Annotated in this window: 57 protein-coding genes, 1 tRNA gene and 1 pseudogene (2 of these 59 running past the window's edge); 26 read left to right on the top strand and 33 right to left on the bottom strand. The window is 65.3% G+C overall.

Features of this window, described 5'->3' with window-relative positions; genetic code table 11:
* Window positions 1-239, top strand: the 3' portion of a protein-coding gene (locus L879_RS0119510; RefSeq protein ID WP_084021194.1) for a hypothetical protein. The gene continues 160 nt to the left of window position 1, outside the view; 239 of the gene's 399 nt are visible here — the last part of the coding sequence; the start codon falls outside the window, past its left edge; the stop codon is at window positions 237-239.
* Window positions 240-275: 36 nt separating this feature from the next.
* Entirely contained in the window at window positions 276-617 is a 342-nt protein-coding gene (locus L879_RS0119505) for a hypothetical protein (RefSeq protein WP_027317564.1), read from the top strand.
* A gap of 63 nt (window positions 618-680) precedes the next feature.
* Here the strand turns inward: L879_RS0119505 and L879_RS22415 are convergent, their stop codons facing one another.
* Window positions 681-2,969, bottom strand: a complete 2,289-nt coding sequence (locus tag L879_RS22415) for an NADP-dependent malic enzyme (protein ID WP_035460193.1) — start codon at window positions 2,967-2,969, stop codon at window positions 681-683.
* A 99-nt stretch (window positions 2,970-3,068) separates the two neighbouring features.
* Here L879_RS22415 and L879_RS0119495 point away from each other — a divergent pair, with 99 nt between their 5' ends.
* Entirely contained in the window at window positions 3,069-3,689 is a 621-nt protein-coding gene (locus L879_RS0119495; RefSeq protein WP_027317563.1) for a CatB-related O-acetyltransferase, read from the top strand.
* On the opposite strand, the gene L879_RS0119490 is transcribed toward L879_RS0119495, so the two are convergent.
* From L879_RS0119490 to L879_RS0119470, 5 genes are all read right to left on the bottom strand, one after another.
* Complete coding sequence (locus L879_RS0119490; protein ID WP_027317562.1) at window positions 3,661-4,758, bottom strand: acyltransferase family protein; 1,098 nt, start codon at window positions 4,756-4,758, stop codon at window positions 3,661-3,663. The genes L879_RS0119495 and L879_RS0119490 overlap by 29 nt on opposite strands.
* Window positions 4,755-5,627, bottom strand: a complete 873-nt coding sequence (locus tag L879_RS0119485; RefSeq protein WP_027317561.1) for a glycosyltransferase family 2 protein — start codon at window positions 5,625-5,627, stop codon at window positions 4,755-4,757. Before L879_RS0119485 ends, L879_RS0119490 begins: the two co-directional genes overlap by 4 nt.
* Window positions 5,624-7,432: an aspartate--tRNA ligase gene (aspS, locus tag L879_RS0119480; RefSeq protein ID WP_027317560.1), complete on the bottom strand. Its 1,809-nt coding sequence runs from the start codon at window positions 7,430-7,432 to the stop codon at window positions 5,624-5,626. The genes L879_RS0119485 and aspS overlap by 4 nt, the downstream gene beginning before the upstream one ends.
* Window positions 7,433-8,070: 638 nt before the next feature.
* Window positions 8,071-8,487 (bottom strand): GNAT family N-acetyltransferase, encoded by a 417-nt coding sequence (locus L879_RS0119475; protein WP_027317559.1) that lies wholly within the window; start codon window positions 8,485-8,487, stop codon window positions 8,071-8,073.
* Between the two features lie 111 nt (window positions 8,488-8,598).
* Complete coding sequence (locus tag L879_RS0119470) at window positions 8,599-9,384, bottom strand: DUF2189 domain-containing protein (RefSeq protein WP_051435458.1); 786 nt, start codon at window positions 9,382-9,384, stop codon at window positions 8,599-8,601.
* A 296-nt stretch (window positions 9,385-9,680) separates the two neighbouring features.
* Here L879_RS0119470 and L879_RS0119465 point away from each other — a divergent pair, with 296 nt between their 5' ends.
* A complete protein-coding gene (locus tag L879_RS0119465) occupies window positions 9,681-10,049 on the top strand; it encodes a hypothetical protein (protein WP_051435457.1) in 369 nt (122 codons plus the stop codon).
* A 75-nt stretch (window positions 10,050-10,124) separates the two neighbouring features.
* On the opposite strand, the gene L879_RS23815 is transcribed toward L879_RS0119465, so the two are convergent.
* Window positions 10,125-10,346 (bottom strand): hypothetical protein, encoded by a 222-nt coding sequence (locus L879_RS23815; protein WP_154664273.1) that lies wholly within the window; start codon window positions 10,344-10,346, stop codon window positions 10,125-10,127.
* 292 nt (window positions 10,347-10,638) lie between these two features.
* Between L879_RS23815 and L879_RS22410 the strand changes: the two genes are divergently transcribed.
* Window positions 10,639-11,805, top strand: coding sequence for a beta-barrel domain-containing protein (locus tag L879_RS22410; protein ID WP_051435456.1), 1,167 nt, complete (start codon window positions 10,639-10,641; stop codon window positions 11,803-11,805).
* Entirely contained in the window at window positions 11,802-13,976 is a 2,175-nt protein-coding gene (locus tag L879_RS22405) for a peptidase domain-containing ABC transporter (RefSeq protein ID WP_051435455.1), read from the top strand. The genes L879_RS22410 and L879_RS22405 overlap by 4 nt, the downstream gene beginning before the upstream one ends.
* A 62-nt stretch (window positions 13,977-14,038) precedes the next feature.
* Here L879_RS22405 and L879_RS24535 read toward each other — a convergent pair whose 3' ends face one another.
* A complete protein-coding gene (locus L879_RS24535; RefSeq protein ID WP_275944447.1) occupies window positions 14,039-14,173 on the bottom strand; it encodes a hypothetical protein in 135 nt (44 codons plus the stop codon).
* Window positions 14,174-14,342: 169 nt separating this feature from the next.
* Between L879_RS24535 and rnd the strand changes: the two genes are divergently transcribed.
* Window positions 14,343-15,503, top strand: coding sequence for a ribonuclease D (gene rnd / locus L879_RS0119440; RefSeq protein ID WP_027317555.1), 1,161 nt, complete (start codon window positions 14,343-14,345; stop codon window positions 15,501-15,503).
* Window positions 15,504-15,566: 63 nt separating this feature from the next.
* On the opposite strand, the gene L879_RS0119435 is transcribed toward rnd, so the two are convergent.
* From L879_RS0119435 to L879_RS0119405, 7 genes are all read right to left on the bottom strand, one after another.
* Window positions 15,567-16,109, bottom strand: a complete 543-nt coding sequence (locus L879_RS0119435; RefSeq protein WP_027317554.1) for an NUDIX domain-containing protein — start codon at window positions 16,107-16,109, stop codon at window positions 15,567-15,569.
* A gap of 76 nt (window positions 16,110-16,185) precedes the next feature.
* Window positions 16,186-16,809 (bottom strand): 2OG-Fe(II) oxygenase, encoded by a 624-nt coding sequence (locus L879_RS0119430; protein WP_027317553.1) that lies wholly within the window; start codon window positions 16,807-16,809, stop codon window positions 16,186-16,188.
* Window positions 16,810-16,932: 123 nt separating this feature from the next.
* Entirely contained in the window at window positions 16,933-18,453 is a 1,521-nt protein-coding gene (ppx, locus tag L879_RS0119425) for an exopolyphosphatase (protein WP_027317552.1), read from the bottom strand.
* Between the two features lies 1 nt (window position 18,454).
* Entirely contained in the window at window positions 18,455-20,623 is a 2,169-nt protein-coding gene (locus tag L879_RS0119420; protein WP_245265279.1) for an RNA degradosome polyphosphate kinase, read from the bottom strand.
* Between the two features lie 146 nt (window positions 20,624-20,769).
* Window positions 20,770-21,462 (bottom strand): P-loop NTPase family protein, encoded by a 693-nt coding sequence (locus L879_RS0119415; RefSeq protein WP_027317550.1) that lies wholly within the window; start codon window positions 21,460-21,462, stop codon window positions 20,770-20,772.
* Entirely contained in the window at window positions 21,455-22,564 is a 1,110-nt protein-coding gene (locus L879_RS0119410; protein ID WP_027317549.1) for an AI-2E family transporter, read from the bottom strand. The genes L879_RS0119415 and L879_RS0119410 overlap by 8 nt, the downstream gene beginning before the upstream one ends.
* Window positions 22,565-22,589: 25 nt before the next feature.
* Window positions 22,590-23,120 (bottom strand): CDP-alcohol phosphatidyltransferase family protein, encoded by a 531-nt coding sequence (locus L879_RS0119405; RefSeq protein WP_027317548.1) that lies wholly within the window; start codon window positions 23,118-23,120, stop codon window positions 22,590-22,592.
* A gap of 195 nt (window positions 23,121-23,315) precedes the next feature.
* Here L879_RS0119405 and L879_RS0119400 point away from each other — a divergent pair, with 195 nt between their 5' ends.
* The 3 genes from L879_RS0119400 (at window position 23,316) to purN (ending at window position 25,804) form a co-directional block, all read left to right on the top strand.
* The gene (locus L879_RS0119400) at window positions 23,316-23,933 is read left to right on the top strand and encodes a GyrI-like domain-containing protein (protein ID WP_027317547.1); all 618 of its coding nucleotides are present in this window, start codon (window positions 23,316-23,318) and stop codon (window positions 23,931-23,933) included.
* A 144-nt stretch (window positions 23,934-24,077) separates the two neighbouring features.
* A complete protein-coding gene (gene purM, locus L879_RS0119395; RefSeq protein WP_027317546.1) occupies window positions 24,078-25,157 on the top strand; it encodes a phosphoribosylformylglycinamidine cyclo-ligase in 1,080 nt (359 codons plus the stop codon).
* Window positions 25,157-25,804 carry a phosphoribosylglycinamide formyltransferase gene (gene purN, locus L879_RS0119390; protein ID WP_027317545.1) on the top strand — a complete coding sequence of 216 codons (648 nt, stop codon included), beginning with the start codon at window positions 25,157-25,159 and terminating at the stop codon, window positions 25,802-25,804. The genes purM and purN overlap by 1 nt, the downstream gene beginning before the upstream one ends.
* 59 nt (window positions 25,805-25,863) lie before the next feature.
* Here the strand turns inward: purN and L879_RS0119385 are convergent, their stop codons facing one another.
* From L879_RS0119385 to ndk, 3 genes are all read right to left on the bottom strand, one after another.
* Window positions 25,864-26,226, bottom strand: a complete 363-nt coding sequence (locus L879_RS0119385; RefSeq protein ID WP_027317544.1) for a hypothetical protein — start codon at window positions 26,224-26,226, stop codon at window positions 25,864-25,866.
* A gap of 90 nt (window positions 26,227-26,316) precedes the next feature.
* Window positions 26,317-28,470 (bottom strand): molybdopterin-containing oxidoreductase family protein, encoded by a 2,154-nt coding sequence (locus L879_RS0119380; protein WP_027317543.1) that lies wholly within the window; start codon window positions 28,468-28,470, stop codon window positions 26,317-26,319.
* Between the two features lie 84 nt (window positions 28,471-28,554).
* Window positions 28,555-28,977, bottom strand: a complete 423-nt coding sequence (gene ndk, locus L879_RS0119375; RefSeq protein WP_027317542.1) for a nucleoside-diphosphate kinase — start codon at window positions 28,975-28,977, stop codon at window positions 28,555-28,557.
* Window positions 28,978-29,145: 168 nt separating this feature from the next.
* On the opposite strand from ndk, the gene L879_RS0119370 reads away from it, so the two are divergent.
* Complete coding sequence (locus L879_RS0119370) at window positions 29,146-29,550, top strand: DUF2147 domain-containing protein (RefSeq protein ID WP_027317541.1); 405 nt, start codon at window positions 29,146-29,148, stop codon at window positions 29,548-29,550.
* Window positions 29,551-29,571: 21 nt separating this feature from the next.
* Here L879_RS0119370 and L879_RS0119365 read toward each other — a convergent pair whose 3' ends face one another.
* Window positions 29,572-30,207 (bottom strand): glutathione S-transferase family protein, encoded by a 636-nt coding sequence (locus L879_RS0119365; protein ID WP_027317540.1) that lies wholly within the window; start codon window positions 30,205-30,207, stop codon window positions 29,572-29,574.
* A gap of 75 nt (window positions 30,208-30,282) precedes the next feature.
* Window positions 30,283-30,990: a glutathione S-transferase N-terminal domain-containing protein gene (locus L879_RS0119360; RefSeq protein WP_027317539.1), complete on the bottom strand. Its 708-nt coding sequence runs from the start codon at window positions 30,988-30,990 to the stop codon at window positions 30,283-30,285.
* A 193-nt stretch (window positions 30,991-31,183) separates the two neighbouring features.
* Here L879_RS0119360 and L879_RS0119355 point away from each other — a divergent pair, with 193 nt between their 5' ends.
* On the top strand, window positions 31,184-31,435 hold the full coding sequence (locus tag L879_RS0119355; RefSeq protein WP_210278681.1) for a hypothetical protein: 252 nt from the start codon (window positions 31,184-31,186) through the stop codon (window positions 31,433-31,435).
* A 215-nt stretch (window positions 31,436-31,650) separates the two neighbouring features.
* Here L879_RS0119355 and L879_RS0119350 read toward each other — a convergent pair whose 3' ends face one another.
* Together L879_RS0119350 and L879_RS0119345 are read right to left on the bottom strand one after the other, a co-directional pair.
* The gene (locus tag L879_RS0119350) at window positions 31,651-32,109 is read right to left on the bottom strand and encodes a GNAT family N-acetyltransferase (protein ID WP_027317537.1); all 459 of its coding nucleotides are present in this window, start codon (window positions 32,107-32,109) and stop codon (window positions 31,651-31,653) included.
* Window positions 32,106-32,747 carry a glutathione S-transferase family protein gene (locus L879_RS0119345; RefSeq protein WP_027317536.1) on the bottom strand — a complete coding sequence of 214 codons (642 nt, stop codon included), beginning with the start codon at window positions 32,745-32,747 and terminating at the stop codon, window positions 32,106-32,108. Before L879_RS0119345 ends, L879_RS0119350 begins: the two co-directional genes overlap by 4 nt.
* A gap of 225 nt (window positions 32,748-32,972) precedes the next feature.
* On the opposite strand from L879_RS0119345, the gene L879_RS0119340 reads away from it, so the two are divergent.
* Window positions 32,973-33,383 (top strand): DUF4345 domain-containing protein, encoded by a 411-nt coding sequence (locus tag L879_RS0119340; RefSeq protein WP_027317535.1) that lies wholly within the window; start codon window positions 32,973-32,975, stop codon window positions 33,381-33,383.
* A 159-nt stretch (window positions 33,384-33,542) separates the two neighbouring features.
* The gene (locus tag L879_RS0119335; RefSeq protein WP_027317534.1) at window positions 33,543-34,949 is read left to right on the top strand and encodes an adenylate/guanylate cyclase domain-containing protein; all 1,407 of its coding nucleotides are present in this window, start codon (window positions 33,543-33,545) and stop codon (window positions 34,947-34,949) included.
* 26 nt (window positions 34,950-34,975) lie between these two features.
* On the opposite strand, the gene L879_RS0119330 is transcribed toward L879_RS0119335, so the two are convergent.
* The 3 genes from L879_RS0119330 to gatB all read right to left on the bottom strand — a co-directional run bounded on the left by L879_RS0119330 (window position 34,976) and on the right by gatB (window position 38,316).
* Entirely contained in the window at window positions 34,976-36,142 is a 1,167-nt protein-coding gene (locus L879_RS0119330) for an acyltransferase family protein (protein WP_027317533.1), read from the bottom strand.
* Window positions 36,139-36,777 carry an SGNH/GDSL hydrolase family protein gene (locus L879_RS0119325; RefSeq protein WP_027317532.1) on the bottom strand — a complete coding sequence of 213 codons (639 nt, stop codon included), beginning with the start codon at window positions 36,775-36,777 and terminating at the stop codon, window positions 36,139-36,141. The genes L879_RS0119330 and L879_RS0119325 overlap by 4 nt, the downstream gene beginning before the upstream one ends.
* Before the next feature lie 63 nt (window positions 36,778-36,840).
* The gene (gatB, locus tag L879_RS0119320; RefSeq protein WP_027317531.1) at window positions 36,841-38,316 is read right to left on the bottom strand and encodes an Asp-tRNA(Asn)/Glu-tRNA(Gln) amidotransferase subunit GatB; all 1,476 of its coding nucleotides are present in this window, start codon (window positions 38,314-38,316) and stop codon (window positions 36,841-36,843) included.
* A 220-nt stretch (window positions 38,317-38,536) separates the two neighbouring features.
* On the opposite strand from gatB, the gene L879_RS24035 reads away from it, so the two are divergent.
* Both L879_RS24035 and L879_RS0119310 read left to right on the top strand, forming a co-directional pair.
* A complete protein-coding gene (locus L879_RS24035; RefSeq protein ID WP_154664272.1) occupies window positions 38,537-38,866 on the top strand; it encodes a hypothetical protein in 330 nt (109 codons plus the stop codon).
* 143 nt (window positions 38,867-39,009) lie between these two features.
* The gene (locus L879_RS0119310) at window positions 39,010-39,537 is read left to right on the top strand and encodes a hypothetical protein (RefSeq protein WP_027317529.1); all 528 of its coding nucleotides are present in this window, start codon (window positions 39,010-39,012) and stop codon (window positions 39,535-39,537) included.
* On the opposite strand, the gene L879_RS0119305 is transcribed toward L879_RS0119310, so the two are convergent.
* The 4 genes from L879_RS0119305 to L879_RS0119290 form a co-directional block, all read right to left on the bottom strand.
* Window positions 39,534-39,848 (bottom strand): hypothetical protein, encoded by a 315-nt coding sequence (locus L879_RS0119305; protein ID WP_438268096.1) that lies wholly within the window; start codon window positions 39,846-39,848, stop codon window positions 39,534-39,536. The genes L879_RS0119310 and L879_RS0119305 overlap by 4 nt on opposite strands.
* Window positions 39,839-41,353: an Asp-tRNA(Asn)/Glu-tRNA(Gln) amidotransferase subunit GatA gene (gene gatA, locus L879_RS0119300; RefSeq protein WP_027317527.1), complete on the bottom strand. Its 1,515-nt coding sequence runs from the start codon at window positions 41,351-41,353 to the stop codon at window positions 39,839-39,841. The genes L879_RS0119305 and gatA overlap by 10 nt, the downstream gene beginning before the upstream one ends.
* A 108-nt stretch (window positions 41,354-41,461) precedes the next feature.
* A complete protein-coding gene (gatC, locus tag L879_RS0119295) occupies window positions 41,462-41,749 on the bottom strand; it encodes an Asp-tRNA(Asn)/Glu-tRNA(Gln) amidotransferase subunit GatC (protein WP_027317526.1) in 288 nt (95 codons plus the stop codon).
* A 139-nt stretch (window positions 41,750-41,888) separates the two neighbouring features.
* Window positions 41,889-42,590 (bottom strand): metal-dependent hydrolase, encoded by a 702-nt coding sequence (locus tag L879_RS0119290; protein WP_027317525.1) that lies wholly within the window; start codon window positions 42,588-42,590, stop codon window positions 41,889-41,891.
* Between the two features lie 220 nt (window positions 42,591-42,810).
* Here L879_RS0119290 and ruvX point away from each other — a divergent pair, with 220 nt between their 5' ends.
* Complete coding sequence (gene ruvX / locus L879_RS0119285) at window positions 42,811-43,371, top strand: Holliday junction resolvase RuvX (RefSeq protein WP_027317524.1); 561 nt, start codon at window positions 42,811-42,813, stop codon at window positions 43,369-43,371.
* Window positions 43,372-43,485: 114 nt separating this feature from the next.
* Here ruvX and L879_RS22395 read toward each other — a convergent pair whose 3' ends face one another.
* On the bottom strand, window positions 43,486-44,094 hold the full coding sequence (locus L879_RS22395) for a calcium-binding protein (RefSeq protein ID WP_161634687.1): 609 nt from the start codon (window positions 44,092-44,094) through the stop codon (window positions 43,486-43,488).
* 448 nt (window positions 44,095-44,542) lie between these two features.
* On the opposite strand from L879_RS22395, the pseudogene L879_RS24420 reads away from it, so the two are divergent.
* The 8 genes and pseudogenes from L879_RS24420 to L879_RS0119230 all read left to right on the top strand — a co-directional run.
* Window positions 44,543-44,716 (top strand): annotated as a pseudogene (locus tag L879_RS24420) (IS630 family transposase); the annotation flags it as partial.
* A 67-nt stretch (window positions 44,717-44,783) separates the two neighbouring features.
* A complete protein-coding gene (locus L879_RS0119270) occupies window positions 44,784-45,323 on the top strand; it encodes a class I SAM-dependent methyltransferase (RefSeq protein WP_027317523.1) in 540 nt (179 codons plus the stop codon).
* A complete protein-coding gene (locus L879_RS0119265; RefSeq protein ID WP_027317522.1) occupies window positions 45,320-46,873 on the top strand; it encodes a glycosyltransferase in 1,554 nt (517 codons plus the stop codon). The genes L879_RS0119270 and L879_RS0119265 overlap by 4 nt, the downstream gene beginning before the upstream one ends.
* A 67-nt stretch (window positions 46,874-46,940) precedes the next feature.
* Window positions 46,941-47,873, top strand: a complete 933-nt coding sequence (locus tag L879_RS0119260) for a glycosyltransferase family 2 protein (protein ID WP_027317521.1) — start codon at window positions 46,941-46,943, stop codon at window positions 47,871-47,873.
* 498 nt (window positions 47,874-48,371) lie between these two features.
* The gene (locus L879_RS24640) at window positions 48,372-48,581 is read left to right on the top strand and encodes a response regulator transcription factor (RefSeq protein ID WP_084021165.1); all 210 of its coding nucleotides are present in this window, start codon (window positions 48,372-48,374) and stop codon (window positions 48,579-48,581) included.
* A 312-nt stretch (window positions 48,582-48,893) separates the two neighbouring features.
* Window positions 48,894-48,967, top strand: a tRNA-Gln gene (locus L879_RS0119245).
* A 582-nt stretch (window positions 48,968-49,549) separates the two neighbouring features.
* The gene (locus L879_RS0119235; RefSeq protein ID WP_161634686.1) at window positions 49,550-49,879 is read left to right on the top strand and encodes a hypothetical protein; all 330 of its coding nucleotides are present in this window, start codon (window positions 49,550-49,552) and stop codon (window positions 49,877-49,879) included.
* Between the two features lie 101 nt (window positions 49,880-49,980).
* Window positions 49,981-50,244 carry a hypothetical protein gene (locus L879_RS0119230; RefSeq protein WP_027317517.1) on the top strand — a complete coding sequence of 88 codons (264 nt, stop codon included), beginning with the start codon at window positions 49,981-49,983 and terminating at the stop codon, window positions 50,242-50,244.
* 104 nt (window positions 50,245-50,348) lie between these two features.
* Here the strand turns inward: L879_RS0119230 and cobD are convergent, their stop codons facing one another.
* Window positions 50,349-51,353, bottom strand: coding sequence for a threonine-phosphate decarboxylase CobD (cobD, locus tag L879_RS0119225; protein ID WP_027317516.1), 1,005 nt, complete (start codon window positions 51,351-51,353; stop codon window positions 50,349-50,351).
* 11 nt (window positions 51,354-51,364) lie between these two features.
* On the opposite strand from cobD, the gene cbiB reads away from it, so the two are divergent.
* Window positions 51,365-52,351 (top strand): adenosylcobinamide-phosphate synthase CbiB, encoded by a 987-nt coding sequence (gene cbiB, locus L879_RS0119220; RefSeq protein WP_027317515.1) that lies wholly within the window; start codon window positions 51,365-51,367, stop codon window positions 52,349-52,351.
* On the opposite strand, the gene L879_RS0119215 is transcribed toward cbiB, so the two are convergent.
* Both L879_RS0119215 and cobO read right to left on the bottom strand, forming a co-directional pair.
* A complete protein-coding gene (locus L879_RS0119215) occupies window positions 52,338-53,783 on the bottom strand; it encodes a cobyric acid synthase (protein ID WP_035460260.1) in 1,446 nt (481 codons plus the stop codon). The genes cbiB and L879_RS0119215 overlap by 14 nt on opposite strands.
* Before the next feature lie 11 nt (window positions 53,784-53,794).
* Window positions 53,795-53,845, bottom strand: the final stretch of a protein-coding gene (cobO, locus tag L879_RS0119210) for a cob(I)yrinic acid a,c-diamide adenosyltransferase (RefSeq protein ID WP_027317513.1). Its footprint extends 555 nt past the window's final position; the window shows 51 of its 606 coding nt (coding positions 556-606); the start codon falls outside the window, past its right edge; its stop codon occupies window positions 53,795-53,797.

Raw genomic sequence — 53,845 nt, 5'->3', positions numbered from 1 at the left:
TGCTGCAGGAGCGCCGGGACCGGCGCTCGGAGATCATGGACATGCTCCGGGAGCGGCGCGACAGACGAGCGGAAATCATGGACATGCTGCGAGAGCGACGCGACCGGCGCGAGGCGCTTGCCGACCTGATCCGGGAGAGGCGCGGCTCCGAGGGAGAGTGCTACTTCACCACGCGAAGCCTGTCCGATGAGAACCGCGATTTTCTCATCATCGTCAGGAGGCGGGTCTGCCCAGACTGAGCCGATCGGCCCCTCGTCAGAGAAAGGATATCCGGGATGAACAAGGCCCTTATCGTAGCGATCGGACTCATGCTTCTGCCTCTGCCTGCCTTGAGCCAGGACGTATCGCGTTCCGATGACAACGGTTCCTACGACAGGCGGGATCGCGACGATGCCGCCCTGCGCGATCTTCTGCGCGACATGTCGGGGGACGGACCGAGCCGCGGCGCCTTCTTCAGGCTGCGCAACGGGGATTCCTCCGTGACGGTGCGGTGCGATACGCGCGACTCCATGCGCGCCTGCGTCGACGCCACGCTGACCCTGCTCGACAGGGCATCCCGCTCGCTTCCGCCGGGCGGTAGCGCTTCGGGAACCGGCCAGACCACGCCTCCACGCTGAGCGCTCGCCTCAGCCATCGAACCGGGACGCCCCATCAAAGGGCGCCCCGGTTCGAGCGTGCTCCTACTCCTGCTCCGCGGCCTGCGCCTCGACCACCGCGATGGCCGTGAGGTTGACGATGCCGCGCGCCGTGACGGAGGGCGTCAGGATATGCGCGGGCTTCGCCGGGCCGATGAGGATCGGGCCGACGGGCAGCGAATCCGCCAGGATCTTGGTGAACTGGAACGCGATATTGGCGGCGTCCAGGTTCGGCATGATCAGCACGTTGGCCTCGCCCTTCAGGCGCGACGCGGGATTCACCCGGTCACGGATCATCTGGGACAGGGCAGCATCCGCCTGCATTTCGCCGTCGACTTCGAGCTCGGGGGCGCGCTCGTTGATGCGGGCAAGCGCCTCACGCATCTTGAGCGCGGAGCGGGTATCGGCCGCGCCGAAATCCGCGTGCGACAGAAGCGCGATCTTCGGCTCGATGCCGAAGCGCCGCACATGGCTGGCGCAGGCGATCGCCATGTCGGCGATTTCCTCCGCGCTGGGATCGAACTGCACATGCGTATCGGCGAGGAAATAAGCGCCCTTCGCCGTGATCACGAGCGACAGAGCCGCCATCTCGTGCACGCCGGGCGCAAGGCCGATGATGTCCTTGATGTGCTTGAGGCGGGACTGGAAGCGACCTTCCAGGCCGCAGATGAGGGCATCCGCATCCCCGCGCCTCACCGCGACCGCGCCGATCACGGTGGAGTTCGTGCGTACGAGGGTCTTGGCCGCATCCGGCGTGATGCCCTTGCGCCCTGCCGCCTCCACGTAGGAAGCGACATAATCGCGGTAGCGCGGATCGTCCTCCGGGTTCACCAGCTCGAAATGCTTGCCCATCTCCATAGAGAGGCCGAAGCGCTTGATGCGCGCTTCAACGACGTTCGGCCGCCCGATCAGGATCGGCTTGGCGATGCCCTCCTCGACGATGACCTGCACGGCGCGCAGCACGCGCTCGTCCTCGCCCTCCGCATAGATCACGCGCTTCGGCTTGGCCTTGGCCTGCGAGATCAGCGGCTTCATGATGAAGCCGGAGCGGAACACGAAGCGGCCGAGGGATTCGGCATAGGCTTCCAGATCCGCCAGCGGCCGCTTGGCGACGCCCGAATCCATAGCCGCCTTGGCGACGGCGGGGGCGATGCGCAGGATCAGGCGCGGATCGAACGGGCTCGGGATCAGCGACTGGCGGCCGAAGGGACGCGCCTCGCCGCCATAGGCCCGCGCGACGACTTCGGACGGCGCTTCGCGGGCGAGCCCCGCGATGGCCTTCACGGCGGCGGCCTTCATCGCCTCGTTGATGGTGGTGGCCTGTACATCGAGCGCGCCGCGGAAAATGTAGGGGAAACACAGGACGTTGTTGACCTGGTTCGGATAATCCGAGCGCCCGGTGCAGATCATCGCGTCGGGACGGGCGGCCTCGGCCTCCTCCGGCATGATCTCGGGATAAGGGTTGGCGAGCGCCAGGATCAGCGGGCGCGGCGCCATCTTCGCCAGCATCTCGGGCTTCAGCACGCCGCCGGCCGACAGCCCCAGGAACACGTCCGCATCGGCGATCACGTCGGCCAGGGTGCGCGCATCGGTCTTCTGCGCGTAAACCGACTTCCAGCGGTCCATGAGCTCGTTGCGGCCCTCATGGACCACGCCTTCGATATCCGTGACCCAGATGTTCTCGCGCTTCGCGCCAAGCGACACGAGGAGGTTGAGGCAGGCGAGCGCGGCAGCCCCCGCGCCCGAGGTCACGATCTTCACGTCCTCGATGCGCTTTCCGGCGAGTTCGAGGGCGTTCGTCACCGCGGCGCCCACGATGATGGCCGTGCCGTGCTGATCGTCATGGAAGACGGGAATGCCCATGCGGGCCTTCAGACGCTCCTCCAGCTCGAAGCATTCGGGCGCCTTGATGTCTTCGAGGTTGATGCCGCCGAAGGTAGGTTCGAGCGCCGCGATCACCTCCACGAGCTTGTCCACGTTCTTCTCGGCCAGCTCGATGTCGAACACGTCGATGCCGGAGAATTTCTTGAACAGGACCGCCTTGCCCTCCATCACGGGCTTGGAGGCGAGCGGGCCGATATCGCCGAGCCCCAGCACGGCGGTGCCGTTGGAGATCACGGCCACGAGGTTCTGGCGCGAGGTGAGATTGGCGGCCTCGTCCGGATCGGCGGCGATGGCCTCGCAGGGGGCGGCGACGCCGGGCGAATAGGCAAGCGCCAGGTCGCGCTGGTTGCCTAGGGGCTTGGTCGGCTGGATCTCGAGCTTTCCGGGGCGCGGGTGCTGATGGTAGAACATCGCTCCCGATTTCAGATCCTGCGAGATGTCCTGTCCCATCCCCGACACTCCTTGCACTGACCAAACTGTTCCGGAGGCCCTTGTGCGCGCGCTGCCCCCCTGCCGTCAATGTTCTTCTCCTGCCCTCGGGGCGGAACGATGAAACTCGGCCACCGTCTGAAGAACTGGCGCAACCCGCATAACCAGACGCGCCTGCACCTGGCGAAGATGGCGGGCCGCTACGGCTATGAGATCGGCGAGTTTACCTACGGCAAGCCGAAGGTGCGTTTCCCCGAATCCGGGAAGAAGCTCACCATCGGGCGCTATTGCTCCATTGCCGACAAGGTGGAGATCCTGCTCGGGGGCAACCACCGCACCGACTGGGGCACCACCTATCCGTTCTCGGCCTTCCGGGAATTGTGGCCCTCCGCTCCCCGAAGCGACGACTATCATGCCTCCAGGGGCGACGTGGTCATCGGGCACGATGTCTGGCTCGGCTCCGGCGCCATCGTCATGTCTGGTGTGACGATAGGGCATGGCGCGGTGGTCGCGGCCCATGCCATCGTGACCAAGGACGTGCCGCCCTATGCCATCGTCGGCGGCAATCCGGCCAAGGTCATCCGCTACCGCTTCGACGAGGACACCGTCGCGGGGCTGCTCGAGGCCCGCTGGTGGGAGCTGCCGCAGGAGAAGATCGCCACACTCATCCCGCTCCTGCAGAGCGACCGGACCCGCGAGCTGATCGCGGCGGTCAAGGTGCTGCGGGCTCAATCGTCTTGATCGTCCGGCGGCCGAGAGCCCTGGCCTTGAGCCCCAGGGCCGGCTTCTCGACGAGGGTCCAGGACAGTGCTGCGACGATCAGCGTGAGGATGATGGAGGGCGGAAGCAGCATCCAGGCCGCCGTGCCCGGCCAGAGCGCGTGCAGGCTCTGCTGGATCGGCCAGCCGTAGAGATAGGTGCCGTAGGACAGATCGGCCTTGGGCTCGTAGGCGAAGCGCGTGAGCACGGGCGAGAGGGCGAGCCAGAGGATGCCGTAGGCCGTGCCCGTGAAGAGCAGCGTCTTGTAGAGGAAAGTCCCGGCGCTCAGCCAGGTGGCGAGGATCAGCGCCAGGACGAGCAGCCCCGAAAGGCGCACCTGCCCGCGCCAGACATAGAGCGCCCCTCCGAACGCGAATATCAGCGGCAGGCGCAGGGCGGTTTCCATGCCCTTGGGCGCATCGGGCCGCAGGAGATCGAGCCCGGCCAGCGCCATCGCCAGCCCGAGCACGAGGGCGAGCGCGGCCATGCGGGAGCGCAGCAGGCCGAGAAGGCCGATCGCGAAGACGCCCGCATAGCACATGACCTCGTATTTCAGGGTCCAGACCGTGCCCATGGGAAAGATGAAGGGATTGTCGGCGAACACGCCGGGCAAGGCGATGTTGCTCTTGAAGCTCGTGAGCGTCGCCGTGATGAAACGGCGCAGTCCTGGGCTCTGCAGATATTCGCCGAGGGGCAGCGCGGTCATCGCCGCGCCGAGCAGGAGCGAGACCGCCAGCACCGCCACGATCAGGCCCGGCGCGATGCGCAGAGTGCGGGCGATAGCGTAGTCGCGCCAGCCGCGCCGGTCGAAGCTCATGGTGACGAGAAAGCCCGAGATGGCGAAGAAGCCGTTCACCGCATGCTCGCCCAGGGTGAAGCCCGTCGAGACGGTGAGCGGCTCGTCGGTCAGCGTGCCGGTGGTGACGCTGAAGGCATGCGACACGACGACGGCCAAGGCCAGGGCCAGGCGGATCAGGGCGAAGTTGTTCCTGTCCTGCTCCAGGGTGTCGGCGACGCGCGGCGCGCCTTTCAGGAATGCAACCGCGCTCATGTCACCCCCTCGCGCTCCAGGGCCTTCACGCCCCTCAGGAAGGCCAGCGCCCCCGCCGCAGAGCCGCCATAACGCTCGATCAGCTTGCGCTGGAAGGTGAGGCACGCCCCGAGCGCCTTGAGGGCGTTGACGGCGAACATGCCCGGCGCCGGATCGGGCAGGCCGTATTTGCGGCTCACATAGGCGCGCGACCAGGCCTGGTGCCAGCGCGAGGTGAAGATGCGGCCGGGCTTCTCGCCGCTCGACCGCCCGCGCCCGTGGCGCACGAGCGCCTGCGGCACATAGACCAGGGCCGCGCCGGAATCCGCCACGCGGCGGCAGAGATCGTCGTCCTCGTAGAAGAGGAAGATGTTGTCGTCGAAGCCGCCGAGGCTCAGGAAAGCGTCGCGGCGGATGAGGAAGCACGCGCCGGAGAAGAACGGCGCGCAGGCCTCGCCCTCGGGCAGCACGAGCTTGCCGTGCGGGTTGGTGAGATAGGACGCGAGCAGCGAGCGCGGCTGATAGAACACCCGCCCGCTCGGCTCCACGATCTGCGGCGCGAAGAGCACCGCATCGGGATAGCGGCGCGCCGCATCGACGAGCGCGGCGACCGCGCCTGCCCCGACGACGCAATCCGGATTGACGACGAGGATGAACTCGGAATCCGCCGCCCGCGCCCCGATGTTGTTGGCGCGGCCATAGCCCTCGTTGCGGGCGTTGCGGATCACCCTTGCGCCCTGCCCTTCGGCCACGGCGACGGTCTCGTCCGCCGAGGCGTTGTCGACCACGAGCGCGGAAACGCCATCCGCCCGCAATGCGCCGAGACACTCCGGCAGCGCATGGGCGCTGTCGAAGGTCACGACGATGGCGGTGACGTCGGCGTTGCTCATTTCTCCGGCAGGTTCAGCCGGATGTGAAGCTCGCGCAGCTGCTTGGCCGTCGCCTCGGAGGGCGCGCCGAGCAACAGGTCCTCAGCCTTCTGGTTCATCGGGAAGAGCGTGATTTCGCGCAGGTTCTGCGCGCCGCAGAGCAGCATCACGATGCGGTCCACGCCCGCCGCCATGCCGCCGTGGGGCGGCGCGCCGTACTGGAAGGCACGGTACATGCCGCCGAAGCGCTCCATCACTTCCTGCTCGCCGTAGCCCGCGATCTCGAAGGCCTTCACCATGCGGTCGGGGCGGTGGTTGCGGATCGAGCCGGAGGCCATCTCGTAACCGTTGCAGACCATGTCGTACTGGAAGGCCGTGATCTTGAGGATCGTGTCCTTGTCAGACGGATCGAGCGCCATGAAGGCGTCGTGGTCCATGTTGCCCATGGAGAACGGGTTGTGGGAGAAGTCGATCTTCTTCTCGTCCTCGTTCCACTCGTATTGCGGGAAGTCGACGATCCAGCAGAAGGCGTACTGGTCCTTGTTGCCGAGACCCAGCTCGTCGCCGATGCGCACGCGCGCCTTGCCGGCGAGAGAGGCCGCCTTGTCCTCGACGCCCGCCGAGAAGAACACCGCGTCGCCCGCCTTGATGCCGGCCTTCTCGCGGATGAGAGCTTGAGCCTCTTCAGGAATGAACTTGGCGATCGGGCCCTTGGCCTGGATCTGGCCGCCCTCCTCCTCGAACACGATGTAGCCGAGGCCGGGCGCGCCTTCCGTGCGGGCCCAGTCGTTGAGCTTGTCGAAGAAGGAGCGCGGCTGCGCGGCCGCGCCGGGCGCGGGAATCGCGCGCACGACGCCGCCGCCCTTCACCACGTTCTTGAACGCGTTGAAGGTCACGTCCTCACGCTCGAACACCTCCGACACGTCGGCGATGACGAGCGGGTTGCGCAGGTCCGGCTTGTCGGAGCCGTATTTCAGCATAGCCTCGAAATACGGGATGCGCGGGAAGACCTCGGTGACGGGCTTGCCTTCCGCGAATTCCTTGAAGGTGTCGCGGATCACCGGCTCCATGGTCTGGAAGATGTCTTCCTGCGTGACGAAGCTCATCTCCACGTCGAGCTGGTAGAACTCGCCCGGCAGGCGGTCGGCGCGCGGGTCCTCGTCGCGGAAGCAGGGCGCGATCTGGAAGTACCGGTCGAAGCCGGACATCATGATCAGCTGCTTGAACTGCTGCGGGGCCTGCGGCAGCGCGTAGAACTTGCCGGGATGGATGCGCGAGGGCACGAGGAAGTCGCGCGCGCCCTCCGGCGAGGAGGCCGTGAGAATCGGCGTGGTGAACTCGAAGAAGCCGCTCTTCTGCATGCGGGTGCGGAGCGAGTTGATGATCGCGCCGCGCTTCATGATGTTGTTGTGCAGCTTCTCACGGCGCAGGTCGAGATACCGATAGGTAAGACGGGTCTCCTCCGGATAATCCTGGTCGCCGAAGACCGGCATGGGAAGCTCGGCCGCAGGCCCCAGCACCTCCATGTCTGTGATGTAGAGCTCGATCATGCCGGTGGGCAGCTCCGGGTTCTCGGTGCCCGCCGGGCGCTTGCGCACCTTGCCGTCGACGCGGATCACCCATTCGGAGCGCGCGGTCTCGGCCAGCTTGAAGGCCGGCGAATCCGGGTCGATCACGCATTGCGTCATGCCGTAATGGTCGCGCAGGTCGATGAACAGCACGCCGCCGTGGTCGCGGATGCGGTGGCACCAGCCGGAAAGGCGGGCAACCTGGCCGACATCGGTTTCGCGGAGCGCGCCGCAGGTATGGGAACGGTAACGGTGCATGGAGGCGGACATGAAAAAGCCTGCTGGTTCGGTTTGAAGCGCAACATCCATGGGAGGAAGGGGAAGTCAAGGCGGAAGGCTGAAATCGAGCCTGCGCGAGGGCGTTCCCTCCCCCGAAAGGGGATGGCGGCTGTGGGCTTGGTCCTGGGCTGTCTCGTGGGTCGAGGGAAGCGCGGGACTTGGGCTGGCCTCGCCGCGTCCTTGCGGGCGCGCGAAGGGGTTCGGGACGGGAGATCCGCCCGGACGGGAAGCCGCTCCGCCTCCCGCGCACGGCTTTTCGACCCTGAGCCCCGCACTCCAGCCCGTCAGGGACGAACCCTCAGAGGGCGCTACGGCGCGGTCGTCGCGCAGCCCCGGGTGCGCCGGTGCCGGCGAGGCTTGGGAGGAGCGGAGACAGGAGCCTGCCCGAACAGGTCGGTCTTTCTGCCTCCTCCACGCAGGACCCCGACCGCCGGAGGGTGCGACTCCCCTGGCGGATCGGAACCGTCTCCGGCCTCCACAACCGACGCCTCGGGCGCGTCCCTCGTGAGACCGGATACGCCACACATAGCGAGGATCAGGAAAATTGTAAAGAACAAAAAGAGAACAAACAAACCTGCCGCATTGTCGATTGATTGTCGCGCCGCCTTGTCGGGCGATCATCCCCAGCGCTTGGCCATCCAAATCCGGTCATGGCCAAGCGGCCGGTCCTTCAGGCGGCCGATCTCGGCATAACCCTGCTTGCGGTAGAAGCCGGGCGCCTGGAACGTCGATGTCGTCAATTGCGCGCCGATCGCGCCGTGCCTGCGGGCAGCCTCCTCCGCCAGATCCAACAGGCGCGCGCCATGGCCCTGCCCGCGCACGGCCTCATCGACCCAGAAATGATCGACCTGGAGCCAGCCCAGGACGATCTGGCCCCGGATGCCGCCCCGAACCTGGCTGTCGGCGTCCCGCATGAGCAGGGTCAGGGGAATCAAGGGCCATGTGCCGGTCTGCGCGATCATGTGCGCGCGCAAGCCCGCCGTCACGTCGTCGGCCCCCGGCGGATTAGCGTCCTCAAGCACCTCGATCTGCATGGCCCTGCCCTGGATTCGACACCCGTTCCGCAGGCTCTATGAACGAAAGTCGGCCTTTCACAAAGAAGCTTACCGGAAACCAGAGTTCTTCTGGCCCGCGCCGGTTTTCCCCTACGCCACCAGCTTCCGGTACAGGTGCCAGGTCGTGTGGCCCAGGATCGGCAGGGCCACCACGAGCCCCAGGAAGGCCGGAAGCGCGGCGACGAATAGCAGGAGCACGACGCAAAGCGCCCAGCCCAGCATGGTGACCGGGTTGCTCACCACCGCCCGGACGCTGGCGATCATCGCCGTGATGAAATCCACCTCCCGGTCGAGCAGCAGCGGGAAGGACACCACGGTCAGGGAGAAGGTGACGATGGCGAGCACCGCGCCGACCATGTGCCCGACGGCGAGGAAGGCGAGCCCCTCGGGCGTGGTGAAGAGAACCGCCGGGAAGCCGCCCGCGGGCATGCCGTGGAGCCCGAAGAACAGGGCGATCAGGAGGCGCACCTGATACATCCAGATGATGAAGATGAAGACCGTGACGAAGGCCATCCAGGAGATTTCCTTGCCCCCCTGCGCCCACATGGCTTTGAACACGCCGGGCCAGGACGGGACCTCCCCCTTCTCGCGCAGGCGGCTGACCTCGTAGAGCCCGACGGCCACGAAGGGCCCGATGAGCACGAAGCCCGCAGCCAGGGGATAGACGAGATAGAGCAGATCCCACAGGAGGGCGCAGGCGAGAATGGCGACCCCGCCGAGGGCATAGACGCCCCCGAAGAACAGCCCGAAGGCCGGATAGGCCTGAAAGTCCCGAAGGCCCGCCGAAAGGGCATCGACGAGATCGGACCGCCCGATCCGGCGGATGGCGGGCTCCTGGCGCAGGACGGGCGCGGTGGAATGCGTGTCTTCGGTCATTTCATCCCTCCCAAGGCTTGCGACCGGAATGCCTCGCATCGGCGGGTCGCGAACCGCTTTCGCAGCCTCGAAGGCCTTTGTTCTCTCGAAAGCAGGCACCGAAAACTATAGCTCTCGCGGGCGGTGAATGTCGAATACGGAAGAGCCCTTAATTCGCCTCCCGGGAACGAGACGGACGCCCCGGATGGAGGCCATTCCGTCGCACCCTTTATCCCCATGTTTTGAAAGGGCATTTTCGACCCAATCCCGGCTTCGCGACGATTGCGGGGCAAGGGTCGAATCCCCATATCTCGCTTATGGCGACAACCTTTGCGACATCCCTGTTGAGGCCGGCCCGGAACGCCCCCGTCGAGGAGCGGATCGAGGGCAACTGGCACGTCTATCCCCTGGAGGGCGCGCTGGAGCTCGACTATGTGGATCAGGCCGGGAATCCGAGCCGGCGCTGGGTGCTGGCGCGCGAGCTGAAGGTAGGCCCCGGCAAGATGCTCCTGGGCGGCATCGACATCCTGTCCGACGACGGCTATCGCGGTTTCCGGGTCGACCGGATCCAGCGCCTGGAGGATGCGGAGACCGGCCTCGTGGTCGAGCACAATATTCTCGACTGGCTCATGAAGCAGGCGGAGCGTCAGAACAAGGAACGCCGGAAGAAACTACAGCAGGCTTGAGCTGTAGCACTATTCAAACAAAACGGCGAGCGGATCGCCGTTTTGCTGCATGACGTAAGCTGCCTGTTGGGCTGCTTATCTCTTAGGCTGCTTCGGCTGCTTTGGCGGATTGACGATTTGGACCGGGGTTCCGACAGGAACCTTCGGAGTTCCGAAGCAGGTTCCCGGGTAGCCAACTCTGCCACCCCCACCACTTTCAACCATGGTGACGAAGCAGTCCTGGAAGATGACCCGCGCCACACCTCCTGCAATTTCGCAGAGCTGTGCATCGTCGAGCTGTTGAATCGCTGTTGTCATATACCCCTCCATCCCTTAGCGGCCAGCTTATGCAATGTTACGTCGTAACATAAGTCAATCACTTTTTTAGAACGCTCCAGGGCCGCCCCGTCCTGCAAAGTCGGTGTCGGATGCATCCAGACTTTCATCAGGCTGAAGCCCCCATTTCATCGTCCCTTGCAAGCCATTTTATGTTAGATAGTATCGTTTCAAACCATGGCGCATGCTCATTGTGATCAGAAATCTCTTTCGACCCCAAGCGGTTGCAGCCGCAACGTCAAACGTAAGCAGCGCTTCCCTACCAGCCGCTCCGGTGTCCTGGCGCCTGCTCGGCGGCTTTATCGTGTCATGCACCCTCCTCATCCTGCTCTTCCTCGGCACAGCCGAGTATGCCCGCAAGGAAACCGCGAGCGGGGCGCTCGTCGCGGCGGGCGGCGCGGTGCGCATCGCCGCCATGCGCGGAGGGGTCATCACCGAGTTGATGGTGAAGGAAGGCGACCGGGTAGCGGCGGGGCAGCCTCTCTTCACGGTCACGTCGCGGCAGGGCCTCGAGGCCGGCGGCACCCTGGACAGCGCGGTTCTCGCCTCTCTCGACGTCCAGGCCCTGGTGCTCAAGGAACAGATCGCAGCGGACCCGGCCCGCACGGAGAACGAGATCCGCCGCCTCGACACCGCCATCGCCGCCGTCTCGGCGGAGCGGGATGCGCTCGTGAGCCAGCGCAAGCTCATGGCCGAGCGCGTGCAGGTGACGGAGGAGCGGCGCAACACCATCGCGCGGCTGACGGAACAGGGCCACACGACCCGCGCCGCGCTCCAGGAGCAGGACGAGGCGCTCCTTGCCCGCCGCCAGGCCCTGGCCGAACTCGACCGGGAGCTGGCCGCCGCCGAGAAGGAACTGAGCCAGACGCAGCTCCAGCGCGAGCAGCTTCCCGTGCAGCAGGCCGAGCGCCTGTCGCAGCTGCGCCTCAACCTCGCCGACCGGGAGCGCCAGCGGGCCGAGGTGCAGGCCCAGCGGGCGCAGGTCGTCACCGCGCCCATCGGCGGCCGAGTCACGGCGCTTCAGGCCTCGGCCGGCCAGATCGTCGATCCCAACAAGCCTCTCCTGACCCTCCTCCCCGACGGCGCGAGCCTGCTCGCCGAACTCTTCGTGCCGAGCCGGGCCATCGGCTTCGTCGAGCCGGGACAGCCCGTGCGGCTGATGGTCGACGCCTTTCCCTACCAGCGCTTCGGGACCCTGGGCGGGCGGGTGGAAACCGTCTCCCAGGCGGTGCTCTCGCCCGGCGAGGCGATGGGCAGGGCAGCCCTCACCGAGCCCGCCTACCGGGTGATCGTGCGCCTCGACCGGCAGGCCATCGATGCCTTCGGCCGTCAGGTCCCGCTCCAGCCCGACATGACGCTGAAGGCCGATATCGTGCTGGAGGGCCGCTCCCTCGTCGCCTGGCTCTTCGAGCCCCTCATCAGCGTCAGGGGGCGGATGTGACATTCTCGGCCCATCTCGACTTCTTCGGCGGGCCGCGCCTGCCCGCGATCATTCAGTCGGAGGCGGCCGAATGCGGCCTCGCCTGCCTTGCCATGATCGCGACCTATCACGGACGCGAGGTCGACCTCATCGCCATGCGCCGCCTGTTCTCCGTCTCGCTCAAGGGCGTCACCCTGCGGGACGTGCTGATCATGGGCCAGCGCCTCGGCATGACCGGGCGCGGCCTGCGCCTCGAGCCGGAGCAGCTGAAGGAGATCAAGCTCCCCTGCATCCTGCATTGGGACATGAACCACTTCGTGGTTCTCAAGGAAGTCGGCGCCCGGAAGGTGACGATCCACGATCCGGCCATGGGCGCGCGCACCCTGACCTTCGAGGAGGTCGGCCGCCATTTCACCGGCATCGCCCTGGAGCTGACGCCGACGGAATCCTTCGAGCGCAGGAAGGAAACCTCGCGCCTGAGCCTCACCGCCCTCTGGGGCCGGATGCGCGGCATCAAGCGCGCCCTGGCCCAGGCCCTGGCGCTCTCGGCGGTGCTGCAGATCGTGGTCCTGACCGCGCCCTTCTACATGCAGCTCGCCGTGGACGAGGCGGTGATGAAGGGCGACCAGGACCTGCTGACGGCGCTCGCCCTCGGCTTCGGCCTGCTGGTGCTGATCCAGATCGGCGCCGAATGGCTGCGCTCGCACGTGCTGCTCTTCCTCGGCAGCGCCCTCAACTTCCAGATGGGGGCCAACCTCTTCCATCACCTCGTGCGGCTTCCGCTCGCCTGGTTCGAGAAGCGGCATATCGGCGACCTCGTCTCCCGCTTCCGCTCGGCCGAGCCCATCGAGCGCCTCGTCTCCGAAGGGCTCGTGGCGGCCCTGGTGGACGGCGTGATGGCGACGCTGACGCTCGCCATGATCCTGATCTACAGCCCGGCCCTCTCGGGCATCGTGCTCGTGGCGCTCGCGCTCTACGCGCTCCTGCGCTTCGCCCTCTACCGGGCCCTGCGCCAGCGGCAGGAGGAGATGATCGAGGCCGAGGCCAAGGAGCAGACCACCTTCATCGAGACCGCCCGCGCCATCCAGAGCATCAAGATCTTCGGGCGCGAGGCCGACCGGGAGGCCCTGTGGCAGAACCGCTATGCGGAATCGATCAGCCGCGGCATCCGCCAGGGCCGCTTCACCATCGGCTTCAAGACGGCGAACGACCTGATCTACGGGCTGGAGAACGTGCTCATCGTCTATCTCGGTGCCAGGGCGATCATGGCGAACGACATGACCATCGGCATGCTCTACGCCTTCATGGCCTACAAGGAGCAGTTCCTTTCCAAGGCCACCAACCTGATCGAGACCGGCATCCGGTACCGGATGCTCGACCTCCATCTCGACCGCCTCTCCGACATCGCCCTCGCCGAGCGCGAGCAGGACCGGCACGGGGAGAGCCTCGTGGCGCGGCAGATGAACGGCGCGGTCGAGCTGAGGGACGTGAGCTTCCGCTATGCCGATACGGAGCCGGAGGTCCTGTCGGGGGTGAACCTGCGGGTCGAGGCGGGCGAGTTCGTGGCCATTACCGGCCCGTCGGGCGGCGGCAAGACCACTCTGCTCAAGATCATGCTCGGGCTCTTCAGGCCGATGACCGGCAGCGTGCTCATCGACGGGGTGCCCCTCGATCATTTCGGCATCCGGGCCTTCCGCGCCGAGATCGGCGTGGTGATGCAGGACGACCAGCTCCTGTCGGGCAGCATCGCGGAGAACATCTGCTTCTTCGATGCGAGCCTCGACCTCGACTGGATGCGCGCCTGCGCCGCCGTCGCCGGGATCGACGAGGAGATCATGGCCATGCCCATGAACTACAACACCCTCATCGGCGACATGGGCACCACCCTCTCGGGCGGCCAGCGACAGCGGGTGCTCCTCGCCCGGGCGCTCTACCGCCGCCCGCGCATCCTCTTCATGGACGAAGGCACCTCCAGCCTCGATCTCGACAAGGAGCGGGAGGTGAACCGGGCGCTGGCGGAGCTGAAGATCACCCGCATCGTCATCGCCCACCGGCCGGAGACGATCCGCGCGGCGGACAGGATCGTGGTGCTGCGGGAAGGCCGCGTGTCCCCGCCCCTGGACCCGGAATCGCTGGCCTTCGCCGATGCGGCCCGGCCCGGCCCCGGAACGGCGGGAATCGGGCGCTCCTGAAACGAAAAGGGCGCGCCCCTGTCAGGGCGCGCCCGATATCCGGCAGAACTGTCCGCGGACGATCAGGAAGTGGTCGAATACACGATGATCCGACGATCGCACTTGCCGCCGGCAGCCGTGGCGAGTTGCTCGAGGCTGAGCTCGACGACGGCCTTCTTCTCGGTCTTCGCGGTGGCTTTGCTCTTTGCGTTTTTCATGAAGCCCTCCACCCGTTGGGTGTTTGGTTATCCCTGCCCCAAAGGTCAGAGATACAACATAACATTTTTTTAACCATCCCTGTCAACCCATCCTCTCCGCGGCCTTGCCGCGTAAGGATCTGTGGACGATGGACTCGCAGGCCTTTCCCGGATGGGGTATGTACGCCCCATGGACCTGATTGCTTCCACCGACGCGCTCCTTGCCGCCTGCCAACGCCTGAGCCAGCACCCGTTCGTGACCGTCGATACGGAGTTCCTGCGCGAGACGACCTATTATCCGAAGCTCTGCCTCATCCAGATGGCGGGGCCCGACCCTGCGGAAGCCTACCTCATCGACCCGCTCGCCGAGGGGATGAGCCTGGAGCCCTTCATGGCGCTCATGGCGAACCCGGCCGTGACCAAGGTCTTCCACTCGGCCCGGCAGGACCTGGAGATCGTCTGGAACCTGGGCGGCATCGTGCCCTCGCCCCTGTTCGACACCCAGGTGGCCGCCATGGTCTGCGGCTACGGGGACTCGGTCTCCTACGAGCAGCTCGTGAACGACCTCGCCAAGGCGAAGATCGACAAGTCCTCCCGCTTCACCGACTGGTCGCGCCGGCCGCTCACCGACGCCCAGCTCACCTATGCCCTCTCCGACGTCACCCATCTGGTGCAGGTCTACCAGTCGCTGATCGCCCAGCTCGAAAAGAACGGGCGGCTCGAATGGCTCACCGAGGAAATGACGATCCTCACCTCGCCCGAGACCTATCAGGCCGATCCCGACAACGCCTGGCGGCGTCTGGCCGGCCGCCTGCGCAAGCCGCGCGAGATCGCGGTCCTCATGGAAATCGCCGCCTGGCGCGAGCGCGAGGCGCAGGGGCGCGACGTGCCCCGCGGGCGCATCCTCAAGGACGACGCGGTCATCGACATCGCCACCTCCGCCCCCCGCAGCGTCGAGGCTCTCGGACGCCTGCGCTCGATCCCCAACGGCTTCGAGCGCTCCCGCACCGGCGCCGACATCCTGGAGGCCGTGGAGCGGGCGCTCGCGCGCGCCCCCGCCACGATTCCCGTGCCCGAGCGCAGCCGCGGCCGCGGCAATACCGGCTCGACCGTCGATCTCCTGAAGGTCCTGCTGAAGGCGGTCGCCGAGCAGGAGGGGGTCGCCCCGAAGATCATCGCCACGGTGGAGGAACTCGAGGCCATCGCCGAGAGCGACACGGCCGACGTCCCATCCCTCCACGGCTGGCGCCGCAGGCTCTTCGGCGACAAGGCGCTGGCCTTGAAGAACGGCGAGCTCGGGCTGGTGCTGGAACGCGGAAGGGTGAAGCTCAAGCCGATTGCGGCGGCTTAGATCGCCTCCTCCGCCGAGGTCGGGACAGAACGCGTCTCGCGACGGAGCAGCACAGCGAACTTGCTACATCAGCCCCTTCAGCCGCAGCAGCCCCAGGGCCGCGACGGTCGCCGCGTCCTTGATGAGGCCGTCAGAGATCATCGCCAGAGCCTCTTCCACCGGGAAGGCGCGGCTCACCATGTCCTGCTCCGTGCTTTCGCGCTGCGCTTTCCCGGGCCGGAGGCCCCGGGCGAGGTAGATGTGGTAGCCCTGCGTGGAATAGCCGTAGCACTCGTACAAATGTCCCACATGCAGCATGGTCTGCGCCGTGAGCCCCGTCTCCTCGCGCAATTCGGCGCGGGCCAGCTCCAGCGGATCGGTTCCCGGGGCGTCCTCCCACGAGCCCTGCGGCAATTCCCAGTAACGGCCCTGAACCGGATAGCGATACTGCTCCACCAGATGGATCAGGCCGTCGTCGATGGGTGCGATGACGGCGAAATCCGTCTTCTCGACCACGCCGTAGATGCCCTGCGATCCATCCCGCCGTTCGATGGCATCCTCCCGGACCCGCATCCAGCGGTTCTCGTAGACGATGCGCGTTGCTGTGGTTCTGATATCCGGCGCCATGGACCCTCCGACAGGCAGATGACCGGGCAGAGCCCGGCCATCGCTTATACACCGACAGGCCCGATGCGCGGATGAATTACCGTCCGAAGATGCCCTTGAAGAACTGGGCCAGCTTGTTGTGCTTCTTCTTGCGGTCCACGTCGGCCTGGCTCTTCACCCAGGCGATCTGGACCACCCGGCGCTCGCCCGAGAAGGGCAGATGGCCATGCCAGGAATTGTCGGAGCGCAGGAAGGCGAACATGGTGCCCATGGTGGGCGGCACTTCCAGCTTGTAGCGGTCGTAGTTCTTGTCGTCGTAGAGAACGCGCAGTCGCCCGCCCTCATCCTGCTGCCATTCGTCGTTCATGTAGACCAGCATGGTCATGACCTTGGACGGGCCATCCGTGTGGATGGAGCCGTATTTCGGCTGCGAGCGCCGCATGATGGTGGTCAGGCGCGGATACTGGTGCAGGTTCAGGCCGAATTTCTTGGACAGCTCCTCGGTCAGCTCCGGGCCCTCGAGTTCCTCGATGAGCTGCTTGAAGCGGCCATGGAGCTTGACCTCGTCGACCGTGAGGTAGCCGGGCTTGTCGATGTCCGGGAAATCGCGCCGGAGATCGTCGATCGTGTCCGGCTTCAGGAGGCTGGAGGCAAGAAGATAGTCGTAAGGCTCGGATGAGCGCTCCGCATTGCGGACGGCCGCGAGATCGATCAGCTGCATAGTGTCCCCCCTTGAGATGTGGGCATCGTTGCACGCACGGTAGCAAAGCAGATCGGGAAGCAACCTAACACAGGTTAACAAGCGAAGGGATTCAACCTTTAGGCGCAGCTTGCAGCAGCCCCATCAAACGATCTCGATCAGCGACTCCATGTCGAGAAGCTTGCCCAGGGCGCGCAGGCGTCCGGTCAACCGTTCGTTGGCGAGGGGCTCCATGTGCTCGGGCAGCTGCAGCACGATCTGGCTGCCCCTGACGAAGAGCGGAGCCTGGGGCAGGATCCCCTCCATGGCGACCGAGACCGGATAGGCGATGCGCATGAGCGCCGCGAGGAGGCGAGCCCGCTCCAGGAGGCGCGGCCCGGCGAGGGTCTTGATGCGCGAACCGACCTTGTCCGGGGAAAGCCCCTCGTGCCGGAAGAAGATCGACAAGGCGAGATAGGCGCGGCCCGGATGGTCGAGCCCCGCGAAGGCGCCGTAGGCGATGAGGTTCAGGCTCTGCTCGCCCCGGTAATCGGGATGGGCGCGCCAGCCGATATCGGCGAGCAGGCAGGCCGCGCGGCGCAGGCGGGTGTCGTATTCCGTCTCCGGCAGCTGCAGGCTCTGGAAGAAGTCCTCCGTCCACTGGCTGAGCTCTTCCCCGTGGCGCGGGGAGCGGGAGCGCAGGAGGTTGAGGTCGCTCGCCGCCGCGAGGAGCGGATCGCGCCGGCGCGTCTCGGGATCGAGCTTGTCGAAGAGCACGCCCTCGCGCACGCCGAAGGCGGAGATGGCCACCTCCTTCGGCTGCCCGAGCTTGATGATCTCCTCAAGCACCATGGCGCCATAGGCGAGGAGCGGACGGCGGGCCTCCGAAATGCTCTCGATGTCCTTCAGGGTCTTGGAATCGGCCTCCTCCACGAGATGCAGGAAGTCGAGGCCGTCCTCGGGATCGATGATGTAGCTGTGCATCACGTGGAGCGGATAATCCCGCGCCGCCTGATGCAGCCGCGCCAGCGCGCGCCAGGTGCCGCCCACCGCGTAGAAGGTGCGGCCGTGCAGGTTCTCGAGATATTCGGGCGCGCTCTCCAGGGCCTCGCGCACGATCTTCTGAGCCCGCTTCAGCGAGCCGCCGCTGAGATCCTGCAGGGCGAGGCCGCCCAGGGGCATGGTGACGCCCTGCCCCACCCGCGAACCCTGCACGTCCACCAGCTCCAGGCTGCCGCCGCCCATGTCGCCGACGATGCCGTCCGGCGCATGGAAGCCTGCGACAACGCCCAGCGCCGAGGCCCGCGCCTCCTCCGCGCCTGAGAGCAGGCTGATCGGCTGACCGCAGGCCTTCTCGGCCGCCTCCAGGAAGGCGGGGCCGTTGGAAGCGTCGCGCGCGGCGGCGGTGGCGAGAACGAAGATGTCCGACACGTTCATCGTGTCGCAGAGGACGCGGAACCGGGCGAGCGCCCTCAGGGCGCGGTCGACGGCATCGTCGTCGAGGCGGCCCGTGGTGGCCACGTGACGCCCGAGGCCGCAGAGGACCTTCTCGTTGTAGATCGGCGTGACCGCCCGGGAGAGGCCCTCATAGGCCACGAGGCGCACCGAGTTGGAGCCGATATCGATGATGGCGACGGGGCGGCCGATCTTGAGCCGCCCCGGAGCTTCGTAGCTGAGCGCCGGCATGTCAGCGCTGCCCGCGCTTGGGAAGCGCTTTCGGGCTGGAGGTCCTGAGGGACTTGCCGCGGCCCGACAGGCTGGGATTGGTCATGAAGTATTTGTGGGCGTTGAAGGGCTCCTCGCCCTTCCCCGGCACGATGCGCTGGCTCGTGCCGTCGGGCAGGACGGTCCAGCTCTGCTCGTTGTCGAGGAGGTTGGCGAGCATGATCTGGTCGAGCACCTGCTGGTGCACCGTGGTGTTGAGGATCGGCATCAGCGCCTCCACGCGGCGGTCGAGATTGCGCGACATGAGATCTGCGGACGAAATGTAGACATGGGCCTTCGGGTTAGGCAGTCCATGCCCGTTGCCGAAGGCATAGATGCGCGTGTGCTCCAGGAAGCGCCCGACGATGGACTTCACCCGGATGTTCTCCGACAGGCCTTTGATGCCGGGCCGGAGGCAGCAGATGCCGCGCACGACGAGATCGATCTGCACGCCGGCGGCGCTCGCGTCGTAGAGCGCATCGATGATGCCCGCATCGACCAGCGAGTTGCACTTGGCCCAGATCGCCGCGGGCCGCCCCGCCTTGGCGTGGGCGATCTCCTCCTCGATGTGTTGGAGGAGGCGCTTTCTCAGGGTGAGCGGCGAGACCGCCATGCGCTCCAGCTCCGCCGGCTCCGCATAGCCCGTCACGAAGTTGAAGATGCGCGACACGTCCCGCCCGATCACCGGATCGGCGGTGAAATAGGACAGGTCGGTGTAGATGCGCGCGGTGATCGGGTGGTAGTTGCCCGTGCCCACGTGGCAATAGGTGATGAGCTGGCTGCCCTCGCGGCGCACGACCATCGAGAGCTTCGCGTGGGTCTTCAGCTCGATGAAGCCGAACACGACCTGGGCGCCCGCGCACTCCAGGTCGCGCGCCCAGCGGATATTCGCCTCTTCGTCGAAGCGCGCCTTCAGCTCCACGAGCGCGGTGACGGACTTGCCCGCCTCCGCCGCTTCCGCGAGCGCGGCCACGATGGGCGAGTCCGACGATGTGCGGTAGAGCGTCTGCTTGATCGCCACCACGTTCGGATCCCGCGCGGCCTGACGCAGGAACTGCACCACGGCGTCGAAGGATTCGTAAGGGTGATGGACGATGATGTCCTTCTCGCGGATCGCGGCGAAGCAATCGCCGCTATGCTCGCGGATGCGCTCGGGAAAGCGCGGGTTGTAGGGCTTGAACTTGAGGTCCGGCCGCTCCAGCGCCACGAGCTGCGACAGGTCCCGCAGGCCCATCATGCCCTCGACCACGAAGACCTCGTCGGCAGAAACCTCCATCTCCTCGGCCACGAACAGGCGCAGGTCCTCCGGCATCGCCGCCTCGACCTCGAGGCGGATCACGCTGCCGCGGCGGCGCTGCTTGAGCGCCGTCTCGAACAGGCGCACCAGATCCTCGGCCACTTCCTCCACCTCGATATCGCTGTCGCGGATGACCCGGAACGCGCCCTGCCCCTGCACCTCGTAGCCGGGGAACAGGCGGCTTGTGTAGAGCACGATCATCTGTTCCAGGGCGATGAAGCGGGTCGCGCCCGTCTCGGCGAAATCCGGCAGGCGGACGAAGCGCTCGGCCCGCGAAGGAAGGCGGATCAGGGCGTTCAGCACCTTCCCGTCGCTCTGCCGCACGAGCTTGAGGGCGATGGAGGAGCCGAGATTGGGAATGAACGGGAACGGATGCGCGGGATCGATGGCGAGCGGCGTCAGCACCGGGAAGACGTGGTTGAGGAAGTAATCCTCGAGCCAGGTGGCCTCGGCCTTCGTCAGGCCAGCCCCTTCCACGAGGATGATGCCCTCCTCCAGCAGGATGTCCCGCAGCTCGCGCCAGCGCCGCTGCTGGTCGGAGGCGAGGTTCGACACCTCCGTCGCGATCCGGCTCAGCTGCTCGTGCGGGGTCAGGCCGTCCTGCGACACGGTCGCGACGCCAGAGCGGACCTGCCCGCGCAGGCCCGCGACGCGGACCATGAAGAACTCGTCCAGGTTCTCGGCCGAGATCGAGAGGAAGCGCAGCTGCTCCAGGAGCGGATGGTTGCGGTTCGACGCCTCCTCCAGCACCCGGCGGTTGAACTGCAGCCAGGACAGCTCGCGATTGATGAAGCGCTGGGGGAAGCGCCGGAGCACCGCGCCGTCGAGCTCAATATCCGGCGGAGCCTTCGGCATCGGAGCCTCGCTGACGGTCTCCACCTCCTTCAGGGCAATCGCGCTGCGCACTTCGTTCTCCGCCGCTTCCTTCTTCGGCGTCCGTTTTGCTCTGGGCTTCGTGACGGTTTCACGACGGGTCGACGGCAGGGCGTTGGTCTCAGGCTTCACTCGTTCTCATCCGTTTCCTGGGCCGCACCAAGGATTTCCGCCGCGATAGCCCGCGACACGCGCCGCCCCCGGCTCAGGGCCTCCCGGTCGAGGAGCGCCACGACTTCGGAGGCCTTGGCCAGCGACCGTTCGATCCGCAGGGCAATATAGTCGACAACGGAGGTGTCGACCACGAGTTGCCTGTCGACGAAGAGCTTGACCAGCACCGCCTTGAGGAGCGCATCGTCCGGCGCATCCAGCGCCACGCTCGGCGCGAGCCGCAGGCGCGAGAGGAGATCCGGCGTGCGCAATCCCCAGCGGTCGGGCGGGGTCTCGCAGGTGATGAGCAGGGAGGCCTTCTTCTCCCGCGCCAGGTTCAGGAGATGGAACAGGGCCGCCTCGTCCCGCTCGCCCCGGTCCATGTCCTCGATGGCGAGCGCCCCGTTGGAGACGAGATGCGGGACCTTGTCATGGGCGATGCCGGAGGCGTCGATGGTCCAGGCATGGGCGTTCGCCGCCCAGATGGCGGCCAGATGGCTCTTGCCGCTGCCGCGGGGGCCGATGAGCAGAAGGATCGTGTCGGGCCAGTCCGGCCAGCTCTCGATGAGGCCGTAGGCCTGCTCGTTCGACGGGCTGACCAGGAAATCCTCGGCCCCGAAGCGCGGTTCCAGGGACAAATCGAAGGCCAGCTGCTTGGGCGCCTCATGCATCGAGATCGGCCTTCTCGAGATTAGGCTTGATGATCGCCGATTCCGTGCCGCGATAGAGCGGACTTGCCAGATATTGCCTTAAGGCAAAGCGCGCGATGACGCCTATGGCGGCCGCGAGCGGCACCGCGAGCAGCAGCCCGACGAAGCCGAAGAGCGCGCCGAAGGCGACGAGCGCGAACATGAGCCAGACCGGGTGCAGGCCGACGGATTCACCCACGAGCTTCGGCGAGAGGATGTTGCCCTCCACGAACTGGCCGAAGACGAAGATGCCGAGGGTCGCCGCGATCATGGTCCAGTCCGGCCAGAACTGCACGATGGCGACGCCGATCGCCAGGATGAGGCCGGTGAGCGAGCCCACATAGGGAATGAAGCTCAGGAACCCCGCCGTCATGCCGATCAGCGCGCCGAAGTTCAGGCCGATCAGGGCGAGGCTCACCGCGTAGAAGGTGCCGAGGATGAGGCAGACCAGGGCCTGCCCCCGCACGAAACCGGCAATGGCCCGGTCGATGTCCCGCGCGATGGCGCGGATCGTGTCCCGATGGCTCACGGGCATCCAGGAATCGACGGTTCTCACCATCCGGTCCCAGTCGACGAGCATGTAGAAGGCCACGACGGGCGTCACCACCAGCAGGGAGAAGATGCCGATCAGGGCCTGACCGCCGGACCACAGGCCCTGCAGGAAAGCCGTGATCCAGGCGATGCCCTGGCTGATGAGGTTGCCGACGGAGGTCGGCCCCTTGGGCAGCGCGTCCTCGATGCCGAGCTTGCGCACGAGCGGCCCGAGCTGCTCGGCCCCCAGTTCCTGGAGCCGCGCCACGTAGCCAGGCAGCCTTTCTACGAAGGCTCCCACCTGCTGCGCCGCGAAGGGCACGAGGATCATCAGGGACACGATGAAGATCAGGACGAACAGGACGAGGATCAGAAGGCTGGCCCCGAGGCGGCCGACGCCGATCTTCTGCAGCCTGTCGGCCAGGGGATCGAGCAGATAGGCCAGCGCGAACCCCGCCACGAAGGGCAGAAGGATGCCGCGCAGCACGAACAGCAGCGCCACCGTGACGACCAGCGCCGCAATCCAGAACCCGATCTGCCGTTGGACCGTCATCGGTACTCCAATACCCTTGGCGGCTTCAGCTTCCCATGTGCCGCAGCCAGCCCCCGAGATAGGCACCGGCCGAGGCGACGGTCAAGGTCGCCACGAGCAGCATGGCGACATCCTCGAGCCCCGCGAGTTCAGCCCCGAAGGCATTCGCAGCGAGCGCAAAGGCCGCGAAGGCGAGTTGTGCCCCCGTGTTCAGCTTGCTGAGAAGGATCGGCTTGATCTCGACCGGGCGGCTCATGACCCAGGACAGGAGCACCGCCGCCACGATCATCGCGTCCCGGGACACCACGATGATGGCGAGCCAGCTCGGAATGGCCCCCACGATGGCCAGCGACACATAAATCGAGACCAGGAGGGCCTTGTCCGCAATCGGGTCGATATAGGCCCCGAACTCGCTTCTCATGTCGAAATTGCGGGCGATGAAGCCGTCCACCGCGTCGGAGATTCCCGCTACCACGAAGAGCGTGAAGGCCGTCGTCCATTGCTGCTGCATGATCATCACGATCACGATGGGGACGAGGATGAGGCGGCCGATGGTGATGATGTTCGGAATGGTCATCGGCGCTCATGATGGCCGCTCGGGCGGCGGAGTTCAATCGCCCCGTCCACGGGGTGGGGATAAGACGCCTCTTCTCCCCGAACTCCGGGCCTGGGGCGGGCGGCTTGTTCACAGTTACGTTATCGCGGACTATTGTCCTTCCGGCGATCCGCCGCAGCGGATGCCAGCAGGCCTGACAACCGCTTGGGGACGAGGATGGACAAGATCGACGTCAAGAAAGTCCGCAAGGAGCTGTTCCAGGCTCCCATCGGCGCATTCAAGACGATTGAGGTGCCGGCCATGCAGTTCGTCATGATCGACGGACAGGGCGATCCGAACACGGCCCGGGCGTTCAAGGACGCCGTGGAATGGCTCTATTCCGTCAGCTACGGGATGAAGTTCGCGGCCAAGGCCGCCCTCGGCAAGGATTACGTCGTGCCGCCCCTCGAAGGGCTCTGGTGGGCGGACGACCCCGAAAGCTTCGTCGCGCGGCGGAAGGCGGAATGGCGCTGGACAATGATGATCATGGCGCCGGACTTCATCGATCGGGACTTCTTCGAAGCGGCGGTCCGGAAGGCCGCCGGGAAGCTGGGGGCCGCCCCCGCCAGCCTGAGGCTCGAACCCTATGCGGAAGGCCTGTCGCTCCAGACGCTCCACATCGGCAGTTACGACGACGAGGGGCCGATCCTGGCGAAGCTCTACCACGAGGTCATGCCCGCCCAGGGCCTCACCCGCAACGGCCATCACCACGAGATCTACCTCAGCGATGCGCGCAGGACCGAGCCTGCCAAGCTCAGAACCCTCCTCCGCCAGCCGGTCAGGCCTGCATCGTGACCAGCCACGCCCGCCCGCTCCCGTTCCGGTTTCAGAAGGGAGCGGACGAGTGACGGCGATGTTTCAAATCCTCTCCCGATCCTGCAAATCCCCTTGCCTTGCGCCCCCTCCCGCCTTACTGCCCGGGGCAACACGGGGTGAGCCATGACGACGGATAAGTCCGAGAAGCAGACGAGCGGCCTGACCTATGCCCAAGCGGGCGTCGATATCGACGCGGGCAACGCCATGGTCGACCAGATCAAGCCCCTGGTGCGGTCCACCCGCCGCCCCGGTGCGGATGCGGAGATCGGCGGGTTCGGCGGCCTCTTCGACCTCAAGGCCGCGGGCTTCAAGGACCCGATCCTGGTGGCCGCCAATGACGGCGTCGGCACCAAGGTGAAGATCGCCATCGACACGGGCATTCACGACACCATCGGCATCGACCTCGTGGCCATGTGCGTGAACGACATCATCGTGCAGGGCGCCGAGCCCCTGTTCTTTCTCGACTATTTCGCGACCGGCAAGCTCTCCCCGGAGGTCGGCGTTCACATCGTCAAGGGCATCGCCGAGGGCTGCCTGCAGGCAGGCTGCGCGCTGATCGGCGGCGAGACGGCCGAGATGCCGGGGCTCTACGCCCGGGGCGATTACGACCTCGCGGGCTTCGCCGTGGGCGCGGCCGAGCGCGGAACCCTGCTGCCGAAGGACGTGAAGGTGGGCGACGTGCTCATTGGCCTGCCCTCCTCGGGCGTCCATTCCAACGGCTTCTCGCTGGTCCGCCGGATCGTCGAGCGTTCCGGGCTCGCCTGGGATGCGCCCGCGCCCTTCGCCTCGGGCAAGACGCTTGCGCAGGCCCTTCTGGAGCCGACGCGGATCTACGTGAAGGCCCTGCTCCAGGTGCTGAAGGGCGGCGACGGCGTGAACGCGCTCTGCCACATCACCGGCGGCGGCTTCCCCGACAACATTCCCCGCATCCTGCCCGAAGGCGTCGGCGTGCGCCTCGACCTCGACGCCATCGCCGTCCCGCCCGTCTTCGGCTGGCTCAGCCGGACCGGCGGCGTGGCCGAGGCGGAGATGCTGCGCACCTTCAACTGCGGCATCGGCATGATCGTGGTGGCGAGCGCGGCGCAGGCGGATGCGGTCATGGAGCGGTTGCGCCAAGCGGGCGAAAGCCCCGTGCGCATCGGCGAGACCGTCGCCCATGCGGGCGGCGAGCGCGTCAGGACCTCGGGGGCCCTGACGCTCTGATGCCCCGCCGCCGCGTCGCCATCCTCATTTCGGGCCGCGGCTCGAACATGGCCTCGCTGATCGAGGCCGCGCGCAGCCCGGATTTCCCGGCCGAGATCGCCCTCGTCCTCTCCAACAGGCCCGACGCGGCGGGGTTGGAGCGGGCGAAGGAGGCGGGGATCGCGACCCTTTGCATCGACCACAAGGCGCATCCGACCCGCGAAGACTTCGAGAAGGCGATGGACGACGCGCTTAAGGAGCACGACATCGCCTTCATCTGCCTTGCAGGTTTCATGCGGGTGCTGACGGACTGGTTCGTGGAGCGCTGGGCCGGGCGCATGATCAACATCCACCCGTCCCTCCTGCCCCTGTTCCGGGGCACCCACACCCATCGCCGGGCGCTGGAGGAAGGCGTGCTGGTGCATGGCTGCACCGTGCATTTCGTGGTGCCGGAGCTCGATGCCGGCCCCATCATCGCCCAGGCCACCGTGCCGGTCGTGCCGGGCGATACGGAGGACACCCTCGCGGCGCGCGTGATCGTGCAGGAGCATATGCTTTATCCGCAGGCCCTGCGGATGGTCTGCGACGGAACGGCCCGGCTGGAGAACGGAAAGGTCGCGTTCTCGCGCGGGTGGGATGCCGGTGGCGCGCTGCGCTCGCCGGGGTAAACCTCATAGCGTCATCCCGGACGCCGGAGGCGACCCGGGATGACGCTTCTGTCGTCGCCTCAGATCTGCGGCCGCGGGAGCTTGCAGGAATCGAGGGCGGAAAGCGCCTTCTCGCGGGCGGTCTCGTTGAACACGCCGGTATCGCGATAGGCCTGCACCTCATCGGCGGTGAGTGCGCGCATGGTGCGGCCCGCATAGCAATCGCAGGCGCGGCCGAGCGAGGCTTCGCTGACATTCTGGAGCTTGGCCTGCGTGATGGCGCAGGCTTGGCCTACACGCGCGCGCAGCTCGGCGACGCTTTCGGTCTTCAGGGCCGGGTCGGGCTGGTATTGGGTCGGCGTGTTGGAGGCGGCGGCAAAAGCGGCCGTGGCGCCGAGGGTCATGGACGCTGCCACCAGCAGCGAACGGACGATCGAAGTCATTGAGTGCTCCCCAGGGATGAAATCACGTTCAGGCTTAAGAATAGGCTTGGCCGTTCAGGTTCAAGGGTGAGCTGCAAACAGGCTTAAGACTTAGCCAACGACCGCCTCGGAGCGGTGATGCTTGCGCGCCGTCGGAAGCTCCAGGGCCGGGTCGAGATCGGCCTTTTCCAGCGCCACACGGTTGTCGTGGAAGGCCGCGCCGCCATAGGGGGCCACCTGATCGCCGCCGGTGAGCGTGTTGATGCCGCGCCCGAAGGGATGGGCCGCGTTGGGCCAGATGCCTTCCGCGATGAGCACGCCGCGCCGCACGCCGTCGAAGAGTTTTGCGCGCAGGAACACCTCGCCGCGCCGGTTGCTGAGCTTCACCCAATCGCCGTCCGCGATGCCCTGAGGCTCGGCATCGAGGGGATGGATCATCACCTCGGGCCGCCGCTCCTTGTCGAGGGAGCTGGGCGTCTCGGTGAAGCTGGAATTGAGGAAGTTGCGGGCCGGGCTGGTGGCGAGGCGGAACGGATGTTCTTCCGTGGCCGTCTCGATCACGTCCCAGTGGTCGGGCAAGGACGGCATGCTGGCCCAGGGGCCCATGGGGCCGTTGTTGGAGGACGGCACCTTGGTCCAGTCCGGCTTGAAGCGGAACTTGCCGTCCGGATAGCCGAAGCCGTTGAGGAAATGCGCCTCCTCGAAAGGCGGCTGCGCATCCACATGAACCTGGGCCTCCAGGTCTTCGAGGGTGCCCCGCCCGGAATTCCTCAAGGTCCAGTCGATCAGTTCGCGCGGCTCCATGTCGAAGCCGGGATGCGCGGCCCCGAGGCGCCTTGCCAGCCCGCGGATCACCTCGTGGTTCGAGCGGCATTCCCCCGGCGGGTCGATGAGCCTGGGGCCGAGCTGGAAATGCGGATGCCCGCCGGCCGAATAGAGATCGTCGTGCTCCATGAACATGGTCGCGGGCAGCACGATGTCGGCCATGAGGGCCGTCTCGGTCATGAACTGCTCGTGGACGCAGACGAAGAGATCCTCGCGCAGGAAGCCCCGCTTCACCAGCTCCTGCTCCGGCGCGACGGAAACGGGATTGGTGTTCTGGATCAGCATCGCCTTGACCGGAGGCCCGTTGTAGAGCGCCTGCGCATCGCCGGTGAGGACGCGGCCGATCTGCGACTGGTCGAGAAGGCGGATCGCAGGGTCGATGGCGTCATGGCCTTCGATCATGGCCTTGTTCCAGCGATAGATGCCGCTGTTCGAATGGAGCGCGCCCCCGCCCTCGTAGCGCCAGGCCCCCGTCACGGCGGGAATGGACAGGGCGGCATGCATGTTGACCACGCCGTTGCGCTGGCGTCCGAAGCCGAAGCCGAGGCGGAAATAGGTGCGCTTGGTCGTGCCCACGAGCCTGGCGAAGGCTTCGATCTCCTCGACCGGAAGGCCCGTGATGGCGGAGGCCCAGGCCGGGTCGCGGCTCTTCAGATGCGCTTCCAGCTCGCGGGGATGGTCGGTGTAGCGCTCCAGGTACTCCCAATCCGCGTAGCCGTCGCGGAAGAGCAAGTGCATCACCGCGCAGGCGAGCGCCCCATCGGTGCCGGGGCGCAGGAGCAGCGCCATGTCGGCCTGCTTCATGGTGGCGTTGTCGTAGATGTCGATGGCGACGATCTTGGCCCCGCGCTCCTTGCGGGCCTTCATCGCATGGGTCATCACGTTGACCTGGGTGTGAACCGCATTGGTGCCCCAGATCACGATGCAGTCGGAAACCGCCATCTCGCGGGGGTCCGCACCCCGCAAATGGCCGGTCCCGGCCACGTAGCCCGTCCAGCTCATGGCAGTGCAGATGGTCGAATACTGGCCGGAATACTTCTTCACGTGGCGCAGGCGGTTGATACCGTCGCGCATCACGTAGCCCATGGTGCCCGCGTAGTAATAGGGCCAGACGGCCTCGGAGCCGAAGTCCCGCTCCGCCTCCAGGAACTTTCGGGCCACGATGTCCAGGGCCTCGTCCCAGGAGATACGCTCGAACGCTCCCGATCCCTTCGGGCCGGTGCGCCGCAGGGGATGGAGCAGCCGGTCCGGGTTGTGGATGCGCTCCGCGTAGCGCGCCATCTTCGCGCAGATCACGCCCGCCGTGTAGCTGTTGCTCTTCGCCCCGTGCACGCGCCCGATGCTGCGCCCGTCGATCACCTCCACGTCGAGGGAACAGACGGAGGGACAATCGTGCGGGCAGACGGACGAGCGGCGCTCGATGCGGGGGGCTTGGTTCATGGCGGGCGCATGATGGGGGAAAGGGTACAAAATGAAAAGGCCGCCCGGAGGGCGGCCTGAACATGAGGGCTATGCCTGAGGAGCTTAGCCGACGATCTCGTTGCCCGAGAAGAACTGGGCGATCTCGATCTTGGCGTTGTCCTGGCTGTCGGAGCCGTGGACCGAGTTCTCGCCGATGGACTTGGCGTAGAGCTTGCGGATCGTGCCCTCGGCGGCGCTCTCCGGGTTCGTCGCGCCCATGATCTCGCGGTAGCGGAGGACGGCGTTCTCGCCTTCCAGAACCTGGACCACGACCGGGCCGGAAATCATGAAGTCCACGAGCTCGCCGAAGAAAGGGCGCTCCTTGTGGACGGCGTAGAAGGTCTCGGCCTCGCGGCGGCTCATGAGAATGCGCTTCTGCGCGACGATGCGCAGGCCGGCCTTCTCGATGACGGCATTGATGGCGCCGGTCAGGTTACGCTCGGTCGCGTCGGGCTTGATGATGGAGAAAGTGCGCTCGATGGCCATGACAACTCGCTTTGACTGGATATGGGAAAGAGTGAAGTGCGGCGCTTATAACGACGAGCCCCTTGGGCCTCAAGCGCCTTTTGCCCCGGCCCGCTTGGAAAGCTTAACGGCCTCCCCTAATCTCTCCCCCGATCGGTCCGTTGAAGACCGACATAGAGGGAGACCACCATGAAGCAAGCCATCCTCGCCGCCTTCGGCCTGACCCTGCTCGCGCTTCCGGCCCAGGCTCAGCCCGCCGACCCGAGCGGCACCTATCTCAGCGAAAGCCGGGAAACCCAGGTCCGCATCGCCAAATGCGGGGCCGCCTATTGCGGAACCATCATTTCCGTCCAGGGCGAGGCCAAGGACGTGAACAACCCCGATCCCAAGCTGAAGGAGCGCAACCTGGTCGGCGTCCAGATGATCTCCGACATCCGCCCCGCGGGAGAAGGCTTCAGCGGCCAGCTCTACAACTACAAGGACGGAAAGACCTACAACGGCAAGATGAGCTTCGAGGGCAAGGCGATGAAGCTCTCCGGCTGCGTCTTCGGCGGCCTCATCTGCCGTTCCCAGACCTGGACGAAGATGAACTGAGGGAGAAAGAGGGGCTCTCCTCTAGCTCCAGAGCGAGACACCCTCCTTCGCCAGGACGTGGGCAACTGAAGGGCGTGCCTCGATGCGGCGCGCCCATTGCGTCCAATTCGGGTAGCGCGAAGAGGCATCGAGGCCGATCCGGTTAGCCCAGCGGAAGAACACGAGAAGGTAGGGATCGGCGAAAGTGTAAGTCTCACCTACCGCGAAGGACCTCTTTGCCAAATGGGTCTCTATCTCTTGGTTCAAGGCATCAATACGCGCCGTGGCGGCCTCGGAAATCGCCTTGCCCGCCGCCTCATCGGTCGTGAAGCGCTTCGGTCGCCACAGGCAGGCATAGGCGACATGGAGGGTATTGGTGAGCCAAGCGGCCAACTCCATGACCCGCGCCTCGGCGAGTGAACCGACCGCCGGAGCTAGCCCAACCTCGGGATAACGCCGCGCGAGGTGGACGAGAATGGCAACCACTTCCGTTAACCGTTCCCCTCCAAGGTCGAGAAGGGGGACGTAACCGCGGGGGTTAAGACTGAGATACTCAGGCGTCTGGGTTTCCCCCTTGGAGACCAGAACCGAGCAGGTCTCGTAATCCACGCCGGTCTCTTCGAGAGCGATGTGAGCCGCCATCGAGCAGGCGCCCGGCGAATAATACAATTTAAGCATGGGAAAGCCCCCTTCCCGATCTCTTGTCGCACAAGGAAATGCCCGCGCACCGGGCACTCAATGACGAGCGATACATTATCGCGCCTTCTGGCCGAAGAGGATGGCCTGAACGGCAGGGTCCTTCATGTCGTAGGAGCCCCGGTTCTCGGAGTTGACCGCGATCCCGCGCTGGACCGCCGGGCGGGCGAGGACCGTTTCCAGCCAGCGCTTGACGTTGGGAAAGTCGTCGATGGCCTGGCCCTGGCGCTCCCAGAGCTTCGCCCAGGGGGCGATGGCCATGTCGGCGATGGAATACTCGCCCGCGACGAATTCCCGGTCGCCCAGGCGCTTGTCGAGGACGCCATAGAGCCGGTTGGTCTCGTTGGTGTAGCGCTCGATGGCATAAGCCACCTTTTCCGGGGCGTAGATGCGGAAATGGTGGGCCTGGCCCAGCATGGGGCCGAAGCCGCCCATCTGCCAGAACAGCCATTGGTCGACCTCGACGCGCCGGCGTTCGTCCTGCGGGTAGAACCGGCCCGTCTTGCGGCCGAGATATTGCAGGATCGCGCCGGACTCGAACACGGAGATCGGTTCGCCGCCCGGCCCGTCGGAATCGACGATGGCCGGCATCTTGTTGTTGGGGGAAATGCTGAGGAACTCCGGCTTGAACTGGTCGCCCTTGCCGATGTTCACCGGGTGGACCGTGTAAGGCAGCCCGCATTCCTCGAGCATGATGGTGATCTTCCATCCGTTCGGGGTCGGCCAGTAATAGAGATCGATCGGATGCTGCGCGGAAGCCGCCATGGAAAGCTTCTCCTTGGGTGACGACACGGGTCCTTTGCGGGACTTAAGGTATTAAATTGTAACTGACACCCTCGCCCGCAATGAAATTCAGTGGAAAGCGCGCATGGCGGACCCGGAGGCCTTGCATGCTTCATTGTTTCACTTCAGTAATTTAGCAGCAACTGTGAAGCCTGCCCCGATGGGTGATTCGATCATGAACCGTCTTGTGTGCTGCGCTCTCGCCTCAGCGATGAGCCTGTCCCTGGCCGGGGCCGTTCAGGCCGCCGGGGAGATGAAACCGCAGAAGGAACCCACCGCCGCCCAGGCCGCCGCCCGCGAGCGCATGACCAAGTGCAGCGCCGAGTGGAAGCAGGCCAAGACCAACGGCAAGGTCGCGCAGGACGTGACGTGGCCGAAGTTCTGGAGCGATTGCAACAAGCGCCTGAAGGGCGAAGCGAAGGCCTGACGGGGCGCTTCGCAAGAGCCGATTTCACGGATGCGGAACCGGCTCTCGTCTTTTTCCTTGCTAAGCCGCTTTTTCTGACGGCAAAGCGGATCCGCTTTGCCGAACGATGCTCGAGCGCGCTCCGGCCCTCCCGCCTCTCCGGAGATCCCCTGTGGCTGCGCCGCACGAGCTGCGAACGTTGAGCGAAGCACAGCCCCCGCAGCCTTTGGACGGCTTCAAAGCTTCTTCTTGAACCCTTCGTGCGACATGGAAAATCCCAGCCGTTGGTAAAAGCGGTGGGCGTCCTTGCGGGTCTTGTTGGAGGTGAGCTCCATCGCCGCCGCGCCGTGGCTGCGGGAATACTCCTCCGCGAAGGCCATCATCCGGGCGCCGATGCCGCCCGAGCGCCGCGCGGCCTTGACCTTCACGCTCTCCACCTTCACGCGCATGGAGCCGCGCCCCGTCAGGTTCGGAATGAAAGTGAGCTGGAAGGTGCCCACGACCTCACCGCCGTCCACGGCCACGAACAGCCTGTTCTCGGGGCTGCGTGCGATGGCCGCGAAGGCGGCCTCGTAGGCAGGCCGCGTCTCGGGCGACCAGACATCGCCGTGCGTGCCCAATTCGTCCTCCTCATGCAGGCGGATGATCGCTTCGAGATCGTCCGCCCGCGCTTCGCGGATCGAAAGATCGCTCATGCCGCCTCGCGGGATTCCATGGGCAACAGGTCGCGCGGCCCCTTGAAGCCGGGCAAGGCCTCTACGCGCGCCATCCAGGGCGCGATCTGCGCATAGGGCGCCAGGTCGATCCCCGCCTCGCCCGCATAGGCGACGACCCCGTAAAGATCGATATCGGCGATGGTCGCGCTCTCGCCGACGACCCAGCTGCGTCCCGTAAGATGCTGATCGAGCACCTTCAGGGCGGCGTTTCCGCCGGCGACATGGGCCTCATAGACTTCCGGATGAGCCGGGCGGATGCCGAGCTTGATCGTGCGGGCGCGATAGATCTGCGAGGCCAGCCGGTCGAAGTCCCAGTAGAGCCATTCGCGCGCCTGAAGGCGCTCGTCGAGCGTCGCGCCGCCGAACCGGCCCGTCATGTCGGCCAGATATTCCAGGATCGCCGCCGACTGGCACAAGTGCCGCCCGTTGCTTCTGTCGACGAGGAGCGGCACCTGGCCGTAGCGCTGCCGCGCCATGTGCGCCGCCTGCTTGTGCTCGCCCGCCATCATGTTCACGTGCACGTAATCGAAGGGCTCGCCCGCGAGGGTGAGCATCAGGCCGACTTTGTAGGTCGGCCCCGAGAAGGCGATGCCGTGAAGCTCGAACCGTGCCGGCATGACAGATCCTCCCTTGAAGGTCGTTGCGGGTGTTTCGTTGCATGAAACCTAGCGCATCGCCCGGTGAAGGGACCACGCTTTTCCGGGCCGGACGATGGCCCATCAACAGGAGGCGCATCGGCCAGACCCGGAAAAAGGCCTTCTTTCGCCGTCCGCGACGGGAATGGATTGCATCCGGCCGCGAAAGGATCAAAATCTCACAGGCAGGAGGACGTCATGGCGAATATGGAACGCGAGAAGAAGCTGCTGCAGCAGAGCGTGGCGATCGTCGCCGCCCTTCCCGTGGCGACGGGGCTTTACGGCGTCCTCTTCGGGCAGGCGCTCACGGGGGATGCGGTGAGCATTTCGGCGGAAAGCCATTTCCGCTTCATGTCCGGCCTGCTCCTGGGCATCGGCCTCTGTTTCTGGAGCACCCTGCCCTCCATCGAGATCCGAACCGGCCGTTTCCGGCTCCTGACGCTGCTGGTGGTGATCGGAGGCCTGAGCCGCCTGATCGGCCTCGTCCTGACCGGCCTGCCCTCGTTCTTCATGGTGGGCGGCCTGTTCATCGAGCTCGTCGTCGCCCCCGTGCTCTGCCTGTGGCAGACGCGGATCGCCAACCGCTACGCCGACGCTTACGGCGTCGCGGAGAGGTAACGCCGCCACCCTCCCCTCCGCTTCCGCTGCCCTGACATTGCCGGATTAGGGGAGCATCCTTTTTAGGAACGCGCAGCCGAGATGTGTGGCGACGCAGCGCGCCTGAATCCCTCTCGCAACGCCGCCCCCCCGATAAGTTGCGCCTCGAAGGAGGCTGCCATGAGCGAAGACCAGAAACTCCTCGCGATCCTTCGTCAATCCGCCGACGGCGACATCGTCGATGCCATCGAGCGCCTGATCCGCGATGCGCCGGATCATGAATTGAACCGGATCAACGCCCTCGCCTTCGCCGCCCGGAACGGCTTCGACGAAGACCGCGTCATCGCGGCCTTCCTGCACGCTTCGCGGCTCGGATTGTTCGAGATGTCCTGGAACGTGCTCTGCCCCGGCTGCGGGAGCGTGCTCGATGCCGGAACCAGCCTGAAATCCGTGAACCGCAGCGAATACAGCTGCGCGCTCTGCGCCGCCGGCTACGAGCCGACCCTCGACGAGATGGTGGAGGTCACGTTCACGGTGAACCCGCGCGTGCGCAAGATCGCGGCGCACGACCCCGACACCCTCCCGATGCATGAATATGCCCGTCAGATCTTCTGGGGCTCCGGCGTCGACCTGCCCGAGGATTTCGAGCGCCTGATCGACGAGGTCGTCCTCGACGCCGTCGAGCTTCCGCCGGGCGAAAGGGCGATCATGTCCCTTCAGCTTCCGGCGGAGTTCGTGATCGTCTTCGAGCCGGTCACGCATGCGGCCCAGTTCATCGACGTCAAGGGCGAGCCCACCCGCGAGCGCCAGAGCCTGTCGCTCGTCATCAACGAGGCGCATCCGCAGAACCAGGCCCTGACGATGCGCCCCGGCCCCTTGCGCATCTCCATCGAGAACCGCACCAACCGGCGCGTCCTGCCCGCCGTCTGGGTCGCTGGCGACAAGCTGCACCGGATGCTGGAGCGGCGGCGCCCCTTCCTCACGGCGAAGCGCCTGCTCACCAACCAGACCTTCCGCGACCTCTACCGCACCGACACGCTCGACATCGACCAGCGCCTCAAGATTACGAGCCTCACCTTCCTGTTCACGGACCTGAAGGGCTCCACGCAACTCTACGAGCGCGTGGGCGATCTCGTGGCCTATGATCTTGTGCGCTCGCATTTCGACGTTCTGAACGAGATCGTGGCCTCCGAATCCGGAGCGGTGGTGAAGACCATCGGCGATGCGGTGATGGCGACCTTCCCGACGCCGGACCACGCCGTTTCCGCCGCCCTGCGGATGCGCGAGGCGATGCGTGCGCTCAACGAGCAGCGCGGCAGCGAGGATCTTCTGCTCAAGATCGGCATTCATGAAGGCCCGTGCCTCGCCGTGACCCTGAACGACCGGCAGGACTATTTCGGCCAGACGGTCAACATCGCCTCCCGCGTCCAGGGGCTCGCCATGTCGCGTTCGATCTTCGCCACGGGCTCGGTGGTCGAGAATCCCGACGCCTCGCAGATCATCGCGCAGCGGGGTCTTCACCCCGCCTTGCAGAAAACGTCCCTGCGCGGATTGAACGACGCGTTTTCGGTTTACGAAATCCCGTAAGCCGAGATGGCGTGAACGATGCGATCTCAGGCCGGTTTCGGCATCGTCGCCGTCAAGGCTCGTCGCCCGACGAGGAGGCGGCGCAGCCGGTCGGTGTGGCGTTCGGTGACGAGGGAGAACAGGAAAGCCGTTGCGAGGGCCGCCCCCAGGAGCGCGGCGAAGACCGCATAGGCGACAGGTCCCGGAGGAGCCAGGACGGAAGGCCCTCCGAGCCGTTCGAGCATTCCGCCAGCAAGGACTGCGACGGGCACATGGATCAGGTAAAGAGAATAGGAGAAATCCGCTCCCGTGCGCACAGGGCCGCGCAACGGGCACCAGGACAGGAGCCTGCGGTTTGCGATCGCAAGCCCCGCTCCCAGGCCGACCATGAGATCGGTTCCATAGACGGGCACGATCTGCAGGCGCGAGAGGACGAAGCCCGCCATGACCGCCCCGAGGCCCAGGAGCCCCACGAGGATCGGAAGGTCGCGTTCGCGGGCCACTTGCGCGGCGAATGCGCCGCCAAGCCAGATCGCGAGCCAGGGCACCCATCGCAGCATGCCGCCCGCGAAATGGGACATCGCCACAAACAGGAGCGCGACAGCTGCCACTTTGGCGGCGCGCGGAATCTTCGCGAGGCAGAGGCCGAACAGGACGGGGGCGAGAAGATAGAACACCCATTCGTAGCCGAGCGACCAGAGCGGCGGATTGGGGCCGAGGGGCTTGCAGAAGATGCCCTGCACGGCAGCGACGTTGCAGGCCATCTGTCCCCAGCTCCAATGCGACGTGACGTCGATGGGCTCCAGGGGCCGCTCGCTGAAGAAGCGCGTGTCGATCAGGTACGTGCGCCCGATCCAGTCGAGCAGCACGGTCAGGGCGAGCGCGGGCAGAAGCACGATGTAAATGCGCGCGAAGCGGCTCGCGAAATAAGTCCGCGCCGTGAAGCGCCCGTCCCGGATCGCGCGCCATGCGGCCCCGCCCACGAGGAAGCCGCTGACGGCGAAGAAGATTGCGACGCCCTCGCGATGAATGCCCGTCAGGAAGTAGAACGCCTTCGTCGCGAGACCGGCCTGCGCGATATCCTGGAAGCTCACGAAGACCAGGCCGCGCGTATGCCCGATCAGCACCAGCAGAGCCGCGCCGAAGCGCAGGAGGTCGAGAAACGGCCAGTGCGACCCGGCCTTTCCCTCCGCAGGCGGTTCCAGCCCCTTCATCGCCCCTCTCCTCGAGCCGTCAGCTCCGTGATCGTCCGCTCGAGCATAGCATGCATCAGGCGATAGGCCTGCGCCGAGAGGTGGATGCCGTCCGTGGTCATGCCCTCCCGCGCCGCGCCGTCCTCGCAGGCGAAGGCCTTATGCAGGTCGACGAGGGCGGCGGCGCGCCCTTGGGCCGCCGTCGCGATCCGGCGGCTCAGGGACGCCATGGCCTCGGGCGAATAGAACCCCGTGAGGCGCTTGGCCTTCTCGACGGGCGGCGGCGTCATCACGATGACGGGTACCGAGGCCGTCTCGAAATGCCGGACGATGGTGTCGAAATGCGCGGCCACGGCGTCGAGGGCGCTCTCCGAACAATCCTTCTTGGCATCGTTCGTGCCGACGAGAAGCGCCGCGAGGCGGGGCCTTGCCGATTGGAGCAGCAGCGGCACCCGGGGCTCCAGCGCCTCGGTCCAGATGCCGGAATAGCCCGCATTGAGCACGGGCAGCGCGCCGATGCGGTTCCCGTAGAAACCCTCGACGAGGGAGTCGCCCACGAAGAGCAGTCCGCCCGGCCCCACGGCGGCGCGATGCGACCCGATCACGATGTCGCGGATCAGCCAGTGCGGGGCGAAGGGGTTGGGCTGCGAGGTCATGGCGTCTGCGCCCTGCGAGAACCCGGCGGAGGCATGTGCGTTCCGCCGGGACGGCCGATGGCCTTACTCGATCCCGAGCTTGGCTTTCAGGATCTCGTTGAGGGCCTGCGGGTTGGCCTTGCCGCCCGTGGCCTTCATGGTCTGGCCGACGAACCAGCCGAGCAGGGTCGGCTTGGCCTTGGCCTGCTCCACCTTGTCGGGGTTGGCGGCGATGATTTCGTCCACGGCCTTCTCGATGGCGCCCATGTCGGTCACCTGCTTCATGCCGCGCTTCTCCACGATCTCGCGCGGATCGCCGCCCTCGGTGAAGACGATGTCGAACAGGTCCTTCGCGATCTTGCCGGAGATCACGCCCTCGCCGATGAGGTCGATGACCGCGCCGAGCTGCGCGGCGGAGACGGGCGAGGACGCGATGTCCTTGCCCTCCTTGTTGAGGCGGCCGAACAGCTCGTTGATCACCCAGTTCGCGGCGGCCTTGCCGTCGCGGCCCCTGGCGACTTCCTCGTAGAAGTCGGCGGAGGCGCGCTCGGCCACGAGCACGCCGGCGTCATAGGCCGGAAGCCCGTAGGACGCCATGAACCGCGCCTTCTTCTCGTCGGGCAGCTCCGGCAGGTGCCGGGCGAGCTCGTCCACATAGGCCCGGTCGAATTCGAGCGGCAGCAGATCGGGATCGGGGAAGTAGCGGTAATCGTGCGCTTCTTCCTTCGAGCGCATGGAGCGCGTCTCGCCCTTGCCGGGATCGTAGAGACGGGTCTCCTGCTCGATGACGCCGCCATCCTCCAGGATCGCGATCTGGCGGCGCGCCTCGTATTCGATGGCCTGGCCGATGAAGCGGATGGAGTTGACGTTCTTGATCTCGCAGCGGGTGCCGAGCTCCTCGCCGGGACGGCGCACGGACACGTTCACGTCGGCGCGGAGGTTGCCCTTCTCCATGTCGCCGTCGCAGGTGCCGAGATAGCGCAGGATCGTGCGCAGCTTGGTGACATAGGCGCGCGCCTCGTCCGCCGAGCGCAGGTCGGGCTTCGACACGATCTCCATCAGCGCCACGCCGGAACGGTTGAGATCAACGAAGCTCATGGTGGGGTGCAGGTCGTGGATCGACTTTCCCGCGTCCTGCTCGAGATGCAGGCGCTCGATGCGCACCGTGATCGTCTCGCCCGTTTCCGGCACGTCCACGATCACCTCGCCCTCGCCCACGATGGGGCTCTTGTACTGGCTGATCTGGTAGCCCTGCGGCAGGTCCGGATAGAAATAGTTCTTCCGGTCGAAGGTGCTTCTCAGGTTGATCTCGGCCTTGAGGCCGAGCCCCGTGCGGATCGCCTGCCGCACGCATTCCTCGTTGATGACGGGCAGCATGCCGGGCATGGCCGCGTCCACCAGGGACACATGGCTGTTCGGATCGCCTCCGAAAGCCGTCGAGGCGCCGGAGAAGAGCTTCGCCTGGCTCGTCACCTGGGCATGGATCTCCATGCCGATGACGATTTCCCAATCGCCTGTCGCGCCTTTGATGAGCTTCTTGGGGTTGACCGGAGCGTTCATGAGCCTCGCGCCTTTATCTCTCGCCGTTTCAGCCCGGAGTAAGAGCGACGCCCAAACGGGTCAACCCCCTTCAAGATGAACGGATGTTCAGACTGACGGATCGATCCTCAAGATGTTCCGAACCTTATGCACAGATTTCGAAAATAATTGCCACGCTGCGATGAAACCGCTCTCCGCATTCGGCGTTGTTCGGGAGGTAAAACGGTCAAGGAGCTTCAAAATGGCTATGGATCCCATGGATCGCGAACCCAATGTCTACAATCGCGAGACGAATGTCTACGATACCTCCGGTCGCAGCTCGAATACTCTTGCTTATGTGATCGGCGGTCTTGTTATCGCCCTGGGCCTGCTCGCCTTCCTGTTCTATGACGGCGGCAGCAAAGAGCCCAGCACGACCGGCAGCACCGGCTCTCAGATCGAACGCTCCTCGCCGAGCACCGGTTCGACCGCCCCGGCGACTCCGACCACGCCTTCCTCGCCGGCGGCCCCCGCCGCCCCGGCCAATCCTTCGGCTCCGGCCACTCCGTCGGCCCCGGCCAACCCGCAGTAACGTAAGCGTCTCGCGTCGACACTGCGAGAATGGGCCTGACCCTGCGGTCAGGCCCATTCTTTTGATCCGGTGCCGTGCGGGGAACCAGTGCGGAGCATCGACGGTTACGCTTGAGGAATCCTCCGACCCTCAGGAGCCGCGCGATGGCGAACAAGTCGAGCTTCACCCCCGAAGAATGGTCCCGCCTCGTGGCCAGCCCCGTGGTGGCCAGCATGGCGATCACCGCCGCCGATCCGGGCGGGCTCTGGAGCCTGTTGCAGGAATCCATGTCCAGCGGCTGGGCGCTGCTCGAAGCCAAGCAGGATGCGCAGGCGGCGCCTCTCGTGAAGGCCGTGGCCGACGATATCGGCAACACCGAAACCCGCAACGCCGTGCGCGAGTCCTTCCAGGCCCAGTTCAAGGGCAGCCCGTTCGCCGACGTCAAGCGGAAGGCGATCGAGGAGTTGGGAGCCGTCTCGAATCTGCTCGACGCCAAGGCGCCCGAGGAAGCATCCGCCTTCAAGGCGTGGCTCTGGAGCGTCGCCCAGAAATCGGCGGAAGCCGGCAAGGAAGGCGGCTTTCTCGGCTTCGGCGGCGTCGCCGTCAGCGATGCCGAGAAGGCCACCCTGGCCGAGATCGCCTCGGCGCTGGGAAACCCTGCGGGCTCCGGCGCGGGGCTCGCGGAAACTTAACCCTTCGCCGCCCGCCGAAATGCGTAGGCGCCGCTCGCCCAGAGCATGGCGGCGATCAGCCGGACGGGGAAGAGCGTCAGCGCATCGGACCGCACTGGCGCGATCCAGGGCAGGCCGAGGCTGCTGACGATCCAGGAGACGAAGACCGAGACGCCGAAGGCGGCAAGCGCGACGATCATGACCTTGCCGAACTGGTCGGCCTTCCAGCCGAGCCAGACGGCGACGAGGATCAGGACAGGATCGAAGGCCGCGGGCAGCCAGTCCCAGAGATGGACGACGGGAACGGTCGGAGGCACGCGATTCAAGCCCACCAGGCCTGGGGCAGCTTGATGCGGCCCGCGGCGTCCTCGATGGCCTGCCCGGCGGCGAAGAGGGTCTCCTCGTCGAAGGCGCGGCCGATGAGCTGGAGGCCGAGGGGCAGGCCCTGGGAATCGAGCCCGGCCGGAACGGCGATGCCGGGCAGCCCCGCCATGTTCACCGTCACCGTGAAGATGTCGTTGAGGTACATCTCGACCGGATCGCCCGAGCCCTTCTCGCCGATGCCGAAGGCGGAGGACGGCGTGGCGGGGGTGAGGATCGCGTGGATGCCCTGGGCGTAGACCTGCTCGAAGTCGCGCTTGATGAGGGTGCGCAGCTTCTGCGCCCGCACGTAATAGGCGTCGTAATAGCCCGCCGAGAGCACGTAGGTGCCGATCATGACGCGGCGCTTGACCTCGCGGCCGAAACCGGCGGCGCGGGTCTTCTCGTACATGTCCACGATATCCTTGCCCGGCACGCGCAGGCCGTAGCGGACGCCGTCGTAGCGGGCGAGGTTCGAGGAGGCTTCCGCCGGGGCCACGATGTAATAGGCGGGCAGCGCGTATTTGGTGTGCGGCAGGGAGACCTCGACGATCTCGGCGCCCGCAGCGCGCAGCCATTCCGCGCCCTGGTGCCAGAGCTTCTCGATCTCGGGCGACATGCCGTCGACGCGGTACTCCTTCGGAATGCCGATCTTGAGGCCCTTCACGCCGCGCGAGACGGCGGCCTCGAAATCGGGCACGGGCAAGTCCACGCAGGTGGTGTCCTTGGCGTCGGGGCCGGACATGGAGCGCAGCATGATGGCCGCGTCCCGCACCGTGCGGGCGATGGGGCCCGCCTGGTCCAGGGACGAGGCGAAGGCCACGGTGCCCCAGCGGGAGACGCGCCCGTAGGTCGGCTTGATGCCGACCGTGCCGGTGAAGGCCGCGGGCTGGCGGATCGAGCCGCCGGTATCGGTCGCGGTGGCGCCCAGGCACAGATGCGCCGCCACGGCGGCCGCGGAGCCGCCCGAGGAGCCGCCGGGAACGAGATGGGTGCCTTCGATGGCCCCCGAGGCCCCCGCGCTCACGTTCGAGCCCTGGCGCCGCCAGGGCGAGACGACCGGCCCGAAGGCGCTGGTCTCGTTGGAGGAGCCCATGGCGAACTCGTCCAGGTTGAGCTTGCCGAGCATGACCGCGCCGTCGTTCCAGAGGTTCCGGGTGACGGTGGATTCGTAAGGCGGGTTGAAGTTGCCGAGGATCTTCGAGCCGGCGGTCGTCGTCACGCCCTCCGTGCAGAACAGGTCCTTGATGCCAAGCGGAATGCCCTCCAGAGCCCCAGCCTCGCCCCTGGCGATCCTCTCGTCGGAGGCCTTGGCCATGGCGAGCGCCTGTTCCGGCGTCTCGAGCACATAGGCGTTGAGCGCGCGCGCCTTCTCCATGGCGGCGAGATGGGCCTGAGCGAGCTCCGTCGCGGAGAAGGACTTGGCCTTCAGGCCGTCGCGGGCCTCGGCAATGGTGAGATGGGTCAGTTCGGTCACTGGATCACCCTGGTCTCCCGGACGCCGCCGTGCAGCGATCCCGGATCGTCTTGAAAAAACTGGTTCGCACGAGCCCGGCGCTGGCGCTTTGGCCGGGACGGCAGGCTCTTACTCGACCACCTTCGGCACCAGGAAGAAGCTGTCTTCCGTGGCGGGGGCGTTCTGGACGATCTTCTCCGGGTAGCCGCCGTCGGTGACGCCGTCCTGGCGCTTCTTCATGACCATGGGGGTGACGGAGGTCATCGGCTCCACGCCGTCCACGTTCACCTCGCCCAGTTGCTCGACGAAGGACAGAATCGCGTTGATCTCGCCCTGGAGATGAGGCACCTCCTCATCCGTCACGGCAATGCGCGCCAGATGGGCGATGCGGCGGACCGTTTTCTCATCGACCGACATGAATGGTCATACCCCTTGGAAATCCGATGGCCGGGCTATAGCACCCGCCCGCGCCGGGGGGCAACGGCGGATGTGGGCCTCTCTGTCATTCCGGGTTCGGCCTGTGGCCGCCCCGGAATGATGGCGTTCAGACGGCTTCCTAAACAGTCACGCCTACGGTCTTGTGCGGCACCACGACCTGAACGCCCTTGCCCTCCAGGGCCGCCACGAAGCGGTCGGCATTGGGGACCAGCGGCGGGAAGGAGGCGTAGTGGCAGGGAATGGCCGCCTTCGCGTTGCCGAAATAGCGCTCGACCGCCAGCGCCGCGACCTCGGGACCCATGGTGAAGCGGTCGCCGATGGGCACGATCACGACGTCCGGCTTGTGGATCTCCGCGATCAGGGCCATGTCGCCGAAGATATCCGTGTCGCCCATGTGATAGATTGTCGGCTCCCCCGGTGCCTTCACGATGATGCCGTTGGCGTTCCCGAGGGGGAAGTTCACGTCCATCTCCACGAGGCCCGCCGAATGGTCGGCCCGCACCAGGGTGACCGTGAATCCGCCCTGGTCCGTCGTGCCGCCCGTGTTCATGGTATCGAAGTTCTCCAGGCCCTGCTTGGCGAGATACATGCAGAGGTCGAAATTCGTCACCACCTTGGCGCCCGTCGTCTTGGCGATGTCGAGGCTGTCGCCCACGTGATCGCCGTGGCCATGGGTGATGAGGATATGGGTCACGCCCTCGGCGATCTTCGCCTTGTCGCCGGAAAAGGCGGGATTGCCGGTGAAGAACGGATCGATGAGCACGCCCTTGCCGGCGAAGTCGAGCCGGAAGGCGGAATGGCCGAACCACGTGATTTTCATGGAATAACCCTCGTTTCAGGCTGCGGATATGGAGCGCAATCCGCAGCAGGCCACGTTCTCGGGGAACATATACAGGCTCAGGTTTCGAAAGGCACGGCAATAGCCGCGAACCGCGCCGGAGAAAAGCCGCGATCGAGGCCTTCCCGCCCTGCGCCGCTCTCGACGCCGGGCGACTTCGTCTATACTGGCAGGGTTGCGCAGGCGGCACGAGGAGGCTTCCATGATCGCCAATGACGACGAACTGGTCGCCTTCATCGACGGCCTGCCGCCCCGCGCGCGCCTCATGGGCGTGGACCTCGGCACCAAGACCATAGGCCTCGCCCTGTCGGACGTGGAGCGGCGGATCGCGACTCCGTTAGAGACGATCAAGCGGGTGAAGTTCACCCCCGACGTGGCGCGCATCAAGGAACTGGTCGGGCGCTACGAGGTCGGCGGCCTGGTCTTCGGCCTGCCGCTCAACATGGACGGCTCGGAAGGCCCCCGCTCGCAGGCCACCCGCGCCTTCGTGCGCAATCTCAAGCCGCTCCTGCCCCTGCCCGTGCTGTTCTGGGACGAGCGCATGTCCACCATGGTGGTGACCCGCACGCTGCTCGACGCGGATGCCTCCCGCGCCAAGCGGGCGGACGCGGTGGACAAGATGGCCGCCGCCTACATCCTGCAAGGCGCGCTCGACCGCTACGAGCGGATCGACGCCGACCGGGAAGCCGCACAGGACGAAGCCACACTCCGGGAAGGTCTCGACATGGAAACGCCGCCCGAAGGCGGCGCGATGGACGAGTAGGATCCGATGCTTCTCTAAAGCCGTTTCCATTGGGATGGAATCGTCACTCTTATTGGGTGTGCCGCATCTTTGACGGCGAACCGGATCCACTTCGCCGAAAAATGCTCTCCCCCCTCAGAAGAAGAGGAAATCCTTGTAGGTCAGCTTCAGCCCCTTATCGAGCTTGGCGATCTGGACCGCCGCCTTCGCACCCGTGCCGTCCGGATCGTAGTAAAGAGCGCCCGTGCTCTTGTTGAAGATGATGCGGTCATTCGCATCGTGAGCCTTGGAGCCGGTCCAGAAGGCGCTCGACGACATCATGCCCTTCGACGTGGCGGAAACCTTGAAGATGCCCTTGTCGAGCATGATCGTGTCGTCCCTGACGCTGAAATCGGCGATGGTGTCGATGGCCGTCTTCGCGGGCTTCGTATCGAAGATGAAGAAGTCCTTGCCGCTCCCGCCGGTCAGGGTATCGCGCCCGGCCCCACCGACCAGGAAGTCGCCGCCGCCGCCGCCATTGATCCAGTCGTTGCCGGAATCACCCCCGAGGATGTCGTTCCCGCTGCCGCCATAGATCCTGTCGTTGCCGGAGCCGCCGTCGATCACGTCAGCGCCGCCCGCGCCGTCCAGGGTGTCGTTGCCCCCGAAGCCTGCAAATATATTGGCAATGCCCGAGCCGGTAATCGTATCGGCTGCGGACGTTCCCTTGGCGGTTCCGTCGGGCTTGGGCTTGATCGTTGCCATGAAAACCATTCCCCTTGAATGATGCGCTGTTCGTTATCTGTCCCAACGGCACTGGTATCAATCCGCCTGTCCCGTAGCAACTCAGTCTGGAGAGGTAACGCGCCCTCTCCGGACAGGGCGGAGCCGTTGCCGTTCCAATTTCAAAGCTTGACGAGCCCGCAAAAGCCTCCTATCTCAGCGCCACCACAGACGCTGGCGCCCAATTCTTGCCTCGGACGCATCTCGCCCGCTCAGAAAGGCAAAGAATTTCAATGGCTTCGGTGGGGATAGTTTAATGGTAGAACAACGGCTCTTGGGCCGTTTTGTCTTTGTCTGCAAGGCTTTCAACCTCGTCCCAGTTTACAAGATTGACCTCTAAGGTCCGCCAATTTCCAAAGCATTCTTGGCACCTTGTAAACACGCCTGATCTTCCTCACCCCTGGCCTTTCAGCGCACAATGTCGCTCCCGAAAACCCACACGTTCATCGCAGGGGTGCGGTGCAGCGAGCTGAGCGCCCCGTGGGTGATTGATGGTCCGATCACTCGATTAGCGTTCGAGGCTTACATCGAGACGCAGCTCGCGCCGACGCTGCACACAGGCGACGTGATGATCCTCGATAATCTGGCGGTTCACATGCCAAAATTGGAACTATTGTATCACTGTTGAAAGGGTGTTAGCTGGGCTCGGTTCAAAAATCGGGGTATCTCCTGTGAAAACCGCTACTGATCTCGACGAATTCTACGATCGCGACGACCCATGGGATTATGAGACGACCCCCGACGACGTAGTCCGCAAACGCCGCCTGAGCGAAGTCCTGCCGACATTGACGCCGCAACGGACGTTGGACATCGGATGTGGCGACGGGTTCGTGACCTTCGACCTCCCTGGAAGCGAGGTCGTTGGGATAGACCTGGCGAGCCGCGCGATCAGCGCAGCTAACCGCAAAGCAACAGCCCGCCCAGATGCAGCCCGCTTCAAGTTCGAGGTGGCAAGCTTTTTTGATCTGACTGCAAGTAAATTCGGCAAGTTCGACCTGATCGTCATCACCGGCGTGATTTACAAGGAATACCTCGGCCAGTCTTCGGCACTTGTACACGCGATTGTAGACGACCTTCTTCAGCAGGATGGCTTCCTTATTTCCTGTCACATCGATGAATGGACCACATCAAGATTTCCCTACACTCTGCTGGATACGTCTTTCTACTCATACCGTAACTACATTCATCGGCTTGAGGTGCACAAGAAATGATCCTCTGCTATCATAAGGTACATCCAGAGATTAAGAGCTATTGGTATGTTTCCGTTGACAAGTTCAACCGGGACATGGCTGCACTCCAGGCATATGACGTTGTTTATCTAGACGATTACGATGCCAAAAACCCTCGCCACGCCGTCATAACTTTTGACGGTATCTACGATAATGTCGCCGAATACGCTCTACCGATCCTGAAGAAATGGAATTATCCATTTGAGCTGTTTGTCGTCGGAGACACCGTTGGGCAGGACAACGGGTTCGACCAACATGTCGAGCCTCCCTGTAACTTCGCAAGCATCGATCAACTCAAGCTACTTGCCGCGAACCGTGGGCGTGTTCAGTGGCATACCGCATCCCATAAGCGTCTGCAGAATCTGTCGGATGAAGACCTTGATCGCGAGCTGACGCCATCCGCCGAACTTCGTGCCGCATTCCCGAGCCCGCACCTAGACTGGTTTGCCTATCCGCACGGTGATTTTGACCAGAGCGCCGTCGACGGAGTAGCGAAGCGCTTCAAGGGGGCTCTAGCGTGCGACGTCGGGAACGACGACGACCGCCATCGGCTGACCCGCCTGCTTCTTGCAGAGAAGCACGATCTGTTCAAAACCCGGACCTTGCTCGCGGTATACAACCGCAACAGTGGTCACCGGCTAATTGAATGCCTGGATTCAATTTTCAAACAGACCATCGCTCCCGATGAGGTATTTATTATCGATGACGCATCAACCGACGCGTCTCAGACCCTCCTTTACCTCTACGCAGATCGGGTCCGAATTATTCGTAATGAGGAACAGATCGGACCGGCTCAGAGCGTCTCGAAGACCCTTCAGCTGACGAGCTCCGAGTATGTCGCTTTTGTTGACGCACGAGATCGACTCCGCAGCGACTTCATTGAGCACATGAGAAGTGCGCTCGACCGGAGTCCACATGCATCTGCCGCCCACTCCGATTTTGTTCTCTTTGGCGATCGGGCCTCCGCAATTGCAGAGGAAATCGGAGCCAAGCCAATTGGAAGAAGCGCTCGAGCTGGCTCAGCTATCTTTGTTTGCAACCGGCCGGACCTTGAAGCGGACTTGCCTTCGGAGCTGAAATCACACCTCCCCCTTGACGCCTTCATTTTCCGGCGCGAGGCTTGGGAAAGCCAAGTTAGTGTGGGCAGCAAGGTCGTCCGTGTACCCCATCCACTTATCGAATGCGGGATCTTCACTCGCGATGGTCTGGAGACGCCCGCCCTTTTGGAGCAGACTGCGCTCGAATGGAAAAAAGGGTTCATCGCCTCCCAGATCAGGAATGATAAGCTCTCAAGCGATCTGAGCGAGACATCTGCCTTCGCCGCTAAGCTTCATCGTGACATTCATGAGTTGAAGGACGCGATCGTAAAGCTTAAAGGGGCAAATGCAGATTTGAGACGATCGCAGCAGGACTTGAAGAGCAAGCTCGATAAAGCGCGCACGAAAAAGGCCAAAGAGCCGCCCAAGCAACCTAAGCCTCAGCCCTCCTTGCTTCGTCGGATCCGTAGCGCAGCGGCCAGACTTGTGCGCTAGAGAGAAGAGTCCGAACCGAGCAGGCCGTCTGATCATCAGCGCCTGCGCCAGCATCAGGATATTTAAGATGACGCTAAGACAAAGCACCGTCAGCATTATTGTCCCGAACTACAATTATGGACACTTCCTGATGGAAGCCCTTCAGTCCGTCGCAAACCAAGATGAAGCGCCCATCGAGGTGCTCATCATCGATGACTGCTCAACCGACAAATCGAAGGAAGTTATTACCGAGTTCTTGGACCGGCACCCCCGAGATTATGCGAATATATTTCGGGCGGTCTACAACCAGCGCAACCTGGGTATCGTTGAAAACTTTAAAAAAGCAGTCGAGCTGACTACGGGCGACTACATTGCGTTTATCGGGGCAGATAACCGCGCACACCCTTCATTCATCCGCGAACTGCGTAGTGCTCTGGACAACAATCCGAAGGCTGGGGTGGCATACTTCGATATGTTGATCTTCGGCCCTAGAGCAGCTGACCTAGCTGGACGTGTCAAAGCTGAGAAGCTCACCGACTCCGACGCCTATTACTGGAAATTCAAAGAGCCGTCTCCTGAGGCAATAGCGAACGTTCGTACGGACAATTTCATCAACGGATCTTCGATGTACCGACGGCGTGCTTATAACCATGTCGGCGGCTACAGAAAGACCCGTGGCCCAGAGGACATGGATCTCTTCGCGCGTATGTTGGGTGCTGGATATGAACCCGTTTATGTTGCAAAGCCGTTGCTCGAGTATCGGCAGCATAGTGCTGCGCAAGCCAATACGGCTCTCCTGCTCGAAGAAGCCGTCAACGACCTAAAGGCGGCGCTGCAAGACTCCCAGTCGTGGACGCTCAAATTGGAGCAAGACTTTGCAGCTTTAAAGCAATGGACCACGAAGCTGGAGACAGATAACCATGTGCTGCGCGGGATCATTAAGGAGCGGAATGCGCAAATAGCGGCGCTCAAATCAAAGCAGAGCGAGAGCGCGAAGGACGGGAAATCGGCCTCAAAGTAGGGCCACGTTGCGCACGACGGCAGTCGTAATTGATCATCGCTGCAAGCCAAAACACAAAAAGGCCCTCCCGAGCCGAAGCTCAGGAGGGCAGTTTGGGAGGAAACGCCCAAGAAGGGCTCCTCCCTACCAGAGGCACCGGCAGGGAAGCTCTAAAGAGGCGGAACAGGAATCGCGGGCAGTTCCTGCCAGATGATCCAGAGACCATGCCGAAGGGCATAATTGGCAGATCCTCGGATGGTCAGATCAGGCACGTTGCTCAGTTCGAGTGGGATCTTGGCGCAGAGCTCATTCGAGCCAGGGCCCAAGGTGGCTGTCTGGATGTCTCGGATCACCTCTCCATCGCGCCGGCGGGACACCACAACACGACCTTCGAGCAGGAGTTCTTCGCTGGCGGCGACACGCCATGGATCTGCACGCTGAAGGTGGCTCGTCGTCTCTGGCCGGATTCCCCGCGGCACACCAACAGCGTGCTCCACTACTACCTCGGGCTGGATCTCCATGAGGAGCGCGCGATACCTCCGCGAAATGGAGGTCCTGCGTCAGATGGTGGAGGGCCAGAGTTGCAAGGCAACCGGCCGCTCTCTCAATCTGGCAGAGGCAACCGTGAAGGTCCACCGGAAGACAATCATGAAGAAGATCGGAACGCGCAACGCTCCGCACGCAGTCGCCATAGCGCTGCGCACCGGCCTGGTTCCGATGGAGGCATGACATACCCTGCATGGCCTTCGCGGGACGGCCGTACTGACACGTCGCCGGGCCGGCTATACGGCCCAGGCTATTGCAAACGACATCGGAATAAGCCTGCCGATGGTAGAGCGGTACACCCGCTTCATTGATCAGATGGACGTTGCCGAGGCTAACCGCCGTCGCTTCGAAATTGTCTAAGGTGGACGCTGAGACGGGCTTGACCGAGAACAGAAAAGGACCTATCTGACCGTCACCGCCGGGGCAGTTTTGTAAACTTCACCCCCGATCTTGTAAACCGAGCTAAAAAAGCATTGGTTTTTCAAGTGGTTATGGTGGGGGATAGTTTAATGGTAGAACAGCGGACTCTGACTCCGTTAGTCTTGGTTCGAATCCAGGTCCCCCAGCCATCTTGTTCGTCGAAGACCTGAGCCGATTTCCTCGCATCCAGGTTCGAGCCTTTAGACAACCGTTTCACGGCTGCTGAGACATAACGGGTCCACGGTTCGCCCCCCTCTCATGCCCCGAGCGATGGCTGCTGGTGCCCGGCTCTGGATATCTCGCGCCCGGCCCCTCATCTCAAAGTCGAAGGCCTCTCGACTGTCGAAAGGTTGACTTGAAGGCGCCCTGCCACAGCTAGCCGTTCTTGCGGAACGGCGGCATCGGCTGTTCGCTGGCGCGGCTCTTCGGATCGCGCCCGACGAATCTCCAGGCTCGGCCTCCACCGGTTCCAGGGAGCACGCAGTATCTTGATCAAGCGGACGTTCAATCGCACGGCTTTTCCGGTCGATCTCATCGACAGAGGTTTGGCGGCGATTGCGTTGACGGCGGCGCTCACCGCCTTCTTCCTGTGCAGCCAGCTGCCGTGAAAAACCTTCGTGCCCGTTTATGCCCCGGGCGGTGGGGCAAAGGTGGATACTCTTTTGATTTGGCCCCTTCCACGGGACGACGGGGCCGGAAGGCGGTTATAGTCGCATCGTGAATGAATTCACATGATGTGGGCACCGCACATGCGCATCTTCTCTTTCTGTGTTTTCGCAGCCGCCGCCATGGCCGCCTCGCATGCCTGGGCGCAGGAGCAGGGTTGGGCTTCGTCTCCCGAAGGCAAGGCGCGCTGGGATGCCTGCTACAAGGAGACCCGCCTGATCCTCAGAACCCGCAACATGTCGACGACCGATTATCGCGAGATCATCAAGGATGCCCGCCGCTCCCACATGCGGGACTGCATGACCAGGGCGACGCCCCCGGCCGCGGTCCGGATCGCCGTTCCCACCGACAGGAACCCCGCGAGCGCCCTCGTCAGCTGGGCGGGCAGCCCGTAAGCGCGCAGCGACACCGTGGGAGGTTGAAGGGGGCCATCGATCTCCGGTAACGATGCTGGGCGGCGGGAGCACGCGCCGAACGGGCTTTTTTAGGACTTCAGATGCTTCTGCCTTTGATCAAACTCGCAAACGACACCGCGATGCTGGCCGTCGAATCCCAGATCGTGATCTGGGTTCGCCTGTCCCAGGCCGCCACGGGCCGGGGCTCCGCCTCGGAAAGCATGCTCATGGTGACGGAAAAGGTCTCGGCCTTCGCCGAGGCGTCTCTGACCATCGCAACCGGAGGCTCCGCGCACAAGGTCGTGAAAGGCTACCGCAAGCGCGTCCGCGCCAACGTGAAGCGTCTGGGACGGTCGCGAAGCTGACCGCTCGCTCTGGCGCAAAATGTCCCGTGCCGCTTTCCTCTAGCGCATCCTGAGAAGGATCGGATGGATCCCAAAAGTGCAAGTCCACTTTTGGGTCCGATGCTTTAGCGTTCTGCAAAGGCCGCCAGCGCATCGCCGAGACGTTGCCAGGCAGCCTCGGAACCGGGCAACCCGAATCTGAGTCGCGCGGGATCGGACTGAAAGCGGCGCACCCAGATTCCGTGGCGTCCGAGATGCGCGAAAAGCTCCGGCGCGCGCGCGCTCGTGAGAAGGCGGTAGAGGCAGGTGCCTTGAACGGGCCCGTCCGCCAGCGGCCGCAGCAGCGCATCGAGGCGGCGCGCATCCCTCTCGCGATCCCGCAGCGCCGTCTCCCGCCAGGCGCGATCCCGCAAGGCCCGACGTCCGACGATCAGGGCCGGGCCCGAGACGGCCCAAGGTCCCATCGCCGCGCGCAGCCGTGCTGTCATGGTTTCGCCGGCCACCGCGAAGCCGAGCCTCACGCCCGCCAATCCATAGGTCTTGCCGAAGGAGCGCAGGACGATGGCGTTCTCGGGCAGGACCGGAACGAGCGACTCGCCGGCCTCGAAATCGGCAAAGGCCTCGTCGACCACGAGCCAGCCCCCGCGCGAGCGCAAGGCCGCCGCGCGCGCGCGCAACACCTCCCGGCCGACGATCCGGCCATCGGGATTGTTGGGATTGACCAGGACGAGAATCTCCGCGCTCTCGGCTTCCTCCAGGGTCTGCACGTCCGCAACATCGTGCCCTGCCCCACGCCAGGCCTGCGCGTGTTCCGCATAGGTGGGCCCCAGCACGGCCACGCGAGCGCGGGGCATCAGGGCCGGCAGGAGGCTGATGAGGATCTGCGTTCCCGGAGCCGCCGCCACCGTGGCGGGATGCGCCGCCCCATAGGCCTCGGCCGCAGCCGCCTCCAGGTCCCGGTGCTCGGCGGGCGACGGCAGCCGCTCGAACGAGGAGGCTGGCAAGGAGGGCATGGGATAGGCTATGGGGTTGATCCCCGTCGAGAGGTCGATCCACGGCTCGGGCGCCTGCGGAAAGAGCCGCCGGGCCTCGTCCAGGTCGCCCCCGTGCCAGATCCGCGCTTCACTCATCCACCTCACCCATGTCCCTCTCCGACAGCCTGATCCTCCTGACCCTCGCCCTCGCGGCGGAGGCGGCCTTCGGCTATCCCCACCGCCTTTACACATGGATCGGGCATCCCGTCACCTGGCTCGGTCGGCTCATCAAGAGGCTCGACCGTAGCCTGAACCGGGAGGCATGGCCCTTCGGGCGGCGGCGCGCTGCCGGGATCCTCGCCCTCCTGGCGCTTCTCGCCGTCACGGGCGTGACGGCCTGGGCGGTCGGGGCGCTTCTCGGGCCGCTCGGTCTGCCCGGCCTCGCGATCCTGGCGATTCTCGCCAGCAGCCTCCTGGCGCAGCGCAGCCTGCACGACCATGTGGCGGCGGTCTCGAAGGGCCTGCGCGAGGGCGGAATCGAGGGAGGACGCAGGGCGGTGTCGATGATCGTCGGGCGCAATCCGCAGAGCCTCGACGAAGCGGGCGTCTCCCGCGCCGCCATCGAGAGCCTCGCGGAGAACTTCTCCGACGGGATCGTCGCTCCCGCCTTCTGGCTCGGCCTCGGCGGGCTGCCGGGCGCGGCCCTCTACAAGGCCACGAACACCGCCGACAGCATGATCGGCCATCGCACGCCTCGCCACGAGGCCTTCGGCTGGGCGGCGGCGCGGTTCGACGATCTCGTGAATCTTCCAGCCTCGCGCCTCACGGCCCTGCTCATCCTCGCCGCAGCTGTTCTGCACCGGGACGCCTCGCCTCGCGGTGCATGGCGCGCGGTCCGGCGCGACGCGGCGCATCACCGCTCGCCCAATGCGGGATGGCCCGAGGCCGCCATGGCGGGAGCGCTCGGCCTCAGGCTCGCGGGCCCGCGCGTCTACGGCGATGTGCGCATCGAGGACGGCTGGATGGGCGACGGGCGCGCCGAGGCGAATGCGGACGACATCGACCGCGCGCTCGCGCTCTACCGCACGGCCTGCGGATTGCTGTTCGCGCTCGCCGCCGGGCTGGCGCTTCTCGCGTGGATCACCGCGCGCTGAGCGCGAGAAGCCGCTCGCAATCGAGATGCGCTTCCAGGTGATCGGCGAAGCGGTCGAGAATATCGTCGACGAGAGCCTCGTAAGCGAGATCGCTCGTCTCGGCTCCCAGCAGGCGCAGCCAGCGCGCCCGCTGACGGTCGTCCGAGAACAGGCCGTGCACATAGGTGCCGGTCACGCGCCCGTCCGCCGAAACCGCGCCGTCGCGCCGCCCGTCCGACAAGCGCGCGAAGGCGCGCGAGGCGGCATCCGGTCCTGACGTTTCGCCGATATGCATCTCGTAGCCGGACAGCGGCGTGCCGTCCGCAAGCGTCGTCCCCGCCACCGCTTCCAGCCGCTTCCTCGCGGTGAGCGTCGTCGCGACATCGAGAAGGCCGAGGCCCGTGACGGAGCGGCCCGCCTCGCCCTCGATGCCGAAGGGATCCTGGATGCTGCTCCCGAGCATCTGGTAACCGCCGCACAGGCCGAGCACATGCCCGCCCCGGCGCACATGCGCCTTCAGGTCGATGTCCCAGCCCTGTGCGCGCATGAAGAGAAGATCGTCGATGGTGGTCTTGGAGCCCGGCAGCAGGACGAGCGCGGCCTCCGCAGGGAGAGGCTGGCCCGGCTCGACGAGAACCACCGCGACTCCCGGCTCCTCGCGCAGCGGGTCGAGATCGTCGAAATTGGAGATCCAGGGCGTGACCGGCACGGCGATGGTCACCGCGCCCCTGCGACCCTCGCGGCGCAAGCCGAGGCCATCTTCAGCCGGAAGGCGGGCGGCGTCGGGAAAATGCGGCACGAGGCCGAGCGCGGGCCAGCCGGTGCGTTCGGAGACGAAGCGCATGCCGCTCTCGAACAGGCTCGGGTCGCCCCGGAAGCGGTTGACGACGAAGCCTTTGATCATCGCGGCATCCGCCGCATCGAGCACCGCCTTGGTGCCCACGAGGCTCGCGATCACGCCGCCCCTGTCGATGTCGCCCACGAGCACCACCGGCACATCGGCAGCGCGGGCGAAGCCCATATTCGCGATGTCGCCGGACCGGAGATTCACCTCCGACGCCGAGCCCGCCCCCTCGACGAGAACGAGATCGGCCTCCTGCGAAAGCCGCGCGAAGCTGTCGAGCACCGCCTCCATGAGGCGCGGCTTCCAGGCCTGGTATTCCCGCGCCTTCGCCGTGCCGGCGACCCGGCCCTGCACCACCACCTGCGAGCCCGTCTCGCTCTGGGGCTTGAGCAGCACCGGGTTCATGTGGACGCTGGGCGCAACGCCCGCCGCGCGCGCCTGTAGCGCCTGGGCGCGGCCGATCTCGCCGCCATCGGCGGTGACGGCGGCGTTGTTCGACATGTTCTGCGGCTTGAAGGGCCGGACCTTCATCCCGCGCCGCGCGAAGACCCGGCACAGGCCGGCCACGAGCAGCGACTTGCCCACATTCGAGCCGGTGCCCTGCACCATCAGCGCGCGCATCAAAACTCCACGCCTTCCTGCGCCTTCACCCCGGCGGCGAAGTGATGCTT

Source organism: Microvirga flocculans ATCC BAA-817 (assembly GCF_000518665.1).
Classification (GTDB): domain Bacteria; phylum Pseudomonadota; class Alphaproteobacteria; order Rhizobiales; family Beijerinckiaceae; genus Microvirga; species Microvirga flocculans.
The sequence above is the reverse complement of the archived record's forward strand: the minus strand, read 5'-3'. Positions and strand labels throughout refer to the sequence as shown.

What these genes read in the sequence shown, in the direction of transcription:
- L879_RS23815 (WP_154664273.1), bottom strand. Translation starts at nt 10,346, where the DNA reads ATGACAACAGCGATTCAACAGCTCGACGATGCACAGCTCTGCGAAATT.
- L879_RS0119335 (WP_027317534.1), top strand. Translation starts at nt 33,543, where the DNA reads ATGAGCGAAGACCAGAAACTCCTCGCGATCCTTCGTCAATCCGCCGAC.
- ppx (WP_027317552.1), bottom strand. Translation starts at nt 18,453, where the DNA reads ATGCCGGCGCTCAGCTACGAAGCTCCGGGGCGGCTCAAGATCGGCCGC.
- L879_RS24640 (WP_084021165.1), top strand. Translation starts at nt 48,372, where the DNA reads ATGAGGAGCGCGCGATACCTCCGCGAAATGGAGGTCCTGCGTCAGATG.
- L879_RS0119415 (WP_027317550.1), bottom strand. Translation starts at nt 21,462, where the DNA reads ATGCATGAGGCGCCCAAGCAGCTGGCCTTCGATTTGTCCCTGGAACCG.
- L879_RS0119490 (WP_027317562.1), bottom strand. Translation starts at nt 4,758, where the DNA reads ATGAGCGCGGTTGCATTCCTGAAAGGCGCGCCGCGCGTCGCCGACACC.
- cobD (WP_027317516.1), bottom strand. Translation starts at nt 51,353, where the DNA reads ATGAGTGAAGCGCGGATCTGGCACGGGGGCGACCTGGACGAGGCCCGG.
- L879_RS0119435 (WP_027317554.1), bottom strand. Translation starts at nt 16,109, where the DNA reads ATGGCGCCGGATATCAGAACCACAGCAACGCGCATCGTCTACGAGAAC.
- L879_RS0119495 (WP_027317563.1), top strand. Translation starts at nt 3,069, where the DNA reads ATGAAACTCGGCCACCGTCTGAAGAACTGGCGCAACCCGCATAACCAG.
- L879_RS0119505 (WP_027317564.1), top strand. Translation starts at nt 276, where the DNA reads ATGAACAAGGCCCTTATCGTAGCGATCGGACTCATGCTTCTGCCTCTG.
- L879_RS0119485 (WP_027317561.1), bottom strand. Translation starts at nt 5,627, where the DNA reads ATGAGCAACGCCGACGTCACCGCCATCGTCGTGACCTTCGACAGCGCC.
- L879_RS0119310 (WP_027317529.1), top strand. Translation starts at nt 39,010, where the DNA reads ATGGCGAACAAGTCGAGCTTCACCCCCGAAGAATGGTCCCGCCTCGTG.
- purN (WP_027317545.1), top strand. Translation starts at nt 25,157, where the DNA reads ATGCCCCGCCGCCGCGTCGCCATCCTCATTTCGGGCCGCGGCTCGAAC.
- gatC (WP_027317526.1), bottom strand. Translation starts at nt 41,749, where the DNA reads ATGTCGGTCGATGAGAAAACGGTCCGCCGCATCGCCCATCTGGCGCGC.
- L879_RS0119380 (WP_027317543.1), bottom strand. Translation starts at nt 28,470, where the DNA reads ATGAACCAAGCCCCCCGCATCGAGCGCCGCTCGTCCGTCTGCCCGCAC.
- L879_RS22415 (WP_035460193.1), bottom strand. Translation starts at nt 2,969, where the DNA reads ATGGGACAGGACATCTCGCAGGATCTGAAATCGGGAGCGATGTTCTAC.
- L879_RS0119350 (WP_027317537.1), bottom strand. Translation starts at nt 32,109, where the DNA reads ATGAGCGATCTTTCGATCCGCGAAGCGCGGGCGGACGATCTCGAAGCG.
- L879_RS0119420 (WP_245265279.1), bottom strand. Translation starts at nt 20,623, where the DNA reads ATGCCGAAGGCTCCGCCGGATATTGAGCTCGACGGCGCGGTGCTCCGG.
- L879_RS0119385 (WP_027317544.1), bottom strand. Translation starts at nt 26,226, where the DNA reads ATGACTTCGATCGTCCGTTCGCTGCTGGTGGCAGCGTCCATGACCCTC.
- L879_RS24035 (WP_154664272.1), top strand. Translation starts at nt 38,537, where the DNA reads ATGGCTATGGATCCCATGGATCGCGAACCCAATGTCTACAATCGCGAG.
- L879_RS0119290 (WP_027317525.1), bottom strand. Translation starts at nt 42,590, where the DNA reads ATGAAAATCACGTGGTTCGGCCATTCCGCCTTCCGGCTCGACTTCGCC.
- ndk (WP_027317542.1), bottom strand. Translation starts at nt 28,977, where the DNA reads ATGGCCATCGAGCGCACTTTCTCCATCATCAAGCCCGACGCGACCGAG.
- L879_RS0119360 (WP_027317539.1), bottom strand. Translation starts at nt 30,990, where the DNA reads ATGGCGGCTTCCGCGCAGCATCCGATCGATCTCTATTACTGGCCGACC.
- L879_RS0119400 (WP_027317547.1), top strand. Translation starts at nt 23,316, where the DNA reads ATGGACAAGATCGACGTCAAGAAAGTCCGCAAGGAGCTGTTCCAGGCT.
- L879_RS0119470 (WP_051435458.1), bottom strand. Translation starts at nt 9,384, where the DNA reads ATGACCGAAGACACGCATTCCACCGCGCCCGTCCTGCGCCAGGAGCCC.
- L879_RS0119475 (WP_027317559.1), bottom strand. Translation starts at nt 8,487, where the DNA reads ATGCAGATCGAGGTGCTTGAGGACGCTAATCCGCCGGGGGCCGACGAC.
- cbiB (WP_027317515.1), top strand. Translation starts at nt 51,365, where the DNA reads ATGTCCCTCTCCGACAGCCTGATCCTCCTGACCCTCGCCCTCGCGGCG.
- L879_RS22395 (WP_161634687.1), bottom strand. Translation starts at nt 44,094, where the DNA reads ATGGCAACGATCAAGCCCAAGCCCGACGGAACCGCCAAGGGAACGTCC.
- L879_RS0119230 (WP_027317517.1), top strand. Translation starts at nt 49,981, where the DNA reads ATGCTTCTGCCTTTGATCAAACTCGCAAACGACACCGCGATGCTGGCC.
- aspS (WP_027317560.1), bottom strand. Translation starts at nt 7,432, where the DNA reads ATGCACCGTTACCGTTCCCATACCTGCGGCGCGCTCCGCGAAACCGAT.
- L879_RS0119370 (WP_027317541.1), top strand. Translation starts at nt 29,146, where the DNA reads ATGAAGCAAGCCATCCTCGCCGCCTTCGGCCTGACCCTGCTCGCGCTT.
- L879_RS0119405 (WP_027317548.1), bottom strand. Translation starts at nt 23,120, where the DNA reads ATGACCATTCCGAACATCATCACCATCGGCCGCCTCATCCTCGTCCCC.
- L879_RS0119465 (WP_051435457.1), top strand. Translation starts at nt 9,681, where the DNA reads ATGGCGACAACCTTTGCGACATCCCTGTTGAGGCCGGCCCGGAACGCC.
- L879_RS0119340 (WP_027317535.1), top strand. Translation starts at nt 32,973, where the DNA reads ATGGAACGCGAGAAGAAGCTGCTGCAGCAGAGCGTGGCGATCGTCGCC.
- L879_RS0119365 (WP_027317540.1), bottom strand. Translation starts at nt 30,207, where the DNA reads ATGCTTAAATTGTATTATTCGCCGGGCGCCTGCTCGATGGCGGCTCAC.
- L879_RS24535 (WP_275944447.1), bottom strand. Translation starts at nt 14,173, where the DNA reads ATGAAAAACGCAAAGAGCAAAGCCACCGCGAAGACCGAGAAGAAGGCC.
- L879_RS0119215 (WP_035460260.1), bottom strand. Translation starts at nt 53,783, where the DNA reads ATGGTGCAGGGCACCGGCTCGAATGTGGGCAAGTCGCTGCTCGTGGCC.
- L879_RS0119235 (WP_161634686.1), top strand. Translation starts at nt 49,550, where the DNA reads ATGATGTGGGCACCGCACATGCGCATCTTCTCTTTCTGTGTTTTCGCA.
- rnd (WP_027317555.1), top strand. Translation starts at nt 14,343, where the DNA reads ATGGACCTGATTGCTTCCACCGACGCGCTCCTTGCCGCCTGCCAACGC.
- purM (WP_027317546.1), top strand. Translation starts at nt 24,078, where the DNA reads ATGACGACGGATAAGTCCGAGAAGCAGACGAGCGGCCTGACCTATGCC.
- L879_RS0119260 (WP_027317521.1), top strand. Translation starts at nt 46,941, where the DNA reads ATGACGCTAAGACAAAGCACCGTCAGCATTATTGTCCCGAACTACAAT.
- ruvX (WP_027317524.1), top strand. Translation starts at nt 42,811, where the DNA reads ATGATCGCCAATGACGACGAACTGGTCGCCTTCATCGACGGCCTGCCG.
- L879_RS0119345 (WP_027317536.1), bottom strand. Translation starts at nt 32,747, where the DNA reads ATGCCGGCACGGTTCGAGCTTCACGGCATCGCCTTCTCGGGGCCGACC.
- L879_RS0119410 (WP_027317549.1), bottom strand. Translation starts at nt 22,564, where the DNA reads ATGACGGTCCAACGGCAGATCGGGTTCTGGATTGCGGCGCTGGTCGTC.
- L879_RS0119325 (WP_027317532.1), bottom strand. Translation starts at nt 36,777, where the DNA reads ATGACCTCGCAGCCCAACCCCTTCGCCCCGCACTGGCTGATCCGCGAC.
- L879_RS0119430 (WP_027317553.1), bottom strand. Translation starts at nt 16,809, where the DNA reads ATGCAGCTGATCGATCTCGCGGCCGTCCGCAATGCGGAGCGCTCATCC.
- L879_RS0119330 (WP_027317533.1), bottom strand. Translation starts at nt 36,142, where the DNA reads ATGAAGGGGCTGGAACCGCCTGCGGAGGGAAAGGCCGGGTCGCACTGG.
- L879_RS0119265 (WP_027317522.1), top strand. Translation starts at nt 45,320, where the DNA reads ATGATCCTCTGCTATCATAAGGTACATCCAGAGATTAAGAGCTATTGG.
- L879_RS0119355 (WP_210278681.1), top strand. Translation starts at nt 31,184, where the DNA reads ATGAACCGTCTTGTGTGCTGCGCTCTCGCCTCAGCGATGAGCCTGTCC.
- gatB (WP_027317531.1), bottom strand. Translation starts at nt 38,316, where the DNA reads ATGAACGCTCCGGTCAACCCCAAGAAGCTCATCAAAGGCGCGACAGGC.